Below are 57671 nucleotides of genomic sequence, written 5' to 3' on the forward strand. Positions count from 1 at the left end.
CTCAACCTGGTCGCCGCCTGGCGCGAGGCCAAGGTCTTCACCGATGCCGAGCGCGCCGCGCTGGAGCTGGCGGAACAGGGCACCCGCATCGCCGACGCGGCCGGCGGCGTCCCGGACGAGGTCTGGGCGAATGCCGCCAAGCACTACGACGAGGACCAGCTCGCCGCCCTGGTGACCCAGATCGCCGTGATCAACGCCTTCAACCGCGGCAACGTCATCACCCAGCAGCCCGCCGGCGACTACGAGGTCGGCCAGTTCCACTGACGGGGCGGCGGCGACGGCCGGTGTCGACCGGCATCAGCGGCAGTCCTGGGGGACCGTGGCCCGCAGTTCCCGCACGAAGGCGCGCACGACGGCGGATCGGGCGAGTTCGGAGGTGGTGACGTAGCCGACCTGGCGGGTCGGGCGGGCGGGGCCGAGATCGGTGACGGCGACCGAGGCCGGTGCGCCGGCCAGGGAGAGCGCGGGCATGATCGCCATGCCGTGTCCCGCGCTCACCAGGGAGAGGACCGTTCCGTCGTCCTCTGCCTCGACGGTCGCCGCCGGGATCCAGTCCTGCGCAGCCCACCAGCCGCGGGTGTACGAGCCGCAGTTCTCGGCCCAGTCGACCAGCGGCAGCGAGCGTGGGTCGGCGTGGCCCTCCGGGTGCACCAGGGCGTAGGGCTCGTCGAAGAGTCCGCTCGCGACCAGCCCCGGAGGTGGCGGCACGGAACCGCCCAGGGTGGCGATGGCTATGTCGGCCTTCCCGTCGGTCACTTCGCCCGCGGTGCCGCGCCCCACCTCGCGGACGACCCGCACCCGCGGCTCGATCCCGGGGTGCCGGACGCGCAGCCGCTGCAGGACGGGTGGCAGCAGGTGGAGAGCCGCGCTGCGGAAGGCCGCGATCCGCAGCGGTCCCGCCGCCGCGTCGGGCCGGGCCGCCTCACGGGCCTCGGCGGTCAGGACGTCCAGCAGGCGCAGGATACGGCGGGCGTGGGCGACGGCCTTCCCACCGGCAGCGGTGGGGCGGGCACCGGCGCGGGAACGTTCGAAGAGCACGGCACCGATCTTGCGCTCGCTGCCGCGGACCGAGTGGGAGACCGCGGACTGGGTCACACCGAGCGTATCGGCCGCGGCCGAGAAGCCGCCGGCGTCCGCGACCGCCACCAGGATGCGCAACTCGTGCGGGGCGAGATCGGAGTCGGTCGTGCGGGCCACGGGGCGCTCACCTCAACGTATGAGTACTGCTCATGGAACGGTGCGTCGCATGAGCCCAACCGGCTGCCGAGACGGCGCATTCCCGTCCTACGGTCCGGGCATGAACGAGACCGCACTCACCGTGCACCAGACCGCCCGCCCTCACGCCTTTCCCACCACGGAGCACTTCGCCTTCGTCGAGTCCGCCGTCCCCGAGCCCACGGCCGGCAGCGCGCTCGTCGAGAACCTCTACTGGTCCGTCGACCCCTACCATCGCGAGATGATGGACGACGTGCCCGGCGGCTTCGCCCTCGACGCACCGCTGGAGGGCCGCACCATCGGGCGGGTGATCGCCTCCCGCACGCCGCGGCTGGCCGAGGGCGACGTCGTGTTCCACCGGCAGGGCTGGCGGACGCACGCGATGGTCACGCCCGAGGAGATCCGGCGGCTGCCCCGCTTCGAGGGGGTGCCCCTGACCGCGTACCTGAGCGTCCTGGGCGGCACCGGCCTGACCGCCTATGTCGGCCTGACCCGGATCGCCCGGCTCCAGGCGGGCGAGGACCTGTTCGTGTCGGGCGCCGCCGGCGGTGTCGGCACGGCGACCGGGCGGTTCGCCAGACTGCTCGGCGCCGGACGGCTCGTGGGCAGCGCGGGCTCGGCGGCCAAGGTGCACCACCTCACGCGGGAGGTGGGCTACGACGCCGCCTTCGACTACCACGACGGACCCGCCGCCGACCTGCTCGGCACGGTCGCGCCGGACGGCATCGACGTGTTCGTCGACAACGTCGGCGGCGGACAACTGGCCGCGGCCGTGGGTGCGTTGCGTGAGTTCGGGCGCATCGTCCGGGTCGGCACCATCAGCCAGTACAACAACCGCGACGTGCCGCCGCCGCGCTTCGACCACGCGGACATCGTGGAGAAGAGCATCCGCATGGAGGGCTTCCTGGTCAGGAACCACCGTGAGGCGCAGGAGGAGTTGTACGAGTTCGCGGTGCCGCATCTGCGGAGCGGCCGGCTCGCTCCGGACGAGACGGTGGTCGACGGGTTCGAGCGCATCGTGGACGCGTTCCTGGGCATGCTGCGCGGTGAGAACACCGGCAAGATCATCGTCCGGGACCACACGCAGGTCCCGTCCGCGTACGGACGGGACCTCGAGCCGTCGTCGTGACGGGTACCGGCGACGCGTCCGGCACCGGGTGTTGCTCCGGCCCGCGTCAGCGGCTCGTCAGGATGACGAGTTGCCGGGTCGCCCGGGTCATCGCGACATAGCGGTCGACCGCCCCTTCGACGCCCTCGCCGAACTCCTCCGGGTCGACGAGGACGACCAGGTCGAACTCGAGCCCCTTCGACAGCTCCGGGGTCAGCGACCGGACCCGGGACGACGTGGTCCGGAACGTGGCGTCGCCGATGACGCAGGCGATCCCCTCGGCGTGCGCGGCGAGCCAGGTGCCGAGGATCGAGTCCAGATCCGACACGGATCCGTGGACGACGGGGACGCCGCTGCGGCGGATGGAGGTCGGCACGTTGGCGTCCGGGAGCACCGCCCGGATGACCGGCTCGGCCTCCGCCATGACTTCCTCCGGCGTCCGGTAGTTGATGCTCAGGCGGGCCAGGTCGACCCGGTCGAGCCCGATCCGCTCGAGCCGCTCCCGCCACGACTCGGTGAACCCGTGCCGGGCCTGGGCGCGGTCCCCGACGATGGTGAAACTCCGGGACGGGCACCGCAGCAGCAGCATCTGCCACTCCGCGTCGGTCAGTTCCTGGGCCTCGTCCACGACGATGTGCGCGAACGGGCCGGCGAGCAGGTCGGGTTCGGGGTGGGGCAGCGCGTCCTCGTCGACCAGCGTGTTCTGCAGGTCCTGTCCGGTCAGCATCGTCATCAGCATGCCTTGCCAGTCGTCATCGGTCCTCAGCAGGTTCTCGGTGACCTGGGCCCGGTACTCGCGTTCGGCGGCGGCGGAGGCCTCGAGCCGGCGCTTGCGCCGGGACGCCTCCGGGTCGCCGAGCCGCTGCCGCGCCGCGTCCAGGAGCGGCAGGTCGGACACCGTCCAGGCCTGCGGGTGCGCGCGCTGCAGCCTGCGTACCTCGTCAGGGCCCAGCCAGGGAGCGCTCATCCGCAGGTAGGCCGGCACCGACCACAGGTCTCCGACGAGGTCGGCCGCTTCGATCAGCGGCCACGCGCGGCCGAGGGCCGCGTTCAGCTCCTCGTCCTGCCGCAGCGCTCTGCGGAACAGGTCGGGCGAGACGTCGCCGTCGTACTTGTCCCTCAGGATCTCGACCAGCTTCTCCCAGATCTGGTCGCGGGCCTCGTTGTGCGGAGTACCGGGCTCCGGCGCCTCGAAGGCCTCGGCCCAGTCGTCGGCGGTCAGCCGGATGTCGGACCAGTCGACCGTGACCGTCATCGCCTCGGTGGGCGGCTCCTCGTAGAACCCGACGGCCCTCTCGATCGCCTTCACCATCTCCGCGGACGACTTCAGGCGGGCCGCCTCGGGGTCGGTCTCGACCGTTGCCGAGGCGCCCTCGGCGACGAGGTCCCGCAGGATGCAGGTCTGCACCCCCTCCTCGCCGAGGCTGGGCAGGACGTCGGAGACGTAGGACAGGTAGGGCCGGTGCGGACCGACGAACAGCACACCGCCCCGCCGGTGACCGAGGCGCGGGTCGGAGTAGAGGAGGTGGGCGGTGCGGTGCAGGGCGACGACGGTCTTGCCGGTGCCGGGACCGCCGTCGACGACGAGAGCGCCGCGGGACCCCGCCCGGATGATGGCGTCCTGGTCGGCCTGGATGGTGGCGAGCACGTCCCGCATGCGGGCCGACCGGTTGGTGCCCAGGCTGGCGATGAAGGCGGACTGGTCGTCGAGCGCCGCGCGCCCCTCGAGCCCGTCCGCGGTGAACACCTCGTCCCAGTAGTCACTGATCCGTCCGCGGGTCCACCGGTACCTGCGGCGGCTCAGCAGACCCATCGGGTCGGCATGGGTCGCCGCGAAGAACGGCTCGGCCGCGGGGGAGCGCCAGTCGATCAGCAGCCGGTGGCCCTCGCTGTCGGTGAGGCCCAGCCGTCCGATGTAGACGGGCTCGGCGTCGCCCGCGGGGACCATGTGCCCGAGACACAGGTCCAGGCCGAAGCGGCGCAGAGCGCGCAGCCGGCCGTTCAGCCGGTGGACCTCGATGTCCCGGTCCATCGCCTCCTGGCCGACCCCGCCGGGCGCCTTGAGTTCGGCGTCGAGGCGGTCGGACAGTTCGGCGATGGTCCGCTCGAGGGTCTCCGCGATGGCCGCGAACTGCACCTCGTCGCGGGCGATCAGCGCCGGGTCGGCCTTGAGGGAGAGGTTGTCGGGAAGGTCGAACACGCTGGACGTCAGCGGGTGCACGTCATCGGCTCCGTTCTGGGGTCGCTCGCGACCGTTTCTTGCGGCAGGGTTTCTGGACCGGCGTGACGAACCTGGTGGCCATGACGAGCAACGCTCCGCCTGACCTGGACCCGTGGCCGTCGCCGGTTCGGCTCCCAGGGTCGGCAGGGTCTAGTCGTTCCGGGGCCTGGCTCGAGGTGCCCGCCCGGCTCACGCGGGCACGGGCGGTGTCTCCCGGCTGATCGTGTCGAGCAGCAGCTTCGCGGCCACCGCCGCCCCGTCGGCGCGGACCGTCCCGGCCACGGTGGTCGCTCGCGCACCGGTCCCGGGGGCCAGGGCTGCCTTGAGCGCGGCGGCCAGGGACTCGAACGTCGGGGTCGGGCCGTCGTGTGCCGTACCGATGCCTAGTTCGGCCACCCGGGCGGCCCAGTACGGCTGGTCCGCCGCCTGGGGGACCACCACCTGAGGCGTGCCTGCCCGGGTGGCCGTCGTGGTGGTGCCCGCGCCGCCGTGGTGCACCACGGCCGCCACCCGGCCGAACAGCGCCTGATGGTTGACCTCGCCGACGACGAAGCAGTCGTCCCGATCGTCGATCAGGGACAGGTCGGCCCAGCCACGGGCGACGAGCACGCGGTGCCCCTGCGCCCGGACGGCCTCGATGGCCACTTGTGCGGCATTCGCCGAGGCGCGCATGGGCATGCTGCCGAAGCCGACGAACACCGGTGGCTCGCCGGCGTCCAGGAATGCCACCAGGTCTTCCGGCAGCGGGCGCTCGTCCGGCAGGAGCCACGCTCCGGTCTGTACGACGTCCAGGCCCGGGGTCTGGTGCCACGGGTCCAGAGCCGGGTCCGTGGCCAGCCACGGCTGGTCGCCGATGACGTAGTCGCGCACGTGCTCCACCGGTGGCAGGCCGATCGACGTCCGGTTGGTGTTGAGCGCCTCACCGAACAGCGCGTCGATGCTCTGGGCGTCCAGCTCCCACAGCACCCGGTTGTCGGTCACCTCCAGTGGGAACGGCCGGCCCGGATACGCCAACGGCGGGTGGTGCGGCGACGGCAGGGTGAGCTGCTGGAAGGTCACGTACACGGAGCGGATGCCCAGCTTCTCGGCCACCGACCGCGCGCCGGCCGCGGCCGGCATCATGCCCGTGGCCACCAGCACGTCGCATCCCTCGGCCGCCGCGATGACCGCGTCGAACTGGCCGGCGATGACCTCGGCGGCACGCCGGGGCAGGTCTGCCGGCGCCGGCACGGCGGTCGTCAGCGCGCGCGCCGACGGGCCGAACGGCACCAGCGGCACGCCCACACCGGCCAGCCGCCGCGCGAAGTCCTCGTCCGGCGGCGCGCACACCCGTACCTCGGCACCGAGTTCCCGCAACCGCACCGCGAGTGCCACCAGAGGCTCGACGTCCCCCCGCGAACCGTACGTCGACAACATCACGCGCATCCAGCGACTCCCGTTTTCGCAGATTCCGGCTCAGGCCGGAGATTCTGCGGCACACAGGGGGCCTTGCCGCAAGGCCCCCCGTGTGTTATAAGTTGAGAGTGGCAAGGAGCGGGTGAACTCCTTGCCTTTTCTTTTGCCGTCCGCCGGAACGGTTCTCCTTGCGGGATCCGGTTCCGTGACGGGTCATACCGACTCGCGGGCCCGCCCCGCCCCGCGCCCGCCGGCTGGTGGGCGGACGACACACGCAGTCTGCGGCCACGGCGGGTCGGCCCCCAGGGCTTGAGGACCGAAATGACCGTCATGAAGACGTAGGCGGACAGAGAGACGATCGGCCCGGGCAGGACCGCGCGGGCGTCCGGCAGAGGTTGGCCGGCGGTCACGGCCGCGACGGCGGAGTTCAGCCCGGGGCGCAGCGCGAAGGCCGTGGCGGCGGTCGTGGCCAGGGTGAGCCAGAACTTCGTGTGGACCCATCGGTGCCTCGGGCCTCGCCAGGCCCCATGGCGTGCCCAGCGACAGCGGCAGTCCGCTGAGGAGGGTGAGGAACGCGACGGGGAGCAGGAGCCAGTCGGTGAAGATCTTCATGGCTCGGACGCAGGCCCCCGTGGTCACCACGGACCCGGTGGCGGTCGCGGTCACCCCGAGCGCGAGCAGCCCGAGCGTGAGCCCGAGCCGGCTCGCGGAGGCGGTCACATGGACGACGAGCAGAGCCTGGCGGGCGGGACGGCGCAGTTTCACCCGGACACCGTGCCGGGCCGCGGCGGCGGAGGCATCTGACGGCGGGAGTAAGTCCGCGTACTGACCTCGGCGTACAGGAGGAGGACACCGAACGGTCCGGCGCCCCGGACACCGGCAGGCGGCGCCCGGGGCATCCGTTCGTACGGCCCGCTCCTCTACGCGTTCTGTGCCGGCAGCACCTCCAGGTCGTCGAACTGCGAAGTCGTGTAGGAGTCCAGTCCCAGGCCGACCTGGCCGTGGTCGTACGTGGCGTCGGACACGTGGGCGACCTCCGTCCCGTCGATGTGGGCCGTGACCGTCTCTCCGGAGAAGCCGAGCGAGAGCCGGTGCCAGGTGTCCGCTCCCGCGGAGGACAGGCTGCCGCTCGCCAGGACACGGATGGTCTTGTCGGGTGCGACGACCTCGAGCGACCAGGCGCCGGAGTCCGACAGCTTGAGGTAGTAGCCCTGCCACACGTTGACGCGGCCGGTGCCGACGTTGTTGAGCTGGTTCACCACGCGGCCGAGCAGTGAGGCCGTGCCGGTGTGGTCGATCATGACCTTGGCGGAGACGGTGTAGTCGGTCCACTGGCTGTCCCCGGACAAGGTGAGCGGGGCGGCCACCCTGGACCACTTCGTGGGCTGGGTCGTGACGGCCTGACGCAGGCACCCGCCGGTGCCCCGGCTGCCGGATGCGGCCTGCGGCGCGGTGGAGCAGGGCGCGACCTGGAAGGCGCCCTCCATGTCGGAGACATAGCGCGGTGTGGCCGCGGTCGGATAGGCGTCGAAGTCGTCGCTGTAAGGGAGGGCCATGGTCTGCGCGCGGGGTGCGCTCGCGGCGGCACTGCCCTTCCCACCCGGCATGGTGGTCAGTGTCGTGACGGTGCCCGGCTGAAGGGTGATGCCGTGGCCGCCCGTCGCGTCCGGAGGCACGTCGGCGCCCCGTACGAACCAGTCGGCGGGGTCGGTGGACTCAAGGGTGGTCGACCAGCGGTGCAGGGCACCGCGCGGCAGCTTTCCGGACGGCGTGACGCTGACGTTCTGCGGGGCCGTCGCGCCGGTCGTCTCGAACACCGTGGTGTAGGCGGGGCGCGGTCCCGGGGACCGCAGGGTCACGTAGGTGCCGCCGCCGTCGAGGTAGCCGCTGGCGGAGTCGACGTAGCTCCAGCCCGGCCGGGTGAACTGCGCGGTCTGGGCGATGGTCCACAGCGTCGGGCCGAGTTCGTAGTGACCGCTCCACGGCTCGTTGGCCCGGAGCAGACCGCTGCCCTGCATCTGGACCGTCGGGTACCAGGCGTACGCGGCGGGCCAGTTGATGAACGCCGTGATGCGGGAGTCGACGTACTCGTGGTTCATCTCCGCGGCGAGCCTGGTCGCCCCGGTGAGGTAGTTGTTCCAGCCCGATTCGCTGGCGAACAGCGGCTTGTCGAGGCTGAGGGCGTCCGGTGAGCTGGAACAGTGGACGGCGGAACACGGGTAGTGGATGCCGACGACGTCCGTGGCCGCGTCGAAGGCGGGGTCGTTCTTCATGTCGGTGGCCACCTTCCAGCCGGCGTTGTCGGCTGCCACCACCTTGACGTCACCGTGGCCCTCGCGCACCAGGGCGGCCTTCAGCTTCCCGTACCAGGCGGCGTCCCAGCCCTTCTCGTTCCAGCCGCCGAGGTAGTCGATGTGCAGGTCGTGCCGTTCGGCGCAGCCGAGCCACTGCATCAGATAGTCGATGTTGTCCTGGGACCAGAAGCCGCCGTCGAACCATCCGGGCGCTCCCCATTCGAGGCCGTAGAACCGGATCTGCGGATTGCGCTTCTTGGCCTGTTCCATGAGCCACCACTCGTAGCCGCGGTCGCAGTCGACCTGGGTGCGGGTGCGCATGTGGCTGGGCTCGGCGCCGTTGCTGGAGTTGGTGTCCGAGCCGATCTCCACCTTCAGGATCTGCAGCGAGGCGCCGTACCCGGGCTTGAAGAGGTAGTCCAGGATCCGGCTGCGCTGCGGTTCGGGGTAGTCGACGAGCAGCCGTGAGGTGCCGCCGCCCCCGCTGATGGCGCCGACCCCGTCGAAGACCCGCCCGGTTCCGTCGCCGTCCACGGTGATCTGCTGCACCGGGGGCGCGCTGGTGTCGGCGTGTGCCGCGGCGGGGGCGACGAGCGCCAGACAGGACACGAGCAGGGCGCACACGGCGCGCGCGGCGCGTCCGGTGAGCCGGTGCGGCGTGCCGGTCCGTCTTTCCGTTCTGAGCATGGTTCTCCTTGTGTTCGGCGGGTCGTTCAGAGCGAGACGTGGGTACGACCGCCCGGTACCTTCCGCCCTCGGGCACGGCCGTCCTCGGCGAACACCTCGACGCGGGCGGGACCGTCGGCGTTGATGTCGAAGGAGGCCCCGGAGCCGCGGAGCACGAAGTTGCGGACCGCGACCCGGGCGCCGGTGGCCCGGAAGACGGTGCGGCCGTCCCGGACGAGCGTGGTCCTGTCGGGTCCGGCGGAGACGGCGTAGGTGTGGCCGCGCAGTTGCACGTTGGCGACCGTGTTGGTGCCCGGCAGGGAGAGCGTGCCGAACATGAGGGCCGAGGGATCGCCGTCCCAGGGGTTGTCGGAGATGAGTTCGTGCAGGCCCTGCACGGCCATCGCGTTGGACCAGGAGTAGGTGCGCCAGGCCGTGTCGACGGCGGAGTCCATGATGGACTGGCCGGGCTCGGGGTCGAAGGACTCCGGGAACCAGTTCTCCTTGTCCCAGGCGTCGAGGTACATCGCGGTGCTCCGGGCGGCGAACCGGCCGGCCACGTCGTCGAAGCCGTACCGCTTGACGCCGTCGTAGACCGTGGCGTTCATCGGCGGCCACACAGCGCCCTTCCACTGCTCGGGGGCGGAGCCCTCGCCGTAGCGGTCGAAGAAGCGGAAGTGCCCGGAGGACGGGTGCACCGGGCCGCCGGAACAGTAGGCCGGGTCGTTGCGGGCGACGCTCGGGACGACGTAGTCGCCCCAGAACTCCTCTGGATCGAGCAGGTGTCGCTCGACCAGGATCCGTGCCCGCTCCGGCGTCGCGAGCCCCGCGTACATCGGGTAGAAGACGGTCGGCGTGACCACCTCGTTCCACGTTCCGTCCAGGTAGCGGCTCAGGTACAGGCCCTTTTCGGGGTGCCACAGCCGGTCGTTGAGCAGCCGCCGGATCCTCTCGTGCTGAGCGGCGAACCGGGTGGCGTCCTCAGGCCTGCCGAGCACGCGCGCCATCTTCGCCAGGGTCTCGGCGAGCAGCGCGTAGTAGGAGTTGAGCGCCACGTCGGTGAGGTCGGTGTTGTCGCGCTTGTCGCCGCTGCCGCCCTGCTTGGCGATCCGGTGGTAGGCGGCGTAGACGGGGCTGTCGTCCAGGCCGAGGTGGTTGCCCCGGCCGCCGATCCGGTCCCCGAAGTAGGGTGTCTCCAGCAGGCCGTCCTTGTCGGTGTCCCACTCCGGCAGGAGGTCGTGGAAGGTGACGAGCGCGGGGTAGGCCTTCTCCAGCACCGAGCGGTCACCGAACTTGGTGTACAGCCGCCACACGGCGTACGCGTGCATCGGCCCGGAGTTCTGCTGGTCGTAGCGCGGTCCCTGCAGCGGGACCTGGTTGGGCGGTGCCGGGGCCTCGAAGACGTCCGTCTCGTGCTGGACGGCGAGCGTGCGGCTGACCAGGGCGGCGTCCACGGCGTCGAAGGCCGAGTCCCATCCCGTGAACAGACCGCCTCCACCGCCCCATCCCCACATCACGAAGTTGCGCAGGCGGTCCCGGTCGTAGTTCGTGTTGAGCGACAACGCGTCGCGCACCGCGTCCGCCGCGCGCCCCACCGGTCCCGAACCGGTGAGGTTGCCGCCGCGGACGTGTGCCCCGGCGGCGGCGAGCGTGTGCTCCACCTCGTGTGCCTCCGGCGTCCGGGCCTCGAGCGGCCGGTCGTCGACGCGGGCGGCGAACGTGATCGTCCGTCCCTTGCCGAGCCGGTAGACGAGTGCGGCGACGGCGGTGCCCGGCGCGCCGCTGCCGCCGGTCACGGCCGCCGTCATGTCGGCGACCGAGGCGTAGCAGCCGCTGCTGTCGGCGCGTTCGGTGGGCGACAGCCGTATGTGACCGGTGCGGTTCTTCTCCAGCAGGCCCGGGGCGCTGCCCGTCAGGCCCTCGCCGTCCAGGGCGAAGGTCGCCTCCTCGCCCCAGGGGGAGGAGAGTTCGAGCACGAGGGTCGTGTCGTCGTCGAGTGCGGTGACGGCTCCCACCAGGCCGCTTCCGTCGCCGGTGCGGGCGTACCGCACCCGAATGGTGCGCTTCTCGCTCTGCACCTGGTCGTACTTCTTCTGCAGCTGCGGGAGTTTCGCCGTGGCGTCGGCGACTGCGCTCTGCGACCACTGGTCGGGGTGCGCGATCACCTCGCGCAGTGCCTCCAGGTGCGCCGGCATGACCGTGCGGTCGTCGGTGGTGACCTGCACCTCCTTGTACGCGCCGTCCGGTGTCATCGGACCGATCCGCCAGAGGTAGTTGGTCATCTTCTCGCGGAGCAGCTTGCCCTGCGCGGTGAGCAGCCCGACGCGCAGGGCGAACCGCGACTCGCCGGTGCCGACGAACAGCGCGCCGGTCCAGTCCTGCTCCTTGACGCCGGGCATGGCGAACGGCCGCCGGAGCGTGGGATACGGCAGGGCGGCCTCCTGCCCGGCGGACGCGCCCGCGGCGCCCTGCGTACCGGCCGGGGCCGCCTCGGCCTGGCCGGTGCCCGTCGTCAGGCCGATCGCCGCGCTGCCGAGGCCGGCCGCGCCGACGGTGCCGAGGAAGTGCCGTCTGGGCATCTGGTGCTGTGCCATGTGCAGTACCCTCTCTTTGTTCGGTATATCGAATGGTGATCGAACTTTCGACCACACGTGTTCGTGTGGAGTGTGGAGGTACGGCTGGACCGTCAGGCCCAGGACGGCGCCGGGGCGGACCGGCGGAGCGGTCCGCCCCGGCGCCCGGAACCCTAGGAAGACGGCATGACCGACTCGAACTGCCAGTGTCCGGAGCCCACGTGGTACACCGATTCGGTGTCACCGGCCCGCAGCAGGCGTGCGCCCTGCGGAGCCTGCGCTCGGCCTCCGGCAGCCGGGATGTGGATCTCGGCCGTGCTGCCGGCCGGGACGTCCACGCTCAGGCGGAACTGGTCACCGGTCCGCTGCCACGCGGTGCGCGCCACGCCGTACGGGGTGCGGTACGAGCCCGAGGCCGACGTCAGCCCGCCCTCCACCGCCGGGTCGATCAGAAGCTCGCGGTAGCCCACCGAGTCGGCCGTCTGGTCGATGCCCGCGAGACGGGTGGTGAACCAGGAGTCGATCGCGCCGAGCATGAAGTGGTTCTGCGACTGCCCCGGACCACCGTCCCAGGACTCGCCCAGCGTCGTGTTGCCGTGCAGGACCTGGTAGCCGTAGCTGGGACTGGTCGTCTGCGTGGCGATCTTCTCGATGACGTCGTCGCGGCCGGCGGCGGACAGGACACGGAAGGCGGCCGGCAGGGAGATCTCACCCAGCAGCAGGTGATCGCCCGCGGTCTCGACGGAGGAGGTGAAGTGACCGAGGAGACGGTCCCGTTCGCCCGCGGGGTAGGCGCCCATGTCGAGGGCGAGGGCCTCGGCGCCCTGCCCACCACCGCCGAACGTGCCCGTCGCCGCGGAGTAGTACTTGTCCGACAGTGCCCGGACGCTGGCGTCGGCCTTCGCCCGGTAGTCGTCGGCCGCCGTACGGTCGCCGAGCAGGGTGGCGATCCGCGCCATCGTGTCCACGACGCGCCAGTAGCCGTAGGTGCCCGCCACGGCGCGCGGGAAGGTGCGGTCCGGGGTGAACCAGTCGCCCAGACCGTAGTCCAGTATCCCGCCGGAGACCTGCTTCTCCAGGAACGCCGCGTACTGCTGCATGCGCGGGTAGTAGGTGCGCAGCGTCTCGAGGTCGCCGTACGTCGTGTACAGCTGCCAGGGGACCAGGACGAAGGCCCCGCCCCAGTTGGAGTCGTTGCGGTAGGCGCCCGGCAGGCTGGTGTACTCCGGAACGGTGCTCGGGATCAGCCCGTCCTCGGTCTGCGCGTCGGCCATGTCCCGCACGATCTTGCGGAGTTGGGACTCCATGTCGAAATTGCCGGCGAGCGCGGGGAACACCAGCTGGTCCTGCTCCAGCCAGCCCAGCTTCTCCCGGCTGGGGCAGTCGGTGAGGACGCTCATCATGTTGCCCTCGATGGCCCGGCGGATCAGCGAGTGGATGCCGTCGACGAGCGGATCGGAGGTGGTGAGGTCACCGGCGGAGGCGTTGTCGGTGCGCAGGACCCGGCCCCGTACCGTGACCGTCGCACCGGCGGGCACGCCCTTGAGCTCCAGATACCGGAACCCGTGGTAGCTGAACGTGGGGTGCCAGGTGGCGGTACGCGTGGAGCCGGTGGTGTAGCTGTCCCACACCGGGGCGCCGACGTTGCTGATGGACTGGAAGGCGTGGCCGTCCTTCAGGCTCTCGGCCGGGTAGATGCGTATCTCGGTCCCGGCGGGGGCACCGCCGATCGTGATCTCCGGCCAGCCGGCGATGTTGCGGCCCAGGTCGAACACGCGACTGCCGGCGGCGCCGTCGACCTCCTTGCCGGTGAGCGTCTCCACGTTCCGGATCGGTTCCGTCTCGCGGGCGCTGAGGACGGCCGGATCCTGTTCCGTGCCGGGAGAAGGCACCGTCACGGCGTGGTCCCAGGAGGAGCGGTCACCGTCCGGCTCGTCCCAGTGCGCGATCTCGCGGCCGGCGTCGTAGTCCTCGCCGCCGTACCAGTTGGAGGAGGTCGTCGGGCCGAGCGTGGCACGCCAGTCGTCGCCGCTGGTGACCGTGCGGACGCTGCCGTCGGCGAGGGTCACCTCCAGCCGGGCGATGAGCTTGGGATCGCTGATGTTGCCGTAGAGCTTGCGGTACCGGTCGGCGGTGCTGACGACGTTGGCCATGCCGTTGCCGAGGGCGACACCGATGGTGTTGGCGCCGGTGCGCAGCCGGTCCGTGACGTCGTACGTGGCGTACTGAACGCGTCGGGTGTAGGTGGTGTTGGCGGGTTCCAGGACGGCGTCACCCACCGGCTTCCCGTTGAGTGTGGCGTCGTAGACGCCGAGCCCGGCGATGTAGAGACGGGCGCTGCGCACCGCGCGTGGGAGCGTGAAGTCCTTGGCGAGCAGGGGGAGTCCGGACGGCAGATACGGCTTGGGCGGCTGCTGGCCGGTCACCCGGGTCAGGTCGGTGAACGGCCCGCCGGCCGCGTCACCGGCGGACAGCGCGTAGTCGGTGGGGAAGTCGGGGACACGGCCGTCGTCGGTGAGGACGTCCGCCCGCGGGTAGAGGGCCACCTCGTCGAAGGTCTTGGCCGACTTCAGGTCGAGGGTGAGGGTCACGGGACTGTCCGAGACGTCCGCGGAGTCGTGGGCGGCGCTGGAGTAACCGGCCGCGGTCTGCAGGGCGCTGTTGGGCAGGCCGTCGACGGCCAGGGCGGGCTCCCAGGTCTTGCGCACCGTGTTGCTCTCCGACGCGGTGACGGCGGCGCCCTTGGCCAGGCCGGTGGCCGAGGTGACGGAGTCGCGGACGTCGATCTCGCCCAGTTGCAGTCGCCAGGTGCGGCCGGGGAAGTTCTCCTCGAGGGGCAGGCCGAGCCGGGTGACGTCCAGGCGGACGTAACGCGCAGTGGTGCGGGGCACCTTGACGACCACCGGCTCGACGCTGCGCCGGCTCAGCTGCCAGTCGGGATGGGTGATCCAGTCCGCGCCCCAGTCCGAGGACCGGGTCAGGCCGGTCTCGAACTCGGCCGGGTCGCTCCAGTCGGAGGCCTGTCGCCCGTCCTGCGACCAGAGCATGACACGCCAGTACACGCGAGTGCGGGAGCCGAGCGCACGACCGTGGTACGTCGTCTCCGGCACGGCCGACGTCACCTTGCCGGAGTCCCACAGGTCGGGACGCCCTGATCGCAGCAGCTGGAGCGAGGTGGCGGCCTGCACGCGGTACGCGCCCTGCAGGGTGTTCGCGGCGTGCGCGGTGGTCTGCCAGCTGAGGTCGGGGGTGGTGTCGTCGATGCCGAGTGCCTGGCTCAGGTGCTGGGTCCGCAGGCCGTCCGGGGTGATGGTGGTGTCCGCCGCGGCGCCGGCGGTGACGGCTCCGGCCAGCACGGTGGCGAACGCGGTCATGGCGGCGGGCAGGACGAGGGCGCGGCGAGGGCCGCGGCGTCTGCTGGGTCTTGGCATGGTTGGTGATCCTTGTGATCTCTCGGGAGTACGGGGACCGATCGAGGACGTCGCGACGGTTCAGACGCGCGTGAGGTCGGTCGTGACACGGCGGCGGAAGCGCAGTGTCACCGGACCGAGGAGCCCCGAGGGCAACGGCTTGTTGCGCTCGTTGGACAGGGTGTTGGCGACGCGGACCTCCAGCCGGTTGTCGCCTGCGACCAGCGAAGCGGTCACGTCGATGACGAACGGCGCCCACAGCAGGGGCTCGAGCGCGGTGCCGTTGACGGTAACGGCCGCCACCTCGCGCACGTCACCGAGGTCGAGCAGGACGCGCCGCCCGTCGAGCAGGGACCGTTCCACGGGGACGGTGACCGTGTAGGTGCCGCTGCCGGAGAACAGCCGGTCCTGGTCGGTCCAGCTGCCCAGGGGGCCCGTGACGGGCGTGGCGCCGTCGCGTTCCAGGGTGAGGGTCCACTCGCCCGTCACGGCGACCGGAGCGAGCGGGTCGTCCACGCGGACCGTGCCCTCGTAGGTACGGCCGCCGGCGGTGCCGGTGAGCCGGTGCTCCCCGGGCCCCGAGGCCTCGACGGTCACGCGCAGGGAGCGGCCGGCCTCTTCCACGGCGAGGACGGGAAGCGGTGAGGAGGTCAGGTGGGGCGCGGCCGGTCCGCCGCGCCGGACCACGACGATCCGGGTCTCGTACGGGCCGAGCGGGACGGGCAGGTGGATGCCCCGCTTGGAGGTGCGGTACAGCGGAGCGGGACCGGTGCCGCCGGTCAGCGGGTCCCACAGTTCGGGTGCGCCGTCGACGGACAGGATCGCGGTGGTCTCCACGGCGGTGCCGCTCTCGTTGTTGAACAGGAACGCCGTGTCCGTACCCCGGGTGACGCGGAGCACCCGCACCGCGTCGCGGGGCGGTTCGAGGACGGCGGCGGCGACCCCCGCCGCGTGCGTGGCCGCCCGCAGACCGGAGACGTCCGCCACCCGTACGGCCTGTCCCGCGCCGTACCGGCGGCTGCCCGGCACCGCGTCCCCGAACAGGTCGGACAGCCCGCGGGCCAGGGAGCGGTCGTTGCCGTCGGCGTCGTCGGCCGGCAGGTCACCGACCGCGACGACGGTGCCGCCCGCGCGGACGAAGGAGGCCAGCGTACGGATGCAGGCCGCGTCCAGTGTGTACGTGGCCGGCAGCACCACGAGGTCGTAGCGGGCGGCGCCCACGGCGAGGCCCCCGTCCCGCACCTGGGCCCGGCACAGCAGCTGCTCGTCACCGGCCAGTGCGCCCTCGTGGAGGAGGTCGAAGTCGACCTGGGCACGCTCCAGCGCGTATGCCGCGTCGGCGAGCGCTCCGTCCACCTCGCCCTGCCGGTCGGTGCCGGTCCACTGTTCGGTGGCGCGCTGCGGCTGGAGCAGCGCGGTCCGTGCGGCGGAGGTGCCGCGGCCGGCCTCCATCACCCGGCCGATCCACTCGGCGAGCGGCCGCATGGCCCACCACCAGGGGGCCCGGGGGCCGAACGGCGGCGGGAAGTAGACGCGCGTCTCGTCGGTCCACAGCGCGTGCAGCACCGTCAGGTTGACGCCGCGGGTGGCCTGCGCGCCGACGGTCGCGTGCACGAACGAGGGCGTGACCTGCCAGCCCATGTTCCCGAACATCTCCAGCAGGGCCCGGTCGCGGCCCATCTGATGGGCGACGGACACCGGGTTCCGGGGGATCATGGTCTGCTCGCCGGCCACGTACTCGGCGGTGATGATGTCGCCCCCGGGCACCTGCGCCCACTGGTTGACCTTGTGCAGGTCCCCGGTCGACGGGATCCGCTTGGCCGGCGCCGTCTCGTCGTACAGGGGATTGGTGATCAGGGCGACCCCGCGCTCGTCGTACCAGCGTGCCTGCCGCTCGAAGTACCGGGCGAACCGGTTGGACACGGCCTGCCAGAAACGGCCGCGGGCTATCCGGCCACGGCGCCCGAGGTCGTCGAAGGCACTGGCGTAGGCCACTCCCGGCTCGACCCCGACGTCGCGCAGCGCCCGGTCCAGCGTGGGTGACCACGGCAGCCGCTTGAAGTGGGCCTCGGCGGAGGCGAAGAACGGCTCGTCGTCCCAGAACCCCGGCACGACGGTGCCGAAGTACCGGCCGAAACGGCGGTGGTACTCGCCGGGCACGATGTCGAGGAACAGCTCGACGGGTTCGTCGTCGAGCAGGTCCACGTAACTGCGGCTGTAGCCCTGGCTGTCGTCGACGAGCGTGGCTCCGCCGAAGAGGTCGACCTGCCAGCGGCCGGCGGGGACCTGCCAGGTGGCGTCCCCGTCGAGCCGGCTCGTCAGGTCGACGACGTCGGAGGCATCGGCGGAGCCCGCGGGCCGGGCCGCTGCGGCAGCCGCCTGGGCGGCGAGCGCGGCACGCTCGGGGAAGTCCCCGGCGGTGTCCGGGGTGTCGAAGGACGACGTGTACAGGGTGCTGCCGTCGGCCGCCGTGACGGACAGGCTGTCCCACAGACCCCGCTCGTCCCCGACAGCGCGCACACCGACGCTCCCCGAGGCGTACCGGTCGTCGGTGACGGTGCCCTTGTCCCGGCCGTCCAGTGTGACGGACAGGCTGTCGCCGCGCACGGAGACGGTCAGCGTGTGGAACTTCGTCTTGTTGAAGCCGTCGGTGCGGGTGCTGCGCAGCAGCACCACCGGCTCGGTGTCCTGGGCCAGACGGAGCACGGTGACCACGCCGGTCTGGTCGAAGCCGACCGCGTACCCGCCGAGCCCGTCGGCGGTGGCGCGGACGACGAGTCCGGCGGCGGTGTGGTCGGCCTTCGCGCTGCCGCTGACGGTGCAGTCGGTCCAGCTCTCGCCGCCACGCAGCACGGCGGCGCCGCCCAGCACTCCGGCGTCCGCGACCAGGCGGCCCGCCTCCACGCCCACTCCGGTGCTGCGGCGCAGGTCGAGGGTGGCCGGCCCCTCGACCACGGTGGTCGACCGCCACAGGGCCTTCAGCCGCAGATCGGGCCGCGGCGAGTAGGTGCGGGAGCCGACCGTGCCTCCCTTGACGATGTATTCGCCGGCCCGGCCACTCGGGAAGTGGTCGTCGTTGAACAGCCACACCCGCATACCCGTGCGCTCGGCGGTGCGCAGGACATGGCCCACGATGTCGAACCACCCTTCGGTGAAGAAGACCGGTTGCATCTCGGCGTTGTCGAAGGAGAACAGGACGACCTCGTACATGCCCTTGGCCCGCAGGTCGGCCATCTGCCGGTCCACCAGGTCCGGGGTGACGGGACCGTTCCAGTACCAGTAGACGGTGGGCCGGCTGTCCTTCGCGGGGTCGGCGAAGCCGGCCGCGGTGTATCCGCTCCGGGCGGCGGCGGACGCTGCCGCGGAAGCGGGACCCGCCGCCCAAACGGCCGCGGGCAGCCCCGTCGCGAGCGCGCCGCCGGCGAGGCCGGCCGCCGCGACGAAGGTGCGTCTGGGCAGCGAGTGGTCGGACTGTGGTGCGGGCATGAAGGGCCTTTCTCTGTCTGTGCGGTGGAGCGGTGTGGAGCGGTAGCGCGATGCGGTTCTCCGGCGGCCGGCGGGAGGCGTGGCGGGGCCCGGTCACGCGGCTCCGGGACGACGGCGCCGTTCGCCGGGTGGAGAGGCGCGGCGCGGAGCGGATGGACGGAGGCGGCGTGGCCGGTGGCGGACATCTGCCGGCCCGGGGTGGGGGCCGGTCGTGGCGGGCCGTCCGGCACGGCGGGAGCCGCACGCGACGGGCGGCCCGTCGAGCCGTCGGGGGAGTGGAGCGGTGAGTGTGGCTCAGCCCGAGGCCAGTCGCGCCACCTCCGCGGCGCTCAGCGCCCGGTTGTGCAGCCGGAAGTCGCGCACGGCGCCGTGCAGGTACGGGTGGGTGGTGTTCTGCGACCGGCCCAGGTAGTTCCGGGTGGTCGCGCCGAGCAGCAGCGGACCACTGACCATCGCGGTGTTGCGGCCGGCCTCCGTGCCGTCGACGTACAGCACGCCGGTGCCGCCGCCCAGCGTCAGCGCCACGTGCGTCCACCGTCCGACGGGCAGCGGCTCGGCGGAGTCCACGACGTCCTCCGCCTCCATGCCGGCGATCTTCAGCGCGGCGCGGGCGTGCCGGGCCCCGGTGGTCGCGGCGAGGAAGAGGTAGGTGTCCTTGTGGTACCCGAGATCGAAGACGCGGGCGGACGCCGCGAGGCTGTCGACGCGGACTCGGACACTGACGGTCAGTTCGTCCAGGCCGCTCAGCAGCCCGGACGGCAGCGCGAGGTGGCCGCTGACCCCGTCGAACGCCACGGCGGTGTCCTCGCCGTCACGTGTCCAGGTGGCGCCGCCGGCGAGCGTGGCGTCGGCGAAGGTACCGGTGGTGTCGGCGGCCGTCGTGCCGCTGCCCTCCCGCAAGGGGTAGTCGGCGATGTCCCGTTCGCGGCTCGGCCGCGGGGTGTGGGCCCAGTACACGTTGTAGCGCTGGTGGTGGACCTCGTGGAACGGACGCAGCGTGACCGTGCGGCTGTCGGCGACGGCGGTGAACTCGGTGGGCCTGCCGGCAGTGGCGCGCAGCGTGTCGGGCAGGACCGTGGGGAGTGTGGCCAGGGCGGTGTCACCGTACTCCCCGGCCAGGACCAGGGGGCCGAGGGACAGCGAGGCCACCTGCGGATTGTCGGGGGCGGGACGCCACACGGGCCTGCGGGGCAGGACGAGTTCGACGGTGTCGCCGGTTCGCCACAGGCGCTCCACCGTGGCGTAGGTGCCGGGCCGCAGGGGGGCGACGGCCTGGCGCCCGTTGACCTTGAGGGTGGCGGGACGGCCGGTGTCGGCCACCCAGGACGGGATCCGGATCTTCAGCGTGAACCGCGCGGTGCCGTCGGTGACGGTCAGGCGCGTCCGGTCGTCCGTCGGGTACGTGGTTTCCTGACGCAGCGTCACTCCGGCGTCGGACCAGTGCACCTCCGAGGGAATGAACAGGTTCACGTACAGGGCCGGTGACGACTGCGATGCGTTCGAGCGGAAGTAGATGCTGTCGGCGAACTTCGTGTGCGTCTCCAGCCCGGTGCCGTGGTCGCAGGAGAAGTTGTCGTAGTCGCCGCTGTAGCTTCCGGGAGCCGCGCCGAGGCCGCCCTTGGGCTGCCGCTCGGAGCCTGCCCACAGACCGGTGTAGTACGTGACGAAACCGTGCGCGGAGTCCGGGTCCTGCTCGCCGAGCATCTGGTTGTAGAGGGTCCACTCGTAGTGGTCCATGTACTCGGCGCGCTGCGGCCGGTGCAGGAAGAGCTGCCGCCCGAGTTTCAGCATGTTGTAGCTGTTGCAGTTCTCGCAGGTCACCTCGGAGAGCCGGCTGACGATCTCGTCCGGCGGACCGAAGAGTTCCTGGTTGGAGTTGCCGCCGATGGCGTAGGAGTGGTGCCGGACGACCGCCGTCCAGAACGTGTCGGCGATGTCCAGGTACCGGGGGTCCCCGGTCGCCTCGTAGCCGGGCACGGCGCCGACGACCTTGGCGATCTCGGTGTTGGCGTGCCGGCCGGCGAGTTCGTCCCGGCCGGCGGCCAGAGGTGTGTACAGGTCCTCGTGGTCGAAGCGCTGGGCGGTGCGCAGATGGGCGCTGTCGCCGGTGACCTGATAGAGCCGGGTCAGTACGTCGTTCATGCCGCCGAACTCGACCTTCAGTACGGTCTGCATCCGCTCCTGGGACAGCGGCGCGGTCCGCGCGTCCACCCAGGCCGCCTTCTCCAGCAGGATCTCGAACGCCTCCCGGTTGCCGCTCAGGAGGTACTGGTCGAGCAGCCCGGCCATGATCTTGTGCAGGGTGTAGTACGGCGCCCACGGCTTGCCGCCCGCCTCCAACTGGTCGAAGACCGACTCCGGGAAGGCGGACAGGTAGCCGCGGTGGAATCCGGCCGAGGGTGCGGCCTGCTGACACTGCGCCAGCGCGGAGACCAGGGCGCGGCCTTTGCCGGCGTAGGCGGTGTCACCGGTGTTGGCGTGCGCCTGGGCGAGGGCGCTGAGCAGATGGCCGGTGGTGTGTCCGCGCAACTGCACGTTCGGCGCCTCCCAGCCGCCGCAGGGTTGCGCGGTGGAGGGCAGGCCGACGTTGGTGCGGAAGGTGTGCAGGAGCCGGTCGATGTCGACGAACAGGAGGTAGGCGCAGGTACGCCGCATGTTGGCCAGGAAGGGACTGTCGAGCAGACGCACCTCGGAGAGCGGGAAGGCGGTGAGGACCGGGCTCGCCCCCGATCTCTCGGTGCCCTCGGGGTCCGCCGAGGCGGTGACCGTGGCGGGGGCCGCGTGTGCGGACGGATCCATGGGGGAGGGCAGTGCGGTGACGGCCGCCGCGGCCGACGCCGCGAACATGATCTGACGGCGGGACGGGGTGACGGGGACGCGCTGAGCGGGCACGCGCTGAGCTCCCTTCGGTGGGCAGCAATGCGTTGAATCGCCTGGGCTTTTGAATCGTTAAATTCACTGCGGGGGAGACGGTAAGCGTGAGCCCATGGGTCGTCAAGGCTTCTCACAAGAACTGATCAGTAGGCTCCGTGTTCGGTCTGTCGTGCATCAATGAAGCGGAGTCCGGGGCCTGTTGCGTCGCGAGGTGCGGAGGCTGTTGACGTGCGAAGGAGGACTGGGATGAGAGACAGGGTCGCGATTTTGAAACGTTCAATTCCTTGTGTGTCCGTCTTGACGAACAGAGGTGATCAAGGGGGGCCGGGCGCGGTGATCAGCCCGGGTGGTGCCCGGGCCGGGGCCGGATGCCGTGGTTGCGGGCGCGGCGGCCGTAGGGCACCGAAACGAACTCCTCCAGCCCGAGCGCACCGCCCGCGACCTGGCCGTCCAGGTGCCGGGCGAAGCCGACGACGTCCGTCGGCTCCTCGCCCGCCAGCCAGTGGAGGAACAACGTGAACACATCGCCCAGGAACTGCGTCTGCACGGGACTGCTCTCCCGGCTCCCGGCGGTGATCACCGCCGACAGCTCGCTCATGCGCCGCTCGGTCGTGGCGAACGTGCCCACCTCGATCGCCCTCTTGAACGCGTCGACCACGACCGGCAGCACCTGGGACCACAGGTGCTGCTCGGCCGCGGCACAGAGCTTGCTCCCCCAGACCGCCGCCGACCACAGGGCGTCCGCGTCCTCGAGCCGCGTGGCACACTCCGCGAGCGAGGCGAGCAGGGGCGCGGCGATCTCCCAGGCACCGATCCCGACGAGGATCGCCACCGAGTCCCGGTAGTGACCGAGGGCCTCGGCGTCCCGGCCGCGCAGCCTCAGCGTCTCGGCGATGTCCCAGTGGAAGCTCGCCGCCTCCCTCGGAACGCCGAGCTTCTCCGCCTGCGCGAGTCCGGTGGAGGCGAACCGCGCGGCGGTGTCGAGGTCGCCCTTGTCGCGATGGGAGATGGACAGCCTGCCCACGGCGGCCAGTTCCTGCTCGTCGTCATGGGTGGTGCGCGCCAGTTCCAGTGCCTTGGTGGCGGCGTCGATCGCGGCGGCCGGATCACCGGCGATCTGGTGGAGGATCGCCTCGTCCAGCAGGAAGGCGGCCTGCTGCGTCCGGTCGTCCAGCTCGACCGCGCGGGCGAGGCCGTCCCGGGCATGGCTCATCGCCTCGTCGTAGCGCCGCAGCCGCTTGCTCAACTGGCCGAGCACACCGGCCGTCTGGAGCAGCCCGCTCTTGTCGTCCCGGCCGAGGTAGCAGTCCTGTGCCTCCTCGGCCAGCCGCCGTGCCTCCTCCCACTGGCCGTGCCGCATCTGGAGCTGTGCCATGCGCAGCAGGAGGTTCGGTCGGTTCTCGCAGGCCTCGCCGTAGGCCGTGCTGCGCCGGAAGTCGGCCAGCGCCGCCGCCAGGGCGTCACGCCGCTCGTGCCATGTGCCGGTCAGCTCGAACCGGGTGGCCCAGCGCCGGTCGGCGGTCTGTGGCGGGAGGGCCAGCCGCCCCAGCAGGCCGTCGATCCGTGTGACGAGTTTCCGTACCGCGTCCTCGTCCGCGATGTCGTCCCCGACGGTCAGTGCGAGCTCGTCCAGCAGGACATCCAGGCAGGACAGCGTGTCGCCGTGAGGTGTGCGCTCGACGGCGCGGCGCAGCGCCGTGATCTCACCGCGCAGGAGGCGGGCCATGGCGCCGCGATCCGCGCGTGCGACGCGCGCGAGCATCGCGCACTCGGCGAGCGCGGCCTCGCCGGCGGTCGCGGCTCGGTCCCGCCACTGGTCCAGCCGTCCGTTGGCGGTGCCCACGTAGATGTACGACCGCTCGATCCCGGAGGGCAGCCCGGTGCCGACGACGGCCTCGCAGACCCGGGTCTCCTCCGCCGTGATGCGGTGCACGACCGTACGGCCGAAGTCGGCTGCCCGCTTCGACGGGATGCTCCACAGCGAACCGATGTAGCCGCGGGCGCCGACCCGGACGAACTCCCGGCCCACACCCGTCCAGGACTGGCAGGAGTTGTTGAACACGATGGGCCGGTGGCGCAGCGTCAGCCACTGCGGAATGCGCCAGTTCTCCAGGGCGAACTGCTCGCCCAGCACGATCCCGTCGTCCGTTCCGTGCGTGTTGAAGAACAGCAACTCGACCGGCAGGTCCCGGGGCAGCGTCAGCAGAGCACCGAGCATGAGCTCGCCCGGGCCCGGCAGCAGGATGGGATGGGTGAAGTGGCCGCCTACCGAGCGCATCACGTCCTCGGTCTCCGAGACCCGGAAGAAGCCGGGGTCGAACACGAGGCTGAAGGTGCCGGCCGATCGTTCGATGCCTTCGCTGTACACCTCGTTGAGGATGATCAGGACCGGGTCGGCCGCGACGTGCCCGATGGGCTTGCGCGACCAGTCGGCCTCCGCGGAACGGACGAACGAGTACGGCAGACCGGTGGTGAACGCGGTGAGCCTGCGCTCGCCGACGGCGGTGACCGCGGCCGGTGGAACCTGCGCGGTCACCGCCTCTTCCAGAGCCCGGTAGGGGTTTCTGCCGCCGGTGGACAGCCACCGCCGCAGTCTCCCGCCGGCGTCGCCCCTCGTCTCCTCCGCTTCCTCGTCGACGGCACGCCCGCTCGCGGTGATCCGCCGCTGCTGCTCGTCGACCGCTCGCCGTACCGGCTCCAGGTCCGGCGGCGGCGTGACCACCAGGCGCGCGCCGCGATGATGGGCGTACACCGCGCCCAACAGGGCGTTCACATCGGCGGTGTTCTCGACCAGCGTCGCCTCGTCGGAGTCCGAAGCGGCCTGCGCGAACAGCTCGTCGAGCGGTGCCGTGGCATGTTCCACCGCACGCAGCGGAGCACCGGTGCGCAGCGCGGTGAACAACGCGACGACGAAGCTCGCGGGGTCGTGTGCGCAGACCTCGATCGTGTGTCCCGGTTCGCCGCCCGGGGCGCGCAGCGACCGCCAGGCCACGGTGGTGAGTTCCGCCAGTGTGTTCCAGCGAAGCCGCAGCCTCTGCGGGATGTCCGCGAACATCTCGCCGCCCCGGTCGCCGGCCTCCTCCCCGGTGTGCGCGGCGTGCAGGCGGTTCGCACCGTCGCGGAGCGCGGGGTCGAGGGTGTTGAGCTCATCGGGACTGAAGTCGGCGAGGAACACGGCGCGTTCGATGCCCATCCGCGACAACAGCCCGGACACCATGTCGTTGTGCTTGACCCAGGAGCGGTATCGGCTCAGGGCCTTGCCGAGCCGCTGGTGCTCGGCGATGTCCAGCAGTGTCCGCCGCTGCACTTCCGGGCCGCCGGCCAGCACCTCCTCCAGCCCCAGCCGCGAACCGATGCGCTGCATGGACCTGTCCTGGCTGCGTTTGAACTCCTCGTACAGCTCGATGAACTCGGCCTCCGCCATGGGCGGAGGTTCGACCGCGACGACGGGCGTCAGCCGGTCCCCGGGGAGGCAGGACACCACGACGGCCGCCTCCCGCATCTGGTCGGGGCGGCACACCACGACCGTGTCGCCCACGTCGAACACCGGCAGACTGGTCAGTGTCAGGACCACCTCGCAGCCGCCTGCCGGCAACGACACGCGCACCTCGTGGCCGTCGATCGCACACGGCGCGGACGCCTCGACGGTGAGCGTGACCCGATCGGGCAGGGAGTAGGTCACACCCCGGTCGGAGGGTTGCGGGTTCCCCTCCACCTCCAGGCACCACTCCACCGGGACGTCCAGGGCGAAGCGCAGCCGGAGCGCGACGGCGGGTCCCTCGTCCGGCAGTGCGTCCACCGTGAGTTCCCGTGTCCCCACCCCGAGGTGCTGTCCCACCCGAGTGGTGGCCGTCTCGGCGACGGGCGGTGCGGCGGGCCGCACCCCCTGGCCGAGCATCCGCTCACGCAGCGGGAGCGGAGGCTTGCGGTGCATATCGAGCAGGGCCGCACCGAGGAGCCCGCCGTCGAAGCGGAACCTGATCCCGTGCGACGGGCCGAGATCCACGGCCTACAGTCCGTGCACGTAGGAGTCGACGAACGAGTACCGTGTCCGCTCCGGCGGGGTGCCCCAGGAGCGCAGCTGTGTCCGGGCGCGCTCACGTCCCTTGCGCACCATGGAGTTCACCAGCACCGGCGTCGACACGCCGACGTACAGAGCGCCCCAGTAGGTGGTCGCCGGCAGTACCAGCGCCAGGACACCGCCGAGCGCCGAGAAGGCGAGCGAGACCGCGAGGTAGAACCACGACCACTGGAACCGATCGGGATCGTTGCGGATCTCGTAGAGCCGAACGATCTCCGGCGCCAACGCGCCGACCATACCCAGCAGGAAGACGGCCACAGAGCTCATCCTCCACACCGTACCCGAGAGCCCTCGGCAAGTCCCGTGTGTCACTGGCGACTTGGTGTGATCCTCAGGTGCTGTTCAGCCCGCTGACGGATCCCTCCGCGGACCTCTGGTGCCCGAACGCCCCCCAGGCGCGCGGACTGAATCGGCCCGGCTTCCCGCCGCAGGCGGGGCGTGACGGATGCCTGGCAGCTCGACGAGGCGAGTCGTGATGAAATGGGTGAAATGTGCAAAACGGACGCGAGTGTGCCGTTGAGGCCCGGTGAGTAGCCAGAGGCGTGATGGAGGATTGACTGCATGGCGACGATCCATCGCCGCACCGACACCTTGCCCGTGGGAGCGATCCTGGCATCGGTCGGTGGCTTCTTCGACGCGTACACGTTTCTCCGCCACGGCGTGTTCGCCAATCTCCAGTCGGGCAACGTGGTGCTGTTCTGCGTGCAGGCCACGGCCCGGCACTGGCACGCGGCGGTCGTGCTGCTCGTTCCGGTCGCGGCCTTCGTCGTCGGCGTGCTCGCCGTGGAGGTACTCGGCGTTCCCCGTGTCGGGCGGCTCGTGCGCCGGCCGCTACGGCTGGTGCTGACGCTCCAGATCGCACTGCTCGCAATGATCGCGGCACTGCCCGACGGTGCGCCGGCGCCGGTGACGACCGTGACGGTGTCGTTCGTCGCCGCGTTGCAGTTCTCGACCTTCACGACACTGCGCGACGCCCCCTACGCCACGGTGATGACAAGCGGGAACCTCCGTACCAGCGTCGTCGCCGCGTACCAATGGACGGTGGGCAAGGACCCGGCGGCCGCGCGGCGCGCGGGACGGTATGCCGTCATGGTCGGCGCGTTCGCCGTCGGCGCTGTGGTCGGCGCCATTTGCACCCGTACCGTCGGCACACCCGCGATCGCCGTGGCCGCCGTCCTCCTCACCGCCGTTCTCGTGATGCTGGTCCGAGAGACGCGGCGACTGGAACGCCGCCGGACGGGCATGGAGCCGTCCTCCTCGACCCCGTCCCCGAACGGCCGCTGAGTCGCGTCGTCACCCGATGACGTCGTTCGGGGTGTCCAGGAGGATCTTGACGTGCGTGATCTCGGCTTCTTCGTGATCACCTCGGGCATCCATGCCATGGCGTTCCCGAAGCGGTCGGTACCCCTTCGGATCACCGCTGCACGGGCACCGTGCCGGCCACGGTCCTCATGTGGCCAGCAGCCCGAGGAGACCCACGACGGCCAGCGCCGTGGTGACGGTGAGCGCACCGGAGACGTGAGCACTCCACCAGCGCACTCGCGGCATGGCGGAGGCCGGTATCAGGTCCCGGTCCAGACGGCGGAGTGCGGCCTTGTAGAGGGCCATGTGGACGGTGCCCAGGACGCCGACCGCCGCCAGCGGGCCGGCGATCGAGTGGAGTGTGGTCATGTCCGTGCAGACCTCCCCGCCGACGGTGGAGAGAGAGCCGGTTCGGGCAGCGGCGGCCGGGGCCGGTCCGGCAACGGGCGGCAGGCGGCCGCGGCGCGGGTCATCGCAGTGTCCTGACGACGAGGTACGCGTTCAACGCGATGATCAGTACGGCCGCCGAGGTGGCCGCCGCCAGCGTCCCGCGGCGGTTGACGAGCTCGCCCATCAGCGCCCGGTTCCCGGTGAAGACCACGAGCGGCACGAGCGCGAAGGGGACGCCGAAGGACACCACGACCTGGCTCGCCAGGAGGGCACGAGTGGGGTCCACGCCCAGCAGCAGCACAGCGATCGCGGGTGCGAGCGACACCAGGCGCCTCAGCCACAGGGGGATCGATCTGCGCAGGAAACCCTGCATGACGATCTGGCCGCTGTAGACGCCCACGCAGGAGGCGGCGAGTCCTGACGCGAGCAGGCCGACTCCGAAGACCGCCGCGGTGAGCGATCCGTACGCGGTTCCGAACGCGGTGTGCGCGTCGGCCAATGAGTCGACGCCGGCTCCCCGCAGCGGAGTCGCCGCCATCAGGATGGCCGCGTTGACGACCGCCGCGACGCCCAGGGCGACGACGACGTCCACCATGCTCATCCGCACCGCGAGCTTCCGCCGCGTGCTGTCCTCACGGGGCAGGAGTTCCTGGGTGAGGGCGGAGTGGAGGTAGATAGCGTGCGGCATCACGGTGGCTCCGACGATCCCGACCGCGAGCAGCGCACCGTCCTGACCGGGAAAGCCCGGCACCAGGCCGTGTACCGCCTCGGAGGCGTCGACGCGGGCGCGAAGGGTCTGGTACACGAACGCGGCGAGGACCACGGTCAGCAGAGCTGCGACCACCGCCTCAAACCGGCGGCGGCCGCGCTGACGCAGCATCAGGATGAGCAGCATGCCACCGGCTGTGAGGAGCCCTCCCGCCCACAGCGGAACGCCGAACAGCAGCTGCAGGCCGAGGGCGCCGCCGACGACCTCGGCCAGGTCGGTCATGACGACGACCACCTCGGCCTGCAGCCACAGCCCGATCCGGGCTGGTCGGCCCAGTCGTTCCCGGCACAGTTCCGGCAGGCTCATCCCGGTGGCGATGCCGAGTTTGGCCGACAGGTACTGCACCAGCATCGCCACCGCGCTCGCCGCGACGACCACCCACAGGAGCGCGAAGCCGTACCGGGCGCCGGCCGTGACATTGGTGGCGAAGTTGCCCGGGTCGACGTAGGCGACCGCCGCCACGCACGCGGGCCCCAGGAACCACGCCGCCCGCCGTGCCGGGAGGCGGTCCGCCCGGTGGCCGGTCGGTTGCCGGGCCGGTCTCTGACTGGTCATGAACACAACGGCTTCGCTCCCCTCGTGCCCGCTCCCGGTGCCGGTCAGTAGATGTTCGACGGTCGGACCATGCCTTCGGCGAGGTCGCCGAACCCGGGTGCCACGATCGCCCCCGGGTTCTGAAGGATCTCCTCGACCACCAGCGTCTCGGTGGTCAGCAGCAGCGCCGCGACGGAGGCGGCGCTCTGCAGTGCCGAGCGGGTGACCTTCAGCGGGTCGATCACGCCCGAGGCGAACATGTCGCCGTACTCCCCGGTGAGCGCGTCGAACCCGTGGCCCGTGGGCAGGACGGCGACGCGGTCGTGGATCTCCTGGCCGTCGTAACCGGCGTTGATCGCGATCCAGCGCAGTGGCTCGCCGAGGGCGCGGCGGACGATGTCCCGTCCGATGGCGACGTCTCCGGTGAGCTCCAGCCGGTCCAGTACCGACGCGCACTGCGCCAGGGCCGTGCCCCCGCCGGCGACGATGCCTTCCTCGAGCGCTGCCCGGGTGGCGGACAGCGAGTCCTCCACGCGGTGCTGCATCTCCTTGAGCTCCACGCCGGTGGCCGCTCCCACGTGGATGACGGCGACGCTGCCGGACAGGCGGGCGATGCGCAGTTGAAGACTCTCTCGGTCGTGCTCGTTCTCGGCCCGCTCCAGCTCCCTCTTGATCTGCTCGATGCGGGCCGAGACGGCCTCCTCGGACCCGGCACCGCCGACCAGGGTGGTGCCGGCCTCGGTGACCGTGATCCGGCGGCAGCGGCCGAGCTGTTCCAGCCGTACGGCGTCCAGGCTCAGGCCCGTGTCGGCGGTGACGACGCTTCCGCCGCTGAACACCGCGAGGTCTTCCAACTCCGCCACGCGCCGGTGGCCGAAGCCCGGCGCCCGCACCGCCACCGAGCGGAAGGTGCCGTGCACGTTGTTCGTCACGAGCATGCCCAGGGCCGGGCCCTCCACGGTCTCGGCCAGGATCACCAGCGGGCTGCCGCTGCGGGTGACCTGTTCGAGCACCGGCATCAGGGTCTGGACCGCCGAGATCTTCTCATTGGTGAGCAGGATGTAGGGGTTCTCGAAAACCGTCTCCATACGGTCCTTGTCGGTCACCATGTAGGGCGAGAGATAGCCGTGGTCGAACTCCACACCGTCCACGAAGCTCACGTCGAGCCCGAAGGCCGGAGACTCCTCCACCGTGACGACACCGGTCCGGCCGACGCGGCCCATGGCCGCCGCTATCGTGCCGCCGATCTCGGTGTCGCTGTTGGCCGACAGCGTCGCCACGTGGGCGAGGTCCGACTGGCCGGCGATCTGCCGGGCCTCCTCGTGCAGGGCGCGGACCACCGCCTCGACCGCCTTCTGGATGCCCGTCTTGAGGAACATCGGGTTCGCGCCGGCGTCCACCGCACGCAGCCCCTCGCGCACGAGGGCCTGGGCGAGGACCGTGGCGGTCGTCGTCCCGTCCCCGGCGACTCCATTGGTCTTGTTGGCGACCTCCTTGACCAGCTGGGCACCCATGTTGGCGAACGGGTCGCGCAGCTGGATCTCCCGGGCGATGGTGACGCCGTCGTTCGTGATGGTGGGCGGCCCGGTCAGCTTCTCGATGACGGCGTTGCGCCCCTTGGGGCCCAGCGTCACCCTGACGGCGTCCGCGAGAGCGTTGACGCCCGCCTCGAGGAGCTGCCGCGCTTCGACGTTGAAACGCAGGTCTTTGGCCATGTCGGTCCTCTCGAAGATCGGTGTGGGGATCTCCGCGTGTGCCGCGGGGTGAGGGTGGGGAGCCGTACGGCGGCGGTGGCGGCGGCCCGGGACGTGGCGTGGAACACCGACCCTCCGCGGGTCCACGGGGAGCCGCCGCCGGCGGGCTCGGATCAGGGCACGAGGACGGCCCTGCCGCGCACGCGTCCGTGGTCGAGGTCGTCCAGGGCCTGCGTGAACGCGTCGAGCGGATAGCCGACGGTGTGCAGGGTGACCTGGCCGCGTGCGGCGAGCGCCATGAGTTCGGCCAGCTCGGTGTATGAGCCGACCAGATTGCCGACGAAGTTGATCTCGGCGGAGATGATGTCGATGGTCGGTACGCTGAGCACACCGCCGTAGCCGACGACGTGGTAGTCGCCGGCCCGGCGGAGCATGGCCACGCCGTCCTCCAGGGCGCCTCCCTCGCCGACGAAGTCGACGACGACTTCGGCGCCCTGCTCACCGGTCAGCTCCCGCACCCGCTCCACGTGGGTGCCGTCGGCGACGACGGTCCTGTGGGCGCCTAGGGTCTCGGCGAGCTTGAGGGCCTCCGGCGAGCGGTCGACGACGATCAGCTCGGCGGGCGACAAGGCGCGCAACGCCTGGACACCGATGTGACCGAGCCCTCCGGCGCCGATGACCACCGCCTTGTCGCCGGGTGCCAGCCGGCCGGCCGCCTTCTTCGCCGCGTGATAGGCCGTCAGACCGGCGTCAGCGAGCGCCGCGACATCGGCCGGCGCGAGCCCGGCATCGAGCTTGACCACCGCGCGCGCATTGGTCCGTACGAGCTCGGCGAAGCCGCCGTCGGCGTCGATACCGGGGAAGGCGGAGCTCTCGCAGTGCACGTCGTCGCCGCGGCGGCAGGCCGCGCAGAGCCCGCAGGTGACCAGCGGGTGCAGGATCACCGGGTCGCCGACGGCCACGTTGGTCACGGCACCGCCGATCTCGTGCACCCAGCCGGCGTTCTCGTGGCCCTGGATGTAGGGGAGTGCGACGCCGGTCTTCGCCTCCCACTGCCCCTCCACGATGTGCAGGTCGGTGCGGCACAGACCGGCTCCGCCGACGCGGACGATCACATCGAGCGGACCGGTGATCTTCGGTTCGGGCACCTCCTCGACCACGGGCGTGCGGTGGTATTCGTGGAGCCGTACGGCCTTCATGCGGCACCTCCCGCCGAGTCCGCCCTGGTGTTGTCGAGTGCTACGGCCGTGGTCCCGGCTGCCGTGCCGTACCGCGTGGCGAGCAGACCCTCACAGATCTCGGTGTTGGCGCCGATGCCGACGGCGGTGGTGCGGCACCGCCTCAGGTGCGCCTCCATGTCGACGGGGAGGACGGGGCGTCCTTGCTCGTCGGTGAAGACGGGATCGACACCGTCGGCGGGCAGACCCAGCGCCCTGCGGCGGCGCACCAGGGTGACGGTCAGCCGATCGGGCAGGTCACGCAGGCGGGCCTCGGCCATCTGGCGGACGGTCCACCCGTGGCCGGTCAGGCGCCGCCCGAGGCGCGCCTGCGCGGCCAGACAGCCCTTGCGCAGAAACGTCCGGCGCAGCTCGCCTAACCGGTCGGGGTCGGACAGCAGCGGGAACGCCTCGGCGAACTCCCGGCCGCACGCCACCCCTTGGTTGATCTCGTCGGAGGCGAAGTGGTCCTCCAGAACGACCGTCACGTCGGTAACCCACGGCAAAGCCGCGAGCATCCGGCGGGCGTCCTCCACCATGAGCCAGGCGAAGTTCGGGGCACAGAAGTACGTGGGCAGCCGCAGCCGCGCCTCCACGCGACCGCTGTCGATGCTGACGCTGCGGACGAAGCCGAGTTCGGTGATGGGACGGTCGAGCTCGGGGTCCAGGACCGTGGCGAGGGCGGCGGTGACCGCATCTGACCGCTCGGCCGCCTCGACGGCGACGGTGGCCCCGACGGTGCCCCGGGTCATGCCGGCACCTGCCCGGCGGACATCCTGTCCGTCTGTCCGGCTACCACGGCGACCTGGGCGCTCTCCGGCACCTTGATGTCGTACAGACGCGCGAGGTTCAGACCGAGGATCTTGCGTTTGACGCCGGTGGTGAGAACCCCGTACTCGGACTGAAGGTCCTCGGGAATCTGGAAGTCGACGAACTTCTCCACGAGCCAGCGCGGGCTCCAGATGGCGTAATCGCTGCCGAAGGTGATGCGGTCCTCGTCCAGCCAGTACAGCAGTTCGCCGAGGACCTGCGCGAAGTAGCGCGGCCGGGAGTGGATGAACGGCATGACCACCGACAGGCCGGCGTAGACGTTGGGCTCCTGGGTGGCGATCCAGCAGAAGTCCTCCAGCCGCGGCAGACCGGAGTGCTCGACGATGAAGTTCAGCTCCGGGAAGGCGGTGGCGGCGTGGTCGACGTCGGCGACGTCGAAGGCGTCCCGGTTCAGAGGCCAGATGGTCGGGCCCTTGTGGATGTGGATGTTGCGGATCCCCAGCTCGGCGCACTTGGCGAGGTAGTCGTGAGCGCCCGGGTCGCTCAGCTTCCAGCCCTTGGAGCTGCCGCGCCACTCAGCTGTGTAGAGCTTGACCCCGCGCAGCTGCCACTGGGCCGCGAGCCGCTCCAGCTCGGCCAGTCCCGCCTCGCCGGCCCGGGGGTCGAAGGCGCCGTTGACGATCAGTCGGTCGGGGTGCTTGGCAGCCAGCCTGCCGTTGCGCTCGGTGGTGTTGAAACCGTCGGTGTAGAACTCGCTCAGATAGGTCGGCTGGAAGATGCCCACGTCCACGTAGCCGGTCTCGAACAGGTCGTGTACCAGATCCTGTTCGGAGTACTTGCGGAACTTCTCCAGCGGCCACACCCACTCGGCGGGGCTGAGGTTGCGCTGGTAGTCGTAGAAGCAGCGGATGAAACCCTCGCCGTACTTGTTGGCGGTGTTCTCCTCGCTGGCGTCCCAGAAGTGGATGTGGCCGTCGACCACGAAGTAGTCCACGCCGTCCTTGGTGTACATGTGCTGCCTCGACTTCCTGGTGATGTGGTGGGGTGGCCTGGTCCGGATGAGCAGGGGAGGGCACGCGCTGCCGGACGCGACCTCCCCCACTCGGTCCGCGCTACCGGACCGGCTTGAGGTCGAAGTCGATGTACTCCGCCGCCTCCTCCGGGCTGGCGAAGAGCATGGTCCGGTCGTCGAAGTGGACCATCCGGCCGTAGTGCGTCGACATGATCTCCTCGAAGTCCGACTGGTCGAACTCGAAGCCGATAGCCTCGGTGATCTCGTCGAAGTCGAACAGCAGCTTCCCCACACCGTCGACCCGGATCATCGACGGGTACTCCTGGACGGTCACGCTCGGCTTGCCGCGCATCACCTCGGCGACCACATGGCCGTTCTGGTTGTTCATCAGGGTCACGCCGCACATGTTGGAGAAGGTGCGGTCACTGCCGAACTTCGTGCTCCCGCCGGTGCTCACAGCGCCAGTCCCTTCGGCTCGGAGAGGTTCAGGTCGGACAGGAGGGTGCGCAGGCCGGCCACCGCGCCGTCCCACGAGTCGGCGAAGGTGACCACCCTGTCCTGGGGTTGTGACCAGATCGGTTGCAGCTCGTGCGCCGCGCGGACGCTCAGCGGCACCCAGGTGTCGAGCCAGCCCTGCATCACGTCGCGGTTGTGGTCGCCGTGGGTCTCGTCCGAGGTGAGCATGCGGAACAGCGCCCGGCTGTAGCGCAGGTCCCGGTCGTAGTCGTGCTCCCCGGTGCCCACCAGGGTCGGGGTGACGTAGTCCCCGTTGCGCGCGGAGACCTGCATCACGAGATGGCTGCGGAACAGCACGCCCACCAGCGACTCGAACACCACGTTGGCCGCGAACAGCGACTCCGCCCAGTCGCCGATGGCGGTCAGCCGCTCGACGTTCTCCCGCACCCCCTGCCAGACCGGGTCGGTGTGCCACGCCTGTCGGTGGACCGCCCCGTCGAACGGGATGCCCGCCTCGGACAGGTCCAGGTTGTACAGCGCCAGGTCCTGGGCGAAGCGCAGCTTGTGGGCGCTGTTCACCGCGATCGCGGTGTTGATCATGTTGGTGGGAGCGGAACGCTGCTCTGAGGTGAACACGTGCATGCCCAGGCCGTGTTCGGCGTGCATCCACGCGCCCAGGTGCCGCTCCAGGAACTTCACCCAGGCCGCCGACCAGCCGCGGTACGCGCTGGCCTTCTTCGCGTTGTCCAGGTTGAGCTGGATCTGCCGGACGACGTTGGAGTTGTTCCGGTAGATCGTCTGCTCCCACTCCTCGTTGGGGTCGAGGAAGCGGTGCCAGTCGCCGGAGCGCAGCTCGGTCCAGTCCTTGGGGTAGCCGCCCTTGCCGTCCGCGAACCCGTAGATCCAGCCCTGGCTCAGGTGGCGCTCGGGGTCCGGCTGCACGTCGACCGTGACGTCCTCGTACATCGTGGCCCGCTTCTTCTGGGGCGTGAAGTAGTTGTAGGAGCGGCTGGCGGAGCTGGGGAACTCCTTGAGGCCGGCCTCCGCCCCGGTGAATTCGATGCGAGGGAAGCTCTTGGTCACGGTCTTTTCGGTTGGGGCCATGAGCGCACACCTTTCTGTGACTCGCTGATGGTGCGGGGAGGGCGTTCGCCTGCTGGGCGTCAGTCGTCGGCGGCGGTGACGGTGAACTTGTCGAAGAAGACCTGGCTGTCCGGCACGCCCCTGTCCTGCAGCAGCGGCAGGGCCGCGTCGATCATCGGCGGGGGACCGCAGAGGTAGAGGTCGCAGTCGGAGAGGTTCTCCTCCTGCCGGGCGAGGACATCGGTGACCAGGCCGGTCGCGCCGGTCCAGCCCCGCGGCCGGCTCTCGGAGAGGCAGGGCACGAAGCGGAAGGCGGGGAGCCGCTCGGCGATCTGTGCCAGTTCGTCGAGGTGGAACAGGTCGTCCTCGGTGCGAGCGCCGTAGTAGTAGACCGCCTCGCGCTCGTCGCCGCTGACCACCATCTGGCGCAACAGCGCCAGGATGGGGGCCATCCCGGCGCCTCCACCGACGAAGACCAGCCGGCGGTCGGAGCTCACGCGCAGGGTGAAGGTGCCGTACGGGCCGGTGACCTCCAGCGCGTCACCGGCCGTGATGCCGTCCTCGAGCAGGCCGGAGAACCTGCCGCCGGGGTACCGCTTGATGATGAACTCCAACAGCCCGTCGGCGGTGGGAAGGCCGGCCATCGAGAACGAGCGGTGCTCGTCGGTGCCCGGGATCGTGATGTCCACGTACTGGCCGGGGTGGAAGCGGAAGGTGGACTCCGCGGGCAGCCCGAGGCGCAGCAGAGAGATGTCGTGGGTGAGATCCCGCAGCGAGATGACCTGGGTCCGCACGGTGACCACCGGCAGGCCGGCTCGGATCATGTCCTCGTCGTAGTTGACGAGCTCGATCTCCGTGTCGCTGTAGACGTGCGACCGGCACAGCAGGACGTACCCCTCGTCCTTCTCGAAGTCGGGCAGCGCGAACGTGGAGTACCGGCCCATCTGCAGGTCGCCGTCGAGCAGGAAGGACTTGCAGGCCGAGCACTGGCCTTCCTTGCAGCCGTGGATCAACATGACGCCCTGCCGGAACGCGGCGTCCAGCACCGTCTCGTCCTCGTCGGCCTCGATCTCGATGCCTACCGGTTCGAACCGGACCTTGTGGGTGTCGGCCATGGTGCCGCTCCTCGGTGTGGAGGTCCCCGCCCCGGCACGTCCGGGGAGCGCGCCGCGGCGGGAACAGGTTCGGGTCGGCGTCAGGCCGCCGGGCTGACGTTCGGGTTCGCCCGGTAGGCGGCGACGTGCGCCTCACGCTCGGCGTCGGACATCTCGTTCAGCAGCACGTTGGGGCTGCTGAAGGTGATGCCGCGCAGGTCGTCGAGGGTCCACAGCTTCTTCGGGTCGTCCAGGTCCAGGTGCGGCTGTGGGACGAGGGTCCTGCCGTCGTCGCGGACGTAGCCGAGGCCGGAGACGACGTCGGCCAGGTCCTGACCGTGGTGCAGCGTCTCCCACTCGCGGTGGCCGGTGAGCCGGCCCATGTTCGGGGTCGGCGTGCCCTCGTACTCGGGGCGGAAGGCGACCTTGTCGGTCCAGTGGCAGGTCTCGGAGCAGTAGGTCCGCCACTGGCCGTCGACCTTGTCGACCACCATGTCCTCGCGGACGAGGCAGGGCACCATGCAGGTCCAGCACCGGTGCGGGTACTCGTAGCCGACGTCCTCGAACGCTATCGGCTTGTTGCGGCCGGGGTGGCGCAGCCGGTTGTACGCCTCCCACCAGCGGCCGAACTGGTTGTACCAGCCGGGGTACTTCTCCTCGAACCACTCGAAGTCCTGGTCGGTCATCGGGTCGATGCGCCAGTAGTTGACCGGCCAGCCGGTGGCGAAGAACTGGGCGACCCGGTGCACGTAGTGCTTGTTGTAGATCCGGTTCCAGGCCTCCTCGACCAGGTCGTGGGGGATGACCAGGCCGTACTTCTCCAGCGGGATCAGGTAGCTGCGGTAGTAGTCGTCGTAGATCCACCGACGCCACATCTCCGCGTAGCTGTCCCGGTCCTTGCGGCGGTCCTTGGTGCCGTACTCGATGAAGGTGCCGATGGCGGCGTCGACCACGCAGTGGTTGTTCCACCAGGCGTAGCGCAGGTCGCGTTCGAGCAGCTTGCGGTTGTCCTCGTCGGCCAGCGCCATCAGCAGGATGGAGTAGCCGTTGGAGATGTGCCGGGACTCGTCCGACTGCACCGAGTGGAACACGGTGGGCAGCAGGTAGTCGCCGTTGGCCGCGGCCTCCGAGGGCATGGCCACGAACAGGGTGTTGGTGAAGGCGGTCTCGGCGACCACGGTCAGGTAGATGTTGGCCGCGGTGATCGCGTCACCGGTGATGAACCCCTCGCCGAACTGCCGGCCGATCGTGCCCGCGTAGTTGTTCGCGAAGGCCTTCTCGGTGATGTCGAACCCGGCCGGGTCGATGTAGTGGTTCATGTACAGGCGCTTGAGGTTCATCTGGATCGTCGAGTGCCGCACCTCGTCGATCATCTGCACGGCCAGGCCGTTGTGGACCTCGGGATTGGGGACGGCGTCGATGGCCATCGGCATGGCCCGGGCGGCGGAGATCTCGGGGAACGGGATGATGGACAGGAACAGCTTCTGCCACTCCATCCAGCGCTCCTGCACCTGCCGGAACATGTTGCCGCGGATGGCGCCGTCCATCGCGCCGTAGACGCGGTTGTCCTTCTCCTCCTCCATCGGGAAGTAGGAGCGCAGGATCTGCTTGAGCGGGTCCTTCTTCGGGGCCTTGTCGAACTTGTAGTCGGTGCCGAACCGCTTCGCCGGGGTGGCGAAGGTCGGCTCCCACGAGAGTTCGGTGATCTTCTTGTGCGCCTTGCTGAGACTCTGTCGGCTCACTCCGTGCCTCCTGTGGCTGGGAAGGCGAGACCTCGGCGCTCCGCGACCGCGCCCAGGCCACGCCGGTGCGCCGTCCTTCACCCGGAACACGCGGGTTCCGGCGACGACGGCCCATGGGAGGAATGACAGCGGAGGGAGCGACCGCGTGCGGTCTCAATGTGAGACAGCGAATACGTGACTCTGCGCTCGCGGCCGGTTACGTGCACGAAACCCGCCTGCTACGCTCCCGCCACGTCAGGAGCCGGCCAGGGAGGCAAGGTGGCCTTGAGACACTCCGACGTTCCAGGTCCGGACCGCGGCCCCACCGCACGGCCGGACGTACTCGCGGCGGCACGGGAGCGTTTCCTCACCGCCGGCGCCGTCGACTCGGACAAGGTGCGTGAGACGATCGCGGCCTCGTGGTGGCGGTCCAGAAGCTGGAACGTGGCAGCCGACCGCGTCCAACTGCCCTACACCAAGGACCCCAATCTGGAGACGCCGCTGGTACACAGCGCCGCCCCGGTACTCCATCGCCTGCAGGAGCAGTTGAGCGACGTGGCGGTGAGCATCATCCTCACCGACGTCCAGGGAGTGATCCTGCACCGGGGCACCGACGACCGGGTGCTCGCAGACCATCTGGACCGGGTGCAACTGGCGCCCGGCTTCAGCTACGCGGAACAGTTCGTGGGCACCAACGGCATCGGCACGTCCCTGGAGGGAGGCCGGGCCACCGGGGTGTTCGGGCACGAGCACTACGCGGAGAACCTCGAGGACCTCGGCTGCGCCGGAGCCCCCGTTCGCCATCCCCTCTCCGGCCAGGTACTCGGAGTGGTCGACCTGACCTGCTGGAGCCGTGACGCCGGCCCCCTGCTGCTGACGCTGGCCAAGACAACTGCCGAACATATCGAGCAGGAACTGACGACGCTGGCCGGACTACGCGAATTCGCCCTGTTCCAGGAGTACTTGCGGGCCTGCCGGCGCAGCGGCGGCATCGTGTTCGCCCTCAACAACGACGTCGTCATGATGAACGACCATGCCCGCCAGGTGCTCGCGCCCGAGGACCAGGCCGCACTGCTCGGCACCGCGGCCGAGGCGATGTGGGGCGGCAGGCGCGCCTCCGTCGAGGTGGACCTGCCCAGCGGCGCGAAGGCGCGGATGTTCTGCGCCCCGGTGGACACCGACTCGGGGCCGGCCGGCGGCGTGGTGCGGGTCCGGCTGACCGAGGCGCCCCGGGAGCTGCCGCCCGGCGGTCCCGCCCCTCGTCCGCTGCTGCCGGGCCTCGTCGGCTCCGGTGCCCTGTGGCAGCGCGCCTGCGACGACGTGCGCGCCCACTACCGGAGCGGCGAGTGGATCACCGTGCAGGGCGAGCCCGGAGCCGGGAAGCTCGCACTGCTGCGGGCCGTGCACCGGCATCATGATCCCGCCGGCCGTTTCCAGGTGCTGGACGCGGCCGAGGCCGCCCGGCCCTCCGACTTCCTCACCCGCGTCCAGCAGGAACTCGACGAGCACGACGGGACGCTGGTGTTGCGGCACGTCGACCGCCTGCCCGGGGCGGGTGGTCGCGCCCTGGCGGCCCTTCTGCAACGGCAGCGCCGGGCTGCCGTCCGGTCCGGCCGGCACCGGTGGGTGGCGGCCACCCACCAGTCGCTCGACCACGACGAGGCCGATCTCCTGCGCGCCTTCCCCGGCACGGTGCAGGTCCCGCCGCTGCGTCACCACATCGAGGACCTGCGCGAGCTCGTTCCCTTCCTGCTCGTGACGCTGCCCTCGGCGGAGACACTCACCTGCTCTCCCGCCGCGCTGCAACTGCTCATGCGCAACGCCTGGCCCGGCAACGTCGCGCAGCTGCGGCAGGTTCTGCGCACCGTCGTGCAGCACCGCAGGGCAGGCGTGATCGAGCCCGGGGACCTGCCCCCGCAGTGCCGGTCGGTGACCCGCCGGGTGCTCAGCCCGCTGGAGGCCCTGGAGCGTGACGCGATCGTACGGAGCCTGATCGATGCGCAGGGCAGGAAGAACGAGGCCGCCCAGGCGCTCGGGATGTCCCGCGCCACCATCTACCGGAAGATCCGCGATTACGGCATCGACCTGCCGCGGTGACGGCGCCCGCCGGCGCCGTCACCGCCGGCGGGGCGGACGAGGCCGAGTCCCGCCCATGTCGTGCAGCGGTACGTCGATGCGGTTCACCGTGAACACGTGAGGTGACCTTCCCGGTGCACGATGTCCGGGACGTGGTATCGCAGCGCCCACCTCTGTGCCCGTCGGGCTGGACCCGGCGCTATGTGACGTCCCGCAGTCGCTGGGGATCGCATTCGAGCGTGGCGCGGTCCCACCGTCCGTGTTCGGCTGCCGCGTCGTAGGTGGTCTGCAGGAATCCGAGGAGCACGGCATCCGGGTCACCGGCGGTGCGCACGCTCTCGTACGGCAGGAGGAACTGGCCGTTCTCCCTGCTGTAGAAGGCATCGGTCGGAGTGACCGGGTGTTCGGCGAAGCCGTCGGGCTCCGGATAGGCATAGGCGTAGAAGGCACCCTCCTCGCCACCGCCGGGCCAGAAGCCGCAGCTGCTGAGCTCGTGGGAGTAGCCCTCCACCATCACGAAGTCACCGCAGTTCGGCGCGCCGCCCGGGTGTGGTGGCGCGGGGCGGCCGGAGAACCTCGTGCACGCCAGGTCCATGGCTCCCCAGAAGTAGTGCACCGGGCTGACCTTGCCGGTGAAGCGTGAGCGGAAGACGCCCATGACGCGATGGGCCTGCAGCAGCTGCTGCCAGAAGAGGCGAGCCGCGGTGGGGTCGTAGGAGGCGTGGCGGTCGTCCTCGGCGAACGGGATCGCGGGTTCCACTTCGTTCGGGTGGGCCTGGATCGGCGCCTCGATCCCCAGCTCGTTCAGGGCGCGCATCGTCTCTTCGTAGAACCGGGCCACTGGCTTCGGCTCCAGGGCCACCGTACGGACGGCACCGTCGCTGGTACGGATGACCAGCCGGCGGTCGATGAAGTCGAACTCGATGTCGAAGGCTCCGGAGCCGTACGGGATGGCGGAGGTGGTCAGCCCACGTGGACTGACATACAGCGTGACCTGCCACCAGTGGTTGATCAGCGGCGCGTGCGTCAGGCGCACCTTGCCGACGATCTGGGTCCACATGTGCAGGGTGTCCCTGGTCTCGGTCCAGTCGGCCACCCGGAGCCGCGGCCATGTCTCGCGTGTGCGCGTTGTCGGCAGGGTCACCGTTGTGCCTCCCGGATCGGCGTCATCGGTGTTCGGGACGGGCGTACCGGCCGGTTCGGCCGGTGGGGAGGGCCGACCGCCTGCACAGACGCCCGGGACGGTGAGGCTTCCTGGGGCCTGTCGCGGATGGGTTCCCTCCTCAGCAGACTCGCCTCCGTGCGCCGCAGGGGCAACTCGGACGCCACGGACACTCCCGGCAACGGCCAGAGACACCCTGACGTGGGCGAACGGCACCTCATTCGGCGGCTCGACCCGGGCCGGGGAGCGCTGGGCCGTGCGGATGACGGAGATCGCGCCGGGCGCGGTCGCCTGAGCCGGTGGCGCCGATTCCGCCTAGCCTGAACATTCGGGGAACCGGCACACAAAAGGAACACCATGGATCTCCAGCTCAAGGCCAACGTCGCCGTCGTCACCGGGGCGAGCAAGGGCATCGGTCTCGCCATCGCCGATGCGTTCGCCCGTGAAGGCGCTCACGTCTTCGCCGGCAGCCGGAGCATCACTCCCGAACTCGAGGGACTCCACCAGAAGTACGGCGTCACCGCCGTCCCGGTCGACCTGTCCACCGAGGGCGGACCGGACGAACTCGTCCGGCGCGCGGTGGACCAGTACGGCAGGGTCGACACCCTGGTCAACTCCCTGGGTGCCGCGACGCCCCGTCCGAGCTTCCTGGACGTCGACGACGGCGAGTGGCAACGGATCTTCAACCTGACCCTGTTCAGCGCGGTCCGCGCCGGCCGCGCGGCACTTCCCCACCTGCTGGACGCGGACGGGGGTTGCATCATCAACATCACCTCCATCAACGCGCGCCTGCCCTTCCCCATGGTCGTGGACTACTCCGCGGCCAAGGCCGCGCTGGCCAGCCTGACCAAGTCACTGTCCGAGGAATTCGCACCGCGGGGCGTCCGGGTCAACGCGATCGCGCCGGGCCCGGTCCGCACCCCGTTCTGGACCGCACCGGGCGGCTTCGCCGAGGCCACGGCGGCCCAGGCCGGCACCACCGTGCAGGAGGCCATCGAGGAAGTCGTGCCGCAGAGCATGCACATCTCCACAGGCCGGGTCACCGAAGCACATGAGGTCGCCGACCTGGCTCTCTTCCTCGCCTCCCCGCTCGCCGCCAACATCACGGGAGCCGAGTTCACCATCGACGGCGGCCAGATCAAGACGCTGTGATCTTCCGCGCTCCCACGCGCAACCGAACGATCTTCCCGCGACATGGCGGACCGGGAAGGAGACCCATGCCTCCTTTCCGGCCCGCCCGGCCGCCGTCGCGGCTGCGCGGCCGGCACGGTCACGGGGGCCGCTCTACCAGCCGACCGCGACCAGCAGCCACTGGGGGCTGCCGTGGGAGATGAAGGAGGACTGGCCCGCCACATCGTCGTACGGGAAACCGTAGGCCAGGTGGTTGACGGCGTTGTCGTGCCAGAACTTGGCGTAGTAGTTCGCCGGGGCCGCCTTGTAGAACTGGCCGGGGTCACTCTGCTGGGACGACGGGAGCGTGGCCACGTGGCGGTTGAGGGCCGCGCACATGTCGGGGTTGCCGGCGAGGGAGGCGGCACAGCCGAAGATGTCGGAGGTGGCTGCGCCGACACCGACGGACCGGGCGTAGGAGGTGAAGTAGTCGGCGTTGGCGCCACCGGAGCGGAAGCTGGGGTCACTGCCGGGAGCGATGATGCGGTAGGGGGCCTGCGTCTGGGCCAGCACTCTGAACGGGGCCGGTACCGCGTCGATGAAGCGCTGGAAGGTGGTGGCACGGTCCTCGGCGAAGGTCTGCCGGTTCTCACCGACCTCGACGTCGTAGCCGTCCTTGGTGTGCAGGCGCATGGCGAGCTTGATGCCGAAGGCGTCGACTCGTGTGGTGTTGCCGTTGAAGACGTTGCCGCCGACGGTGAACTCGATGAAGTCGTAGTAGGGGCTGTCGGGTGAACCGAGGTGGAAGTACATCCGCCCCGCGGAGTTGGCAGGCATGTCGAGATAGGGCTGCTCCGCGATGGAGTGCGCCTGGCCGTTGAAGCTCCAGTACACCTGGCTGTCGGGGTACTTGCCGTTGGTGCGGTTGAGGATCTTCACCTCGACGGCGTTGTGCGCGGCGGGGATGTCGCCGGTGCTGCCCCAGAAGTCGTCCGTCGGCGGGGTGCTGTCGCCGGGCCCGTACACCTCGAACTCCCACAGGGAGTAACCGTACGGAGTTGCCCTGGCGGTGCCGTAGACCCGGACGTACCGGCCGCTGCCGCTGACGTTCAGGGTCTGGGCCCCGCCGGTGGAGGTCGTGGTGGAGTACACCGTCGTCCAGGTCCGTGCGTCGGTGGAGGTCTGGATCTGATAGGCCGTGGCGTAGGCGGCCTCCCACTTCAGGCTGACGCGGGTGACCTGCTGGACGGAGCCGAGGTCCACCTGGAGCCACTGGGGATCGGCGAAGGCCGAGGACCAGCGGGTGCTCGCATCACCGTCGACCGCCGCGGCGGCCGGGAACGCCGCACTCTCGGTCGAGGACGCGCTCACCGGCCGGCCGCGGGAGAGCAGGAGGTCGTCGGCCCGGGCGGACGACTGTGTCATGGCGAAGAAGCAGGCGGCGAAGAGGGCGAGGACCAGGCAGAGGGCCGTTCGGGAACGCATGACGCCGGTCGGCGGTCTCGGTGCCGGCGCGCAGGGGGGTGTCTGCATGAAGTCTCCAAAGCCGAGCAAGGCCTGTGGGGATGGAGGGGCGGCAGTGCCTGAGAGCGCTCTCTCGGCGTTTGTACTCCCGCTGCGATCCACCGTCAACAACTGAACGCGAGACCGTCACACCGCAGTCGCCTCGCGGAAGCAGACGGCTGCCTGCCCTGTCTGTGCGTGAGTGTTTCTCGGCTCGGTGGGCGAGGTGGGCGGTTGACCGACGGGAACGGCCGTTTTGCCGGTCTTCGACTTCTGAGTAGGCCCAACTCGACCGCCGACGCGACTCGTTCACCTCTTGACGTGTTTGGTTCAGGCCTTTAGGTTCCGGGTGGCCGGGGCTCACCGACCTGTTCCCGCCCCGGGACCGCCAAGCCGTCGCGGAGCTCGCAGACGCACATTCACCCCCCACCGTCAGGAGCGCCCCTTCCATGTCCATGCCCTTTGCCGGAGGACTCTCCGGCAGACGCTCGCCCCTGGGATGGTTCGCCGTCGCCGTCGCCGTCGCCGTCGCCGCCGCGCTCATCGCGGCACTGTTCACTGCCGCGCCTGCGCATGCGGCGGACGGCCAGATCACCGGACTCGCCGGCAAGTGCGTGGACGTGGCAGGGGCCAACAGCGCCAACGGCACCGCCGTTCAGCTCTACGACTGCAACGGAACCAGCGCCCAGCGCTGGTCCAATGCGGGTGACGGAACCCTGAGGGCGCTCGGCAAGTGCCTGGACGTGGTCGACCGCGGAACCGGCGACGGAGCGGCCGTTCAGCTGTGGGACTGCTCCGGCGGGGCGAACCAGCAGTGGGTGGTCACCGCCGCCCACGACATCGTCAATCCGGCCGCCGACAAGTGCCTGGACGTGCGCGACAACAACTCCGCCAACGGCACCCGTCTGCAGATCTGGACGTGCACCGGCGGGGCGAATCAGAAGTGGAACGCGCCCGGTGGCGGAGGCGGCAGCTCCCTGTCCGGATTCGTCGTCACAGAAGCCCAGTTCAACCAGATGTTCCCGCACAGGAACGGCTTCTACGCCTACAACGGGCTGGTGCAGGCCCTGAGTTCCTACCCGGCCTTCGCGAACACCGGCAGTGACGCGGTGAAGAAGCAGGAGGCCGCCGCCTTCCTCGCCAACGTCAGCCACGAGACCGGCGGCCTGGTGTACGTGGTCGAGCAGAACACGGCCAACTACCCGCATTACTGCGACTGGAGTCAGTCCTACGGCTGCCCGGCGGGCCAGGCCGCGTACTACGGGCGCGGACCGCTCCAGCTCAGCTGGAACTTCAACTACAAGGCCGCCGGTGACGCACTCGGCATCGACCTGCTGGGCAACCCCTGGCTGGTGCAGAACGACGCAGCGGTCGCCTGGAGGACCGGTCTGTGGTACTGGAACACCCAGTCCGGGCCTGGCAGCATGACCCCGCACAACGCCATGGTGAATCAGGCCGGATTCGGCCAGACCATCCGATCCATCAACGGCTCCCTGGAATGCGACGGCAAGAACCCCGCTCAGGTGCAGAGCCGAGTCGACGCCTACCAGAGGTTCACCGCCATCCTGGGTGTCAGCCCCGGGAGCGGCCTGTACTGCTGAACGGGACCTCACGGCACTCGGTGAGTGGGTCGGAGCAACCCCTCCGGTCCACGCACCCGCCCGCGCGCTCACTGCTGTTCATGTAGATAAACATTGCTTACGTGGGTGTACATGCGGGCTTCTGCTGTGCCACGCTCGATCGGTCAACCGCCTTGCAAAAGTGCAGAGTTGAGGGAGGCGCGGGCCGATCGACCTTTCCCGACGTATCTTGCTGACCACGGCCGCTGGTGCCGCGGCGCTCTCCGCGGCACCGGCGACGGCTGCCCGCGCCGCCGACCGGACGCCGACGGCGACCCCTCCGCACGCTTCGCGCCGCCGCCGACTACGCGATCGGCAAACTCCGCGCTGTCGCCCCGGGGGTGACCTCCTTCCCCGTCGGCACGAAGGCCGAGAAGTGGGTGTACTCCCAAGGCGGCGACTGGGTCGGGGGATTCTGGCCCGGCACACTGTGGATGGCCTGGCTCCACAACGGGGACGACACCTTCCGCACCCTGGCGCTGGCTTCGGCGAAGAAACTCGCGCCCCGCCAGACCGACACCACCACCCACGACCTCGGCTTCCTGTTCTATCCGTCGTGGGTCACCGCATGGCGTCTGACAGGCGACGACACCTGGCGGACGGGCGCCCTCCACGCGGCCGACACGCTGAGCCGCCGCTACAATCCCGACGGCCGCTTCATCCGTGCCTGGGGAGCGCTGAACGATCCGAACAATGCGGGCCGCGTCATCATGGACACGATGATGAACCTCGACCTGTTGGCCTTCGCGAGCGAACAGACCGGCGACGGGAAGTACCTCGACATCGCCGTGGAGCACGCGCGAACCACGCAGCGCGCCTTTCCGCGCGCCGACGGATCGACTCCCCACGTGTACGACTTCGATCCCACCACCGGCGCACCCATCGGGCCCAATACCGTGCAGGGCTACAGCCCCACCTCCTGCTGGGCACGTGGACAGGCCTGGGGGATCTACGGCTTTACGACGATGCACCGCCGCACCGGTGACGAGCAGTTCCTGACGACCGCGCGCAGACTCGCCGACTACGCGCTGGGAGCCCTGACCCCGGACCACGTCCCCGTCTGGGACTACCGTGCGCCTCAGCAGCCGTACGACGTCAAGGACGCCTCCGCCGGCGCGATCATGGCCTGTGGTCTCCTCGACCTGTCCGCCGTCACGGGCCGGCACGAGTACCGGGAGGCGGCCCTGCGGCTGCTGACCGCGCTGGCGGAGACCTGCCTGACCAGGAACTCGTCCCGCGCCGAGGCGATCGTCGCCCGTTGCACCCGGAACCGGCCGGCCGAGGACGGCATCGAGATCTCCCTGCCGTACGCCGACTGCTACCTGCTCGAAGGCATCCTGCGAGTGCTGCGGCCGCACGACGTCGACCGGGCGATCGACCTGTCCGGACCGAGGTGAGGGCGACCGGTCGCCGCGGCGCACGTCATCATGCGTGGCCGTCCTGAGGCCCGAAGGCCGAGCCGCATGGCTGCGGAACTGTTCCACCCCGGTGACGCGTCCCGCCGGCGTCCGAGTCCACCGGACATTCGTGAGCCGGGCGAGAGACCCTAGCCGCCCGCGGCCACGGCCTTGAGCTCGTCCAGTGATTCGCGCATCACCTGCGACATCTCGCGTTCCTCGGCCGGCGCGATCCAGCGCTCGAAACCGACCTTGAACACGGCGACACCCGCCTCGGCGGTCAGGCTCGCGGCGGGCTCGGCGACGCCGCGTCGGCGCAGGGCGTCGGCGAGCGCCGCCGACAGTGAGGCGAGCTTGATCAGCTCACGTTCCCGCAGCTCCGCGTTCGCCACGATGAGGGCCTGTCGCTGCCGGGAGTACTCGCGGCGTCCGACGAACATCGCTGAGACCGCCTGGAGCCCCGCCGCTATCGAGTCGATCGGCGCTGCCGACTCGGGAGCCCCGGTGACCGCGTTCACGAACAGCTCCTGCAACGCACCGGAGCCGCCGAACAGCACCTCGCGCTTGTCGGCGTAGTGCCGGAAGAAGGTCCGCTCGGTGAGGCCGGCCCGCTTGGCGATCTCCGCCACGGTGGTCTGCTCGTAGCCGCGCTCTCCGCAGAGCTCCAACGCCGCCTCCGCCAGGCGTCCACGTGCGTTCGGCTCCCATCTGCTCATGAGCAGATCCTACGTGATGACAGTGACTGACATCAGGTGCTAGGGTCGATGTCAGTCACTGACATCAACAGTCTGGGGTTCTCCCATGCGCATCTTCGTGACCGGAGCGTCCGGCTGGATCGGCTCCGCCCTCGTCCCGGAACTCGTCCACGCGGGGCACCAGGTCGTCGGGCTCGCCCGCTCCGACGCCTCCGCCGCCGCTCTCAGCGCCGCAGGTGCGGAAGTGGTCCGCGGCACCGTCGACGATCTCGACGTGCTGGGCCGCTCCGCTGCCGCCTCGGACGGGGTGGTCCACCTCGCCTTCAAGCACGACATCGCCTTCACCGGCGATTTCCAGGGCGCTGCCGAGGCCGATCGCCGGGCCGTCGACACCTTCGGCGACGCGCTGGCCGGCACCGGCCGCCCGTTCGTCCTCGCCTCCGGCATCGCCGGCCTCAAGCCGGGGCAGGTGGCGACCGAGCGGGACATGCCCACGATCGACGGCTCACCCATGTCCATCCGCTCGGCCACCGCCATGGCGGTGCTCGCACTCGCCTCGCGCGGGGTGCGCTCATCAGTGGTGCGACTGTCTCCGACCTGCCACGGTGAGGGAGACCACGGGTTCATGGCGACCCTGGTCGCCATCGCCCGGGCCAAGGGTGTCTCCGGCTACATCGGCGACGGCGCCAACCGCTGGCCGGCCGTCCACCGCGTCGACGCCGCACGGTTGTTCCGCCTGGCGGTCGAGAAGGCCCCCGCGGGCTCGGTGCTGCACGGCGTCGCGGAGGAAGGCGTCGCGATCCGCGATGTCGCCGAGGTGATCGGCCGTCACCTCGATGTGCCGGTGACCTCGGTGACCCCGGAGGCCGCGCTCGAGCACTTCACCTGGCTGGGCGGCTTCCTCGGACTCGACGCCCCGGCCTCGAACGCGCTGACCCGCGAACTGCTGGACTGGCAGCCGGCTCAGCCCGGCCTCCTCGAGGACCTCGACAAGGGCCACTACTTCCACACCGTTCCTGAAGACTGAGCGGGAGCGAGGATCGGGTGACATGCGCAACCAAGGAACCGAACGGTGCGTCACGTCACGACAGGGACAGTGCCTTCCGGTGGGTCATCCGCTTTTCGCCCCACCACTACCAGCCATGCCGAGCCAGATCCGGACGCGGCCACGACGCCGGCCGGTACGGCCGACGCCCATCCGGGGCGTCGTGTGGGCGACCGCCACGCCCCGGTAGGCCCGCCGGCGACCCGCAGATTGATCCGCACGACGCCGTCCGGCCCGTACGTGAACACCTCCACCCCGGCAGCCGGGGGAGGCGCTGCCTCGGCGTCACGCGAATCGCCCACATGTTCCATAGCAGAGGTGGTGGCGGCATCCAGGCATGTGACGCTCAGCGATCGCCGATCAGGCGCAGTGGTAGTTGGCCTTGCAGCCCATGGCCAGTGAGCCCAGACACTCGTTGCTGCAGGGATGGCCCGCGAGCGGGGATGCGTACCATCTGCTGGCGAACGACTCTGGATGTATGAAGACCATGTGGTCCGGGATGATCCAGTTCGGGCTCGTCACTGTGCCGATCAGGCTGTACGCGGCCACGGTGGAGCATCCCGTGCGCCTCCACGAGATCCATGTCGCCGACGGCAGCCGGATCGAGCATCGCCCCTTCTGCAAGGGTGAGAACCGGGAGATCCCCTACGAAGAAGTCGGCAGGGGACTTGCCCTGGCAGACGGGCGCGTGGTGCCGCTCACCGAGGAGGACCTCGCACACCTGCCCCTGCCCACAAGGCGGACCATCGACGTGCTTGGTTTCGTGCCCTTCGAGGACATCGACCCGATCAGTTTCGGGCGGCCGTACTACGCGGTTCCCGGACCGGGCGATGACCGCCCGTACGCCCTGCTCGTCGAGGCACTCGCCCGCACCGGCTACGTCGCCGTCGCCGAGCTCGCCCTGCGCAGCCGGGAGCGCCTGGCGCTGCTCCGGCCCCGCCATGGCATGCTCATCCTCCAGACCCTCCTGTGGCGGGACGAGCTGCGCGACCCCGGAGACCTCGCACCCTCCACCCCGGTCACCGAGCGGGAGCTGGAGCTGGCCGAGGTGCTGATCCGGGACCTCACCGGCATCAACGTCGGCGATGTACACGACGACTACGCCCACGCCCTTGATCAGCTCGTGGCCGCAAAGATCACCGGCGGTGAGCTCGCCGAAGAGCCGGCGGAGCCCACTCCGGCGCTGGACCTGATGGCAGCACTGGAGGAGAGTGTCCGGGCTGCCGAGCGGGCGCACGAACGCCTGCGGCATCGGCCATAACCGTTGCGCGGCCGGCCATTACTGGGCGCGTGACCGGACAACACACGTATCCAGGCATTACACACGCAAAACGCCGCCGGCGCGCCCACTGCACCACCTCTCCTCAGGTCGCCCAACCCTCCGGCAACCGGGCACCACCGCCCCCCGTGTGCCCGGGCACCCTCCCCCGCTCAGCGTCCCGAATCCAAGAGCGGGGAGGTGGGGGGCGCTGTACGGCCCACCGATCCGTATGTCGAGGGTTGTCTCCGGCTACCGCGGACTCAGCCCTCGGTGGGAATGTCGATCCCGATAGCTGCCTGGAGTCGTCGGTCCAGCCGCTGTCCCACGGTCCTGCAAGAGACTTGGCCGCCTCGCCACGTTGGACACGGACATGGCCACCGAGAACCCATGGGGCGGCGATTCGTCGAGGCGGTCGCGGAGGCGGCCGGCTCCCCGATCGGGACGGCGGAAGACCGAGGCCGGGGCGCGCATATGGAACGACGGCGCGCGCGAGGCGAGCCGATGGTGCGGACGGGAACCCACCCGCTCGCGCGCGGGTCCGGCGCGCGCGGCCCCGGATTCGGAGGCGGGGTGGTGATTGAACGTTTCAATCACCACCCCTTCTATTCTCGCGCAGCCGGTCGGCATCGACGAGGGGCTGGTCCTGTCGTCGGGCGGCCCCTACATCGCGACGCTGGTGCTCGCACGGTCGGATCGTCCCAGTTCATGGCAGCGTCCCCGCCCGCCATCCGTAACTCGGCACGCTGAAGACCCGATTCCTGGGCGAGTGATCGGTGCGCAATCCCTTGCGCGGCGACGGGCGCCGCGTTAAGTTCCCCTCGTCTGAGTCGATTCAATACTCCGCGGCGCCCACCCGACGCCGCGAGTCCGCACTCCGCACGGCCAGCGCGATCCCGGCTCCCCGCCGCCCCGTCCGTCCGCCGCAGCCCGTCCACGCCGGTCCTCCCCGCACTGCCCTGAAACGCCGGCTGCCACCGAGGAGCGCACCACACCATGTCATCCGCCCACGGAAAGACCGTGGCCCGCCCACGGCACAGGAGCGTCCTGCTCACCACCGCGACCTTGACCGCCCCGGTCCGCCGCCGCGCCCTGCGGGGCAGTGGCCGCACCCCCAACGACGCGCCCCCCACGCCCTGCAGCACCTGACGGTCGGTGACCAGTCCCGGCCCGGCCGCTGGGGATCGAGGGCACGCCGCGGTTCGGCTGGCAGCCCCAGGTCGTCGACCGCGAGGAATCGAAGTCCGCCTACGAGATCGTGGTGACTCGCCGCCACCGGGTCCGATGCCGCGCAGCAGACCGCCGCTGACCAATTGCCTGGTTGCCCGGGGCTAGCCACCGGGACCTTGGCCGCCCAGGGGACAGGGCGGAGGTGGCGCTGCCCCCCGGGCCAGGAGGCTGCCGACCGCCGCTCGGTCGCGGAAATGGCAGATACACAGCCACAGCGCGTCCAATCGAGCGACGTCGAGCCCGTTACCGAAGCCAGCGTTGCCGCTCGCGTGAATCCGTGGCTGCCCATCAGTCACCTATCAGCCATCACAGGGAGCACATCCATGGAACGCCAATTGCGATTCGACCGCCGGACGGTCCTCCGAGGATTCGCCGGCGTCACGTCGGCAACCCTGATGACGCGGGTGCTCCAAGGAGAGGCGGCGGCCGCCCCGAGGACGCCGTCGGCAGGGCAGCCTGAAGGGAGGATCGATCGGCACGCGCTCGTCACCCGCCATCGGGTGGTGCGCCACGCCAGCGATCTCGACCTGCCCGTCCAGGTCGGGAATGGCCGCCTCGCCTTCGGCGCCGATGTCACCGGGCTCCAAACCTTTGTCCCGTTCAACACGCTCTCCGACTGGGGCTGGCACGTCGATGCGCTGCCGCCCGGGAAGCAGGTCTCTGACTACCGAGGCACCATCTGGGAGACCTATGGACGCGACGTCTACTACTGGACCGGAGACAAGAACCAGCCTGAACTCAACAACTGGCTTCGCGAGAACCCGCATCGGGCGAATCTTGGACGGATCGGCCTGCGGCTGCTGAAGACGGACGGCACGGAGGCCAAGGAAAGCGATCTGACCGACGTCGTACAGGAGCTTGATCCCTGGACCGGCCTGCTCCACAGCCAGTTCCGGCTTGAGGGCACTCTCGTCACGGTTCAGACGGCCTGTCACCCCGGAGCCGACGTTGTCGGGACGCGGATCCGATCGGACCTGGTCAGCCAAGGGCGCCTGAGTGTGTTCCTCGACTTTCCCTATGCGACTCGCGCCGGACTCAACAAGTTCGAAGCACCGTACGTCGGTTTCTACGACCTCCCGGAACTGCACTCGACGGATCTCCGTGGCACTGTACTGACGCACACGATGGACGACACCCGATACCAGGTCGGGCTGTCCTTGTCGCCCGGCGCCCGTATCGCCCGCGTCGACCCCGCGCAGCATCGTTACGAGATCACAGGTCGCGGCGGTGAAGTCGACGTTGCCGCGCTGTTCACGCCCGAGGTCACAGGACGGGTTCCGTCGGCAGCCGACGTGATGAGTCAGAGCGAGATCTGGTGGCCACGATTCTGGCGGACAGGCGGCGCGGTAGACCTGTCCGCCAGCACCGATCCGCGTTGGAAGGAACTGGAACGACGCATCGTCCTGAGCCAGTACCACCTTGCGGTCAACGACGCCGGCAATGAGCCGGCACAGGAGTCCGGCCTGGTCAACAACGGCTGGTACGGCAAGTTTCATATGGAGATGTATTGGTGGCACGCCTTCCACCACGCGCTGTGGAACCGGTGGCCGCTGCTTGACCGGAGTACCGCCATCTACGAGCGCTTCCTGCCCACCGCGCGCCGGCGCGCCCAGTCGCAGGGCTTCCGTGGGGCACGGTGGCCGAAGATGACGACAGCGTACGGCGATGCGATCGGCCGCGAGTCGCCCGGTGAGCCCACGGCCCTTCTCCTGTGGCAGCAGCCGCACTCACTGTTCCTGGCCGAACTCGACTATCAGGCGCACCCCAACCACAGCACCTTGCGCAAGTGGCAGGAAGTCGTCCACGAGGGCGCTGAGTTCATCGCTTCGTTCGCGAACCGCGACGAGCGCGGTCGGTACGTGATCGGACCGCCGATCATGTGCTGCAACGAGCGCAACGACTCCGAGTCGACCACGAACCCCACCTTCGAGTTGTCCTACTGGAAATTCGGACTCAGAATCGCCCAACAGTGGCGGGAACGGCTGGGGCAGGGGCGCGATCCGCACTGGGACGACGTCCTCGACCACCTTGCGCCGCTCCCGGCCGAGGACGGCGTCTATGTGTTGTACGAGGGCGTGCCGGACATGTGGACCAAGCACAACACCAACCACCCGGACCCCATCGCCGCATACGGCATGCTGCCCGGCGACGGTGTCGACGTCGCCGTCATGCGGGCGACCACGCAGCGCGTCCGGCAGACATGGCCCGTGACCGACCTGTACGCCTGGGACTTCCCTCTGCTCGCCCTCAACGCAGCCCGGCTGGGGGACACCGCGTCCGCGGTCGACTACCTGCTCCACGAGCGCTACCGGTTCACGGACACCGGCCTGCCCGCGAGCGGCAAGAGCGGTGTGCCGTCTCCGTACTTCCCCTCCGCTGGGGGCCTGCTGTACGCCGTCGCGATGATGTGCGCCGGGTGGAGCGACTCGCCGTCAGGTGAGCCTGGAGCGAGCGGGCGAAGCGGACGAGACGGCAGCGCTCCCGGCTTCCCGCAGCAAGGGTGGGCTGTGCACTGGGAGAATCTTGCGCCCGCCCTGTAATCGAGCCGGGCACGCCGTCTCTGCGGGACTCTGGCTGATGCACACCGGCAGCAGCCTCAGTGCCGTCCTGACCGGTTCGGTGATGGCAGATCGTCGCTTGAAGGTCCGGGCCTCGGGCAAGACTTCGGAGTCCAGGACGCGGCGAACCAGTCAGCGCGGGATGCCCCACCGTCGGGCGATCCCCTGAACGGACGGGTGTCGCCCGTCCGTTGGGGTGGATTGCCCATCTCACCGCTCTGCCTGCACCGAGTCCCACGTTGTGGGAAGGAACGACCAAGGCCCATTTCACACGACGATCCGGCTTCCCAGATGACGAACAGCCTTCACGCGCTCAAGGCTGCCGGCTGGAGATTCATCGGATCTCTTTGGCGCGTCTGCTCTTGCCGTCCCCCGACTTACGACAGAGAGGACCTCCTCCATGCCCGGATACGACGTCACCAGGCGCGGCTTCCTCCACCGAACCGGCGCGATCAGCGCCGGCGCCGCGCTCGCATCGCTCGCAGGCCGGCAGACAGCGTCCGCATCGACCGCCGCTTCTGCGACCCCACTGCTCCAGGCGCCTGGTCCGTATGTTGCGACCCGCGAGTCACTGGCAGCCCACACCGCACCCCAGTGGTTTCGCGACGCGAAGTTCGGCATCTTCATCCACTGGGGCGTCTACGCGGTCCCCGCGTGGGGCGTCGACGTCGCGTACCACGGTGCGGAGTGGTACTCGTACGCGATGCACATCAGCGCCCCGGACCAGACCTATCAGCACCATCTGCAGACCTACGGCGCCGACTTCGACTACGACCGCTTCATCCCGCGGTTCCGGGCCGAGCGCTACGATGCCCGGGCCTGGATCGAGCTGATCGAGCGCGCCGGTGCACGCTACTTCGTGCTCACCTCCAAGCACCATGACGGCTTCCAGCTCTTTCCCAACTCCGCTTCCGACCGGAACTCGGTCGTGATGGGGCCGAGGCGGGACCTGGTGGGAGAGCTGTTCCATGCGGCACGTACCAGCCACCTCAAGCGCGGGATCTACCACTCCCTCGGCGAGTTCTTCAACCCTGCACTGCAAACGCCGCCGTGGAACCCGTACACCAAGGCGCCGATCCCATACGTCGGGTACAAGCCGGTCCAGAACTACGTCGACGAGTATCTGCACGTCATGCTGAGGACCCTCGTCGAGGCCTACGACCCGGACTTGCTGTGGGCCGACGGCGAGCACTGGCATGCCGATCTCGGCGCCGGCCCGGCGTTCAAACCGAAGGACATGGACTGGCGCGGCGATGAGATCCTCGCCTACTACTACAACCAGGCCACCACCCGGCCGCATCCGAAGGAAGTGCTCGTCAACGACCGCTTCGAGGCCAGTCATCGAGACTACGCAACGCTCGAGGGCGACAAGTCGAGCTACGCGCTGCGGGCGGACAAGTGGGAGGCATGCCTGACGCTGGGCCGCTCCTGGGGCTACGACACGAACGAGGATCCGGCCTCCATCAAATCGTCGCCGCAGATCGTGCGACTGCTCGTCGACATCGTCAGCAAGAACGGCAACCTGCTCCTCAACATCGGCCCGAAAGCCGACGGAACGATTGCCCCCTGGCAATCCGAGCGGTTGCTGGCCGTCGGCGCATGGCTCGACAGGAACGGCTCAGCCATCTATGACACCGTTCCCTGGAGCCGTGCAGCAGACGGCGACCTGCGCTACACCGTCTCCGACCGCTCGTTCAACGTCCTGGGTCTGAACTGGCCCGGTGCACTCCTCACCGTGCCGGCGGACCTGCCGGTCGACGCCCACTCGCAGATCAGACTGCTCGGCGCGGAAGGACACAAGATCCCCTTCCGGCGTACCGGCTCGGGCGTAGATATCGAGCTTCCGGACCGTAACCCGAACGGCGACGACTACCCGTTCGTTCTGCGGATCACGAACAGCTGAGGATTGACCGGACCCAGATACGTCTGTCGACCTGAGCCAGCCGGGGCACCGCCGCGTCCAACGATGCGGAGGTGCCCCGCCTACGGCCTACATCCTGGACCAAGGTGGCCTCTCGCCCAGTCAGGGCGGGAACGACACGGCTGCTGGAGGCGCGGCAGGAGTCCGCCGCAACGGGAGATCCCGCGCCGCACGGCCCACTACTGAGCCAAGTTCGTGCTCCCTGTGATGCTGACGATCCGTATGGAGGTAGGGCCCTTGGTCGACTGCCCTGACGCCGCGGCGGCCGCGATCGCAGCAGCCCCCGGCCGGCCCCGGTGAGTGAATGCGGCAGCACTCCGGCGTCCGGCAGCAGCGCGCCGGGACGGGACCCGGCAGGGCCCACGCGGCGCAGGCCGAACAGGCGGGCAAGAAGCGCAAGGCCACCTGGCCCGAACGGAGCAAGGGCAAGGCTCACACTCGACCTGTGGGTTTCCTTGGCTCTGACGCTGTGGGGGAGGCCTGGGGGAAACCGGACGGTCTCACGGCTCGTCCGGGCGTCGGCGCACCTGGTTGAGCGCGACCTAGTTACCTTGGCTTCTGCGAACGGCCCAGTAACTTCGGTAACGATGGGGTCACCTCAAGCGTCGGCAGACCTTCAAAGCCCGGACACGGCGATGACCGCGGTGATCGCGGCCAGTGCGGTGCGAACCGCCTCGCCGAGCGCTGCGGCGGATCCTTGTTCCTCGTCGATCACAGCGAGACGTGTCTCGGCCGACGACGCATTGGCGTCCGGGAGCAGGACGGCTCGGAGGCCCGTATGGTCCAGCATCGTGATCAGCACCGCCGTCCGCTCGTCGCGCTCTCGGTCCTGCAGCAGCATGGCGGCCAACTTCCCGCGCAGCGCTGCGGGCACCGCGGGGTCCGTGACCGGGTACCTGATTGATCCGAAGGCGCCCAGTATCCGTCGGCCCTCCTTGGGTACCAGGCGCTTCGCCAACAGCCCGTCGAAGGCGGCGGTGACGACGTAGGCAGGAGGCGAGGTCGGCGGCTCATCACTCACACGGGGCGAAGCCATCGAAGACGCCTCGAAGTAACCGCCCATCCACCGGAGGCCACCCCGTGGCACAGGGCTTCTCGACATCCGTCACGCCGTCATGGTGCCCAGTGGGCAGGGTCGGATGCCGGCAGGGTGCCGGGAGGTGACGGCCGCATGGGCGCGAGGGCAGGTGGTGTGCCGCAGGAACCTCTCGAACGGCGGCTCGCCACTGGCCCGGGCGGCCGATGCGGGTTCCCATGGGGCTCAGCTGTCAGGTGGCCGATCGCGATCTGGTCGCTCGCTCCGGCAGTGTCCACGTTTGAGCCACGTACCCATTGAACGGTGAGACGCGGGTCACACGAGGGATGTCACAGACCGGGGCGGGTTCTACGTCTAAGGAAATAACCGAAGCGACCGCGACGGGAGGAACTCATGAAGCTCAAGGATCGGCCTGACGCGCTGTCGAAGTCGCTACCAGGCAGCGCCGGAGCGGACAACATGCTCTCGGTGTACAACTCCATGGCAACCTCACTGGTCAAGGTCGCGGCACACGGCGGAGCTTCCGCAGTGAAGCGGGACCCAGCGTGAAGGCTCGGATTACGGGGGACGCGTTCAAGATCGACGCCAGCCTGAGTACCGGGCCTTGAAGCTCACCTCGACGCAGATTCTCACTCACACAGGAGTCAAGATGAAGCTCACTCAGCTCGTCGCAGCAGCCGTTGCGGCCGCTGCCGTTGTCACGGCCGCCGGCCCGGCCATCGCCGCCACCCCTGCGAACTGGCACATCGACAACACCCCGACAGTCACCACCGCCAACCAGTTCAACGACGGCGTCCCCGGGGTCGCGCCAGCCAACTTCCACGTGACGGCTGGTCCCGCGGTCACGCCAGCCAACTTCCACGTGACGGCCGGTCCCGCGGTCACGCCAGCCAACTTCCACGTGACGGCTGGTCCCGCGGTCAGGCCAGCCAACTTCCACGTGACGGCCGGTCCCGCGGTCACGCCAGCCAACTTCCACGTGACGGCCGGTCCCGCGGTCACCCCAGCCAACTTCCACGTGACGGCCAGTCCCGCGGTCACTCCAGCAGCTGGCGTCCAGAAGTGCTGACGCATTGACAGCGATCCGTGCAGCCGATCCGGCCCCGGTGGACCTGTCCGGTCACAGCACAAGGTCGGAGAGTGGCGGCGGATCGGGCCAGCCAGGGGAGGACTCTCATCTGAGCTCTGTTCAGCAAGCACCGGGTCTGATCGTGTCGGTCGCGGCTGTGCAATGGCAGAGCGGCAAGCGCGAACAGAATGGCAAGTCCAAGCAGCACGATCGCCTCGGGCACGGGCTGCTTGGCGCGCCAGAGCTGGACTGCCAACCCGATCCAGGGCACGCGCAACCGTGCTACCCCTTGGGGTGCCGTGGGCCGAGTCCGGTGTGGAGTTGGCGTCGCCTTTGGTGATCAGGTCGTTGTTGGGACGTAGCGGGTGGACCCGATGGGTGAGCAGATGGCTGGGTCGGGTGGGGTCCTGGGCCGGCACGATGTGGGGGTGCGCTGGCGGCTGGGCCTGACCTGGATGGGCCGGCAAGGGGCACGCCGACCCGTTCGGTGCGAGCTTGTGACGGCACGGTCGCTGAGGTGGCTTCGCTTGGTCAGCCTGCTGTCGGGCTCTGCGGGGCCTACGCCCGCGTGAACCCGTGGCTGCGCTCCACTTTCGCCACGTGCAGCGTGTAGCTCTGGTACCACT

39 protein-coding genes and 1 pseudogene (1 of these 40 cut by a window edge) are annotated in these 57671 nt (G+C 70.1%); 14 read left to right on the forward strand and 26 right to left on the reverse strand.

The genetic code is table 11. The features are described from left to right. Window positions 1-264: carboxymuconolactone decarboxylase family protein (locus BZY54_RS12195; protein WP_143668045.1), on the forward strand; the 264-nt coding region annotated here is incomplete at its 5' end. A 33-nt stretch (window positions 265-297) separates the two neighbouring features. Here the strand turns inward: BZY54_RS12195 and BZY54_RS12200 are convergent. Then, window positions 298-1197, reverse strand: coding sequence for a LysR family transcriptional regulator (locus tag BZY54_RS12200; protein ID WP_086725190.1), 900 nt, complete (start codon window positions 1195-1197; stop codon window positions 298-300). Window positions 1198-1297: 100 nt separating this feature from the next. Here BZY54_RS12200 and BZY54_RS12205 point away from each other — a divergent pair, with 100 nt between their 5' ends. Then, the gene (locus BZY54_RS12205; RefSeq protein WP_086725191.1) at window positions 1298-2344 is read left to right on the forward strand and encodes an NADP-dependent oxidoreductase; all 1047 of its coding nucleotides are present in this window, start codon (window positions 1298-1300) and stop codon (window positions 2342-2344) included. A 46-nt stretch (window positions 2345-2390) separates the two neighbouring features. Here the strand turns inward: BZY54_RS12205 and helR are convergent, their stop codons facing one another. The 10 genes and pseudogenes from helR to BZY54_RS12255 form a co-directional block, all read right to left on the reverse strand. Beyond that, the gene (helR, locus tag BZY54_RS12210) at window positions 2391-4544 is read right to left on the reverse strand and encodes an RNA polymerase recycling motor ATPase HelR (RefSeq protein WP_086725192.1); all 2154 of its coding nucleotides are present in this window, start codon (window positions 4542-4544) and stop codon (window positions 2391-2393) included. A gap of 189 nt (window positions 4545-4733) precedes the next feature. After that, window positions 4734-5969, reverse strand: a complete 1236-nt coding sequence (locus BZY54_RS12215; RefSeq protein WP_086725193.1) for a glycosyltransferase — start codon at window positions 5967-5969, stop codon at window positions 4734-4736. Window positions 5970-6187: 218 nt separating this feature from the next. Then, window positions 6188-6704: pseudogene (locus BZY54_RS53095) on the reverse strand (DUF2269 domain-containing protein); the annotation flags it as partial. 155 nt (window positions 6705-6859) lie between these two features. Next, window positions 6860-8920 (reverse strand): glycoside hydrolase family 30 protein, encoded by a 2061-nt coding sequence (locus BZY54_RS12225; RefSeq protein ID WP_086725194.1) that lies wholly within the window; start codon window positions 8918-8920, stop codon window positions 6860-6862. A 26-nt stretch (window positions 8921-8946) separates the two neighbouring features. Then, the gene (locus BZY54_RS12230) at window positions 8947-11493 is read right to left on the reverse strand and encodes an MGH1-like glycoside hydrolase domain-containing protein (protein ID WP_086725195.1); all 2547 of its coding nucleotides are present in this window, start codon (window positions 11491-11493) and stop codon (window positions 8947-8949) included. A 152-nt stretch (window positions 11494-11645) separates the two neighbouring features. Next, complete coding sequence (locus tag BZY54_RS12235) at window positions 11646-14903, reverse strand: family 78 glycoside hydrolase catalytic domain (protein ID WP_086725196.1); 3258 nt, start codon at window positions 14901-14903, stop codon at window positions 11646-11648. 60 nt (window positions 14904-14963) lie between these two features. Continuing rightward, window positions 14964-18368, reverse strand: coding sequence for a glycosyl hydrolase (locus BZY54_RS12240; protein ID WP_086725197.1), 3405 nt, complete (start codon window positions 18366-18368; stop codon window positions 14964-14966). Between the two features lie 294 nt (window positions 18369-18662). Continuing rightward, window positions 18663-21215, reverse strand: coding sequence for a glycoside hydrolase family 127 protein (locus tag BZY54_RS12245; protein ID WP_086725244.1), 2553 nt, complete (start codon window positions 21213-21215; stop codon window positions 18663-18665). A gap of 364 nt (window positions 21216-21579) precedes the next feature. Then, window positions 21580-25248 (reverse strand): tetratricopeptide repeat protein, encoded by a 3669-nt coding sequence (locus tag BZY54_RS12250; protein WP_086725198.1) that lies wholly within the window; start codon window positions 25246-25248, stop codon window positions 21580-21582. A 3-nt stretch (window positions 25249-25251) separates the two neighbouring features. Then, window positions 25252-25590, reverse strand: coding sequence for a hypothetical protein (locus BZY54_RS12255; RefSeq protein ID WP_143668043.1), 339 nt, complete (start codon window positions 25588-25590; stop codon window positions 25252-25254). A gap of 294 nt (window positions 25591-25884) precedes the next feature. Between BZY54_RS12255 and BZY54_RS12260 the strand changes: the two genes are divergently transcribed. Then, window positions 25885-26607, forward strand: coding sequence for a YoaK family protein (locus tag BZY54_RS12260; RefSeq protein WP_086725200.1), 723 nt, complete (start codon window positions 25885-25887; stop codon window positions 26605-26607). 165 nt (window positions 26608-26772) lie between these two features. Here the strand turns inward: BZY54_RS12260 and BZY54_RS12265 are convergent, their stop codons facing one another. The 10 genes from BZY54_RS12265 to BZY54_RS12310 form a co-directional block, all read right to left on the reverse strand. Beyond that, entirely contained in the window at window positions 26773-26994 is a 222-nt protein-coding gene (locus BZY54_RS12265; RefSeq protein ID WP_086725201.1) for a hypothetical protein, read from the reverse strand. A 100-nt stretch (window positions 26995-27094) separates the two neighbouring features. Beyond that, on the reverse strand, window positions 27095-28339 hold the full coding sequence (locus tag BZY54_RS12270; RefSeq protein ID WP_086725245.1) for an Nramp family divalent metal transporter: 1245 nt from the start codon (window positions 28337-28339) through the stop codon (window positions 27095-27097). Window positions 28340-28383: 44 nt separating this feature from the next. After that, window positions 28384-30033: a chaperonin GroEL gene (groL, locus tag BZY54_RS12275; RefSeq protein ID WP_086725202.1), complete on the reverse strand. Its 1650-nt coding sequence runs from the start codon at window positions 30031-30033 to the stop codon at window positions 28384-28386. Window positions 30034-30185: 152 nt separating this feature from the next. Beyond that, window positions 30186-31211: an NAD(P)-dependent alcohol dehydrogenase gene (locus tag BZY54_RS12280; RefSeq protein ID WP_086725203.1), complete on the reverse strand. Its 1026-nt coding sequence runs from the start codon at window positions 31209-31211 to the stop codon at window positions 30186-30188. Then, window positions 31208-31981, reverse strand: coding sequence for an iron-sulfur cluster assembly protein (locus BZY54_RS12285; protein WP_086725204.1), 774 nt, complete (start codon window positions 31979-31981; stop codon window positions 31208-31210). Before BZY54_RS12285 ends, BZY54_RS12280 begins: the two co-directional genes overlap by 4 nt. Beyond that, the gene (locus tag BZY54_RS12290) at window positions 31978-33012 is read right to left on the reverse strand and encodes an amidohydrolase family protein (RefSeq protein ID WP_086725205.1); all 1035 of its coding nucleotides are present in this window, start codon (window positions 33010-33012) and stop codon (window positions 31978-31980) included. Before BZY54_RS12290 ends, BZY54_RS12285 begins: the two co-directional genes overlap by 4 nt. A 100-nt stretch (window positions 33013-33112) precedes the next feature. After that, window positions 33113-33469: a propane 2-monooxygenase effector subunit MimD gene (gene mimD, locus BZY54_RS12295; protein WP_244217119.1), complete on the reverse strand. Its 357-nt coding sequence runs from the start codon at window positions 33467-33469 to the stop codon at window positions 33113-33115. Then, window positions 33466-34572: an aromatic/alkene monooxygenase hydroxylase subunit beta gene (locus BZY54_RS12300; protein WP_086725206.1), complete on the reverse strand. Its 1107-nt coding sequence runs from the start codon at window positions 34570-34572 to the stop codon at window positions 33466-33468. The genes mimD and BZY54_RS12300 overlap by 4 nt, the downstream gene beginning before the upstream one ends. Window positions 34573-34631: 59 nt before the next feature. Further along, window positions 34632-35666, reverse strand: coding sequence for an FAD-binding oxidoreductase (locus BZY54_RS12305; protein ID WP_086725207.1), 1035 nt, complete (start codon window positions 35664-35666; stop codon window positions 34632-34634). A gap of 80 nt (window positions 35667-35746) precedes the next feature. After that, window positions 35747-37387 carry a ferritin family protein gene (locus tag BZY54_RS12310; RefSeq protein WP_086725208.1) on the reverse strand — a complete coding sequence of 547 codons (1641 nt, stop codon included), beginning with the start codon at window positions 37385-37387 and terminating at the stop codon, window positions 35747-35749. Window positions 37388-37651: 264 nt separating this feature from the next. Between BZY54_RS12310 and BZY54_RS12315 the strand changes: the two genes are divergently transcribed. Beyond that, window positions 37652-39463: a sigma-54-dependent Fis family transcriptional regulator gene (locus BZY54_RS12315; RefSeq protein ID WP_086725247.1), complete on the forward strand. Its 1812-nt coding sequence runs from the start codon at window positions 37652-37654 to the stop codon at window positions 39461-39463. A 178-nt stretch (window positions 39464-39641) separates the two neighbouring features. Here the strand turns inward: BZY54_RS12315 and BZY54_RS12320 are convergent, their stop codons facing one another. Then, window positions 39642-40586 (reverse strand): DUF5996 family protein, encoded by a 945-nt coding sequence (locus BZY54_RS12320; RefSeq protein ID WP_279634679.1) that lies wholly within the window; start codon window positions 40584-40586, stop codon window positions 39642-39644. A 375-nt stretch (window positions 40587-40961) separates the two neighbouring features. Between BZY54_RS12320 and BZY54_RS12325 the strand changes: the two genes are divergently transcribed. Then, on the forward strand, window positions 40962-41756 hold the full coding sequence (locus BZY54_RS12325) for an SDR family NAD(P)-dependent oxidoreductase (RefSeq protein WP_086725209.1): 795 nt from the start codon (window positions 40962-40964) through the stop codon (window positions 41754-41756). A 132-nt stretch (window positions 41757-41888) separates the two neighbouring features. Here BZY54_RS12325 and BZY54_RS12330 read toward each other — a convergent pair whose 3' ends face one another. Beyond that, complete coding sequence (locus BZY54_RS12330) at window positions 41889-43199, reverse strand: beta-1,3-glucanase family protein (RefSeq protein ID WP_425276271.1); 1311 nt, start codon at window positions 43197-43199, stop codon at window positions 41889-41891. A 473-nt stretch (window positions 43200-43672) separates the two neighbouring features. Between BZY54_RS12330 and BZY54_RS12335 the strand changes: the two genes are divergently transcribed. After that, window positions 43673-44818 carry a chitinase gene (locus BZY54_RS12335; RefSeq protein WP_244217124.1) on the forward strand — a complete coding sequence of 382 codons (1146 nt, stop codon included), beginning with the start codon at window positions 43673-43675 and terminating at the stop codon, window positions 44816-44818. Between the two features lie 359 nt (window positions 44819-45177). Next, entirely contained in the window at window positions 45178-46233 is a 1056-nt protein-coding gene (locus tag BZY54_RS12340; protein ID WP_244217120.1) for a glycoside hydrolase family 88 protein, read from the forward strand. A 149-nt stretch (window positions 46234-46382) separates the two neighbouring features. On the opposite strand, the gene BZY54_RS12345 is transcribed toward BZY54_RS12340, so the two are convergent. Beyond that, window positions 46383-46949: a TetR/AcrR family transcriptional regulator gene (locus BZY54_RS12345; RefSeq protein ID WP_086725211.1), complete on the reverse strand. Its 567-nt coding sequence runs from the start codon at window positions 46947-46949 to the stop codon at window positions 46383-46385. A gap of 85 nt (window positions 46950-47034) precedes the next feature. Here BZY54_RS12345 and BZY54_RS12350 point away from each other — a divergent pair, with 85 nt between their 5' ends. From BZY54_RS12350 to BZY54_RS12365, 5 genes are all read left to right on the forward strand, one after another. Then, the gene (locus tag BZY54_RS12350) at window positions 47035-47955 is read left to right on the forward strand and encodes an SDR family oxidoreductase (RefSeq protein ID WP_086725212.1); all 921 of its coding nucleotides are present in this window, start codon (window positions 47035-47037) and stop codon (window positions 47953-47955) included. A gap of 496 nt (window positions 47956-48451) precedes the next feature. After that, window positions 48452-49234 (forward strand): non-homologous end joining protein Ku, encoded by a 783-nt coding sequence (gene ku, locus BZY54_RS12355; protein ID WP_158103847.1) that lies wholly within the window; start codon window positions 48452-48454, stop codon window positions 49232-49234. A 993-nt stretch (window positions 49235-50227) separates the two neighbouring features. Next, on the forward strand, window positions 50228-50380 hold the full coding sequence (locus BZY54_RS50825; RefSeq protein WP_158103848.1) for a hypothetical protein: 153 nt from the start codon (window positions 50228-50230) through the stop codon (window positions 50378-50380). Between the two features lie 275 nt (window positions 50381-50655). Further along, window positions 50656-53001 carry a hypothetical protein gene (locus BZY54_RS12360; RefSeq protein WP_244217121.1) on the forward strand — a complete coding sequence of 782 codons (2346 nt, stop codon included), beginning with the start codon at window positions 50656-50658 and terminating at the stop codon, window positions 52999-53001. A 418-nt stretch (window positions 53002-53419) separates the two neighbouring features. Continuing rightward, the gene (locus BZY54_RS12365; RefSeq protein ID WP_086725215.1) at window positions 53420-54922 is read left to right on the forward strand and encodes an alpha-L-fucosidase; all 1503 of its coding nucleotides are present in this window, start codon (window positions 53420-53422) and stop codon (window positions 54920-54922) included. A gap of 634 nt (window positions 54923-55556) precedes the next feature. Here the strand turns inward: BZY54_RS12365 and BZY54_RS12370 are convergent. Next, on the reverse strand, window positions 55557-55976 hold the full coding sequence (locus BZY54_RS12370; protein WP_158103849.1) for a GOLPH3/VPS74 family protein: 420 nt from the start codon (window positions 55974-55976) through the stop codon (window positions 55557-55559). Between the two features lie 393 nt (window positions 55977-56369). On the opposite strand from BZY54_RS12370, the gene BZY54_RS50830 reads away from it, so the two are divergent. Both BZY54_RS50830 and BZY54_RS12375 read left to right on the forward strand, forming a co-directional pair. Further along, a complete protein-coding gene (locus BZY54_RS50830; protein ID WP_158103850.1) occupies window positions 56370-56525 on the forward strand; it encodes a hypothetical protein in 156 nt (51 codons plus the stop codon). Between the two features lie 55 nt (window positions 56526-56580). Further along, window positions 56581-57045, forward strand: a complete 465-nt coding sequence (locus tag BZY54_RS12375) for a hypothetical protein (protein WP_143668044.1) — start codon at window positions 56581-56583, stop codon at window positions 57043-57045. Window positions 57046-57603: 558 nt separating this feature from the next. On the opposite strand, the gene BZY54_RS12380 is transcribed toward BZY54_RS12375, so the two are convergent. Beyond that, window positions 57604-57671, reverse strand: partial view of an antibiotic biosynthesis monooxygenase family protein gene (locus BZY54_RS12380; protein WP_086725218.1) — the end only. 286 nt of this gene lie beyond the right edge of the window; 68 of the gene's 354 nt are visible here — the last part of the coding sequence; its start codon lies beyond the right edge, outside the window; its stop codon occupies window positions 57604-57606.

The organism is Streptomyces carpinensis (assembly GCF_002154505.1).
GTDB lineage: Bacteria > Actinomycetota > Actinomycetes > Streptomycetales > Streptomycetaceae > Streptomyces > Streptomyces carpinensis.

What these genes read in the sequence shown, in the direction of transcription:
- BZY54_RS12270 (WP_086725245.1), bottom strand. Translation starts at nt 28,339, where the DNA reads ATGACCAGTCAGAGACCGGCCCGGCAACCGACCGGCCACCGGGCGGAC.
- BZY54_RS12350 (WP_086725212.1), top strand. Translation starts at nt 47,035, where the DNA reads ATGCGCATCTTCGTGACCGGAGCGTCCGGCTGGATCGGCTCCGCCCTC.
- BZY54_RS12330 (WP_425276271.1), bottom strand. Translation starts at nt 43,199, where the DNA reads ATGCGTTCCCGAACGGCCCTCTGCCTGGTCCTCGCCCTCTTCGCCGCC.
- BZY54_RS12255 (WP_143668043.1), bottom strand. Translation starts at nt 25,590, where the DNA reads ATGAGCTCTGTGGCCGTCTTCCTGCTGGGTATGGTCGGCGCGTTGGCG.
- BZY54_RS12370 (WP_158103849.1), bottom strand. Translation starts at nt 55,976, where the DNA reads ATGGCTTCGCCCCGTGTGAGTGATGAGCCGCCGACCTCGCCTCCTGCC.
- BZY54_RS12235 (WP_086725196.1), bottom strand. Translation starts at nt 14,903, where the DNA reads ATGCCAAGACCCAGCAGACGCCGCGGCCCTCGCCGCGCCCTCGTCCTG.
- BZY54_RS12365 (WP_086725215.1), top strand. Translation starts at nt 53,420, where the DNA reads ATGCCCGGATACGACGTCACCAGGCGCGGCTTCCTCCACCGAACCGGC.
- BZY54_RS12215 (WP_086725193.1), bottom strand. Translation starts at nt 5,969, where the DNA reads ATGCGCGTGATGTTGTCGACGTACGGTTCGCGGGGGGACGTCGAGCCT.
- BZY54_RS12285 (WP_086725204.1), bottom strand. Translation starts at nt 31,981, where the DNA reads ATGACCCGGGGCACCGTCGGGGCCACCGTCGCCGTCGAGGCGGCCGAG.
- BZY54_RS12225 (WP_086725194.1), bottom strand. Translation starts at nt 8,920, where the DNA reads ATGCTCAGAACGGAAAGACGGACCGGCACGCCGCACCGGCTCACCGGA.
- BZY54_RS12290 (WP_086725205.1), bottom strand. Translation starts at nt 33,012, where the DNA reads ATGTACACCAAGGACGGCGTGGACTACTTCGTGGTCGACGGCCACATC.
- BZY54_RS12245 (WP_086725244.1), bottom strand. Translation starts at nt 21,215, where the DNA reads ATGTTCGCGGCGTCGGCCGCGGCGGCCGTCACCGCACTGCCCTCCCCC.
- BZY54_RS50825 (WP_158103848.1), top strand. Translation starts at nt 50,228, where the DNA reads ATGTCATCCGCCCACGGAAAGACCGTGGCCCGCCCACGGCACAGGAGC.
- BZY54_RS12260 (WP_086725200.1), top strand. Translation starts at nt 25,885, where the DNA reads ATGGCGACGATCCATCGCCGCACCGACACCTTGCCCGTGGGAGCGATC.
- BZY54_RS50830 (WP_158103850.1), top strand. Translation starts at nt 56,370, where the DNA reads ATGAAGCTCAAGGATCGGCCTGACGCGCTGTCGAAGTCGCTACCAGGC.
- BZY54_RS12230 (WP_086725195.1), bottom strand. Translation starts at nt 11,493, where the DNA reads ATGGCACAGCACCAGATGCCCAGACGGCACTTCCTCGGCACCGTCGGC.
- BZY54_RS12305 (WP_086725207.1), bottom strand. Translation starts at nt 35,666, where the DNA reads ATGGCCGACACCCACAAGGTCCGGTTCGAACCGGTAGGCATCGAGATC.
- BZY54_RS12300 (WP_086725206.1), bottom strand. Translation starts at nt 34,572, where the DNA reads ATGGCCCCAACCGAAAAGACCGTGACCAAGAGCTTCCCTCGCATCGAA.
- ku (WP_158103847.1), top strand. Translation starts at nt 48,452, where the DNA reads ATGAAGACCATGTGGTCCGGGATGATCCAGTTCGGGCTCGTCACTGTG.
- BZY54_RS12325 (WP_086725209.1), top strand. Translation starts at nt 40,962, where the DNA reads ATGGATCTCCAGCTCAAGGCCAACGTCGCCGTCGTCACCGGGGCGAGC.
- BZY54_RS12345 (WP_086725211.1), bottom strand. Translation starts at nt 46,949, where the DNA reads ATGAGCAGATGGGAGCCGAACGCACGTGGACGCCTGGCGGAGGCGGCG.
- BZY54_RS12280 (WP_086725203.1), bottom strand. Translation starts at nt 31,211, where the DNA reads ATGAAGGCCGTACGGCTCCACGAATACCACCGCACGCCCGTGGTCGAG.
- BZY54_RS12360 (WP_244217121.1), top strand. Translation starts at nt 50,656, where the DNA reads ATGGCAGATACACAGCCACAGCGCGTCCAATCGAGCGACGTCGAGCCC.
- groL (WP_086725202.1), bottom strand. Translation starts at nt 30,033, where the DNA reads ATGGCCAAAGACCTGCGTTTCAACGTCGAAGCGCGGCAGCTCCTCGAG.
- BZY54_RS12240 (WP_086725197.1), bottom strand. Translation starts at nt 18,368, where the DNA reads ATGCCCGCACCACAGTCCGACCACTCGCTGCCCAGACGCACCTTCGTC.
- BZY54_RS12205 (WP_086725191.1), top strand. Translation starts at nt 1,298, where the DNA reads ATGAACGAGACCGCACTCACCGTGCACCAGACCGCCCGCCCTCACGCC.
- BZY54_RS12265 (WP_086725201.1), bottom strand. Translation starts at nt 26,994, where the DNA reads ATGACCACACTCCACTCGATCGCCGGCCCGCTGGCGGCGGTCGGCGTC.
- BZY54_RS12335 (WP_244217124.1), top strand. Translation starts at nt 43,673, where the DNA reads ATGCCCTTTGCCGGAGGACTCTCCGGCAGACGCTCGCCCCTGGGATGG.